The sequence below is a fragment of the Nostoc sp. NMS7 genome, assembly GCF_017115085.1.
Lineage (GTDB): Bacteria > Cyanobacteriota > Cyanobacteriia > Cyanobacteriales > Nostocaceae > Nostoc.
Map to the genome: position 1 here is coordinate 57672 of NZ_JABXKJ010000270.1, position 55490 is coordinate 113161.

At 41.6% G+C, this 55490-nt stretch carries 48 protein-coding genes, 1 pseudogene and 1 riboswitch; of the genes and pseudogenes, 25 read left to right on the top strand and 24 right to left on the bottom strand.

Annotation, left to right across the window (positions count from 1 at the left end):
* Positions 1-148: 148 nt before the first annotated feature.
* From HWQ38_RS39980 to HWQ38_RS39995, 4 genes are all read left to right on the top strand, one after another.
* Positions 149-475: a DUF6825 family protein gene (locus HWQ38_RS39980; RefSeq protein WP_292806050.1), complete on the top strand. Its 327-nt coding sequence runs from the start codon at positions 149-151 to the stop codon at positions 473-475.
* A 144-nt stretch (positions 476-619) separates the two neighbouring features.
* A complete protein-coding gene (locus HWQ38_RS39985; protein WP_292806185.1) occupies positions 620-2305 on the top strand; it encodes an AarF/ABC1/UbiB kinase family protein in 1686 nt (561 codons plus the stop codon).
* A gap of 22 nt (positions 2306-2327) precedes the next feature.
* Complete coding sequence (locus HWQ38_RS39990; RefSeq protein WP_292806053.1) at positions 2328-3065, top strand: PP2C family serine/threonine-protein phosphatase; 738 nt, start codon at positions 2328-2330, stop codon at positions 3063-3065.
* A 725-nt stretch (positions 3066-3790) separates the two neighbouring features.
* Positions 3791-3988 carry an NblA/ycf18 family protein gene (locus HWQ38_RS39995; RefSeq protein ID WP_104908243.1) on the top strand — a complete coding sequence of 66 codons (198 nt, stop codon included), beginning with the start codon at positions 3791-3793 and terminating at the stop codon, positions 3986-3988.
* 472 nt (positions 3989-4460) lie between these two features.
* Here HWQ38_RS39995 and HWQ38_RS40000 read toward each other — a convergent pair whose 3' ends face one another.
* Positions 4461-6017, bottom strand: a complete 1557-nt coding sequence (locus HWQ38_RS40000; protein ID WP_292806056.1) for a serine/threonine-protein kinase — start codon at positions 6015-6017, stop codon at positions 4461-4463.
* 1195 nt (positions 6018-7212) lie between these two features.
* Between HWQ38_RS40000 and HWQ38_RS40005 the strand changes: the two genes are divergently transcribed.
* Complete coding sequence (locus HWQ38_RS40005; protein WP_292806059.1) at positions 7213-8466, top strand: glycosyltransferase; 1254 nt, start codon at positions 7213-7215, stop codon at positions 8464-8466.
* A gap of 99 nt (positions 8467-8565) precedes the next feature.
* On the opposite strand, the gene HWQ38_RS40010 is transcribed toward HWQ38_RS40005, so the two are convergent.
* The 3 genes from HWQ38_RS40010 to HWQ38_RS40020 form a co-directional block, all read right to left on the bottom strand.
* Positions 8566-9579, bottom strand: coding sequence for a glycosyltransferase family 2 protein (locus HWQ38_RS40010; RefSeq protein WP_292806062.1), 1014 nt, complete (start codon positions 9577-9579; stop codon positions 8566-8568).
* Positions 9580-9824: 245 nt separating this feature from the next.
* Positions 9825-10271, bottom strand: a complete 447-nt coding sequence (locus tag HWQ38_RS40015) for a hypothetical protein (RefSeq protein ID WP_292806065.1) — start codon at positions 10269-10271, stop codon at positions 9825-9827.
* A gap of 155 nt (positions 10272-10426) precedes the next feature.
* Complete coding sequence (locus tag HWQ38_RS40020; RefSeq protein ID WP_292806068.1) at positions 10427-11626, bottom strand: anhydro-N-acetylmuramic acid kinase; 1200 nt, start codon at positions 11624-11626, stop codon at positions 10427-10429.
* Between the two features lie 251 nt (positions 11627-11877).
* Here HWQ38_RS40020 and HWQ38_RS40025 point away from each other — a divergent pair, with 251 nt between their 5' ends.
* The 3 genes from HWQ38_RS40025 (at position 11878) to HWQ38_RS40035 (ending at position 16315) form a co-directional block, all read left to right on the top strand.
* A complete protein-coding gene (locus tag HWQ38_RS40025) occupies positions 11878-12669 on the top strand; it encodes a hypothetical protein (protein ID WP_292806071.1) in 792 nt (263 codons plus the stop codon).
* A gap of 586 nt (positions 12670-13255) precedes the next feature.
* Complete coding sequence (locus HWQ38_RS40030) at positions 13256-14671, top strand: folate/biopterin family MFS transporter (RefSeq protein WP_292806074.1); 1416 nt, start codon at positions 13256-13258, stop codon at positions 14669-14671.
* Between the two features lie 144 nt (positions 14672-14815).
* Entirely contained in the window at positions 14816-16315 is a 1500-nt protein-coding gene (locus HWQ38_RS40035) for a carotenoid oxygenase family protein (protein ID WP_292806077.1), read from the top strand.
* On the opposite strand, the gene HWQ38_RS40040 is transcribed toward HWQ38_RS40035, so the two are convergent.
* From HWQ38_RS40040 to kdpA, 4 genes are all read right to left on the bottom strand, one after another.
* Positions 16287-17474, bottom strand: a complete 1188-nt coding sequence (locus tag HWQ38_RS40040) for a universal stress protein (protein ID WP_292806080.1) — start codon at positions 17472-17474, stop codon at positions 16287-16289. The genes HWQ38_RS40035 and HWQ38_RS40040 overlap by 29 nt on opposite strands.
* Positions 17475-17684: 210 nt before the next feature.
* Positions 17685-18284 (bottom strand): K(+)-transporting ATPase subunit C, encoded by a 600-nt coding sequence (gene kdpC / locus HWQ38_RS40045; RefSeq protein ID WP_292806083.1) that lies wholly within the window; start codon positions 18282-18284, stop codon positions 17685-17687.
* A gap of 38 nt (positions 18285-18322) precedes the next feature.
* Positions 18323-20428 (bottom strand): potassium-transporting ATPase subunit KdpB, encoded by a 2106-nt coding sequence (kdpB, locus tag HWQ38_RS40050; RefSeq protein WP_292806188.1) that lies wholly within the window; start codon positions 20426-20428, stop codon positions 18323-18325.
* Between the two features lie 534 nt (positions 20429-20962).
* Positions 20963-22648 (bottom strand): potassium-transporting ATPase subunit KdpA, encoded by a 1686-nt coding sequence (gene kdpA / locus HWQ38_RS40055; protein WP_292806086.1) that lies wholly within the window; start codon positions 22646-22648, stop codon positions 20963-20965.
* 480 nt (positions 22649-23128) lie between these two features.
* On the opposite strand from kdpA, the gene HWQ38_RS40060 reads away from it, so the two are divergent.
* Genes HWQ38_RS40060 through HWQ38_RS40070 form a run of 3 tightly spaced genes read left to right on the top strand, consistent with a single transcriptional unit; the run spans position 23129 to position 25130 of the window.
* The gene (locus tag HWQ38_RS40060; RefSeq protein ID WP_292806089.1) at positions 23129-24226 is read left to right on the top strand and encodes a HAMP domain-containing sensor histidine kinase; all 1098 of its coding nucleotides are present in this window, start codon (positions 23129-23131) and stop codon (positions 24224-24226) included.
* Complete coding sequence (locus HWQ38_RS40065; RefSeq protein WP_292806092.1) at positions 24223-24396, top strand: hypothetical protein; 174 nt, start codon at positions 24223-24225, stop codon at positions 24394-24396. Before HWQ38_RS40060 ends, HWQ38_RS40065 begins: the two co-directional genes overlap by 4 nt.
* Before the next feature lie 59 nt (positions 24397-24455).
* Positions 24456-25130 (top strand): response regulator transcription factor, encoded by a 675-nt coding sequence (locus HWQ38_RS40070; protein WP_292806094.1) that lies wholly within the window; start codon positions 24456-24458, stop codon positions 25128-25130.
* A 22-nt stretch (positions 25131-25152) separates the two neighbouring features.
* Here the strand turns inward: HWQ38_RS40070 and HWQ38_RS40075 are convergent, their stop codons facing one another.
* From HWQ38_RS40075 to HWQ38_RS40085, 3 genes are all read right to left on the bottom strand, one after another.
* Positions 25153-26481 carry an ATP-binding protein gene (locus HWQ38_RS40075; protein ID WP_292806097.1) on the bottom strand — a complete coding sequence of 443 codons (1329 nt, stop codon included), beginning with the start codon at positions 26479-26481 and terminating at the stop codon, positions 25153-25155.
* Positions 26482-26715: 234 nt separating this feature from the next.
* Positions 26716-28053, bottom strand: a complete 1338-nt coding sequence (locus HWQ38_RS40080) for a tellurite resistance TerB C-terminal domain-containing protein (RefSeq protein WP_292806100.1) — start codon at positions 28051-28053, stop codon at positions 26716-26718.
* A 35-nt stretch (positions 28054-28088) separates the two neighbouring features.
* Positions 28089-29465 carry an ATP-binding protein gene (locus HWQ38_RS40085; protein ID WP_292806103.1) on the bottom strand — a complete coding sequence of 459 codons (1377 nt, stop codon included), beginning with the start codon at positions 29463-29465 and terminating at the stop codon, positions 28089-28091.
* An 87-nt stretch (positions 29466-29552) separates the two neighbouring features.
* On the opposite strand from HWQ38_RS40085, the gene HWQ38_RS40090 reads away from it, so the two are divergent.
* Positions 29553-29870: a TMEM14 family protein gene (locus HWQ38_RS40090; RefSeq protein WP_292806105.1), complete on the top strand. Its 318-nt coding sequence runs from the start codon at positions 29553-29555 to the stop codon at positions 29868-29870.
* A gap of 84 nt (positions 29871-29954) precedes the next feature.
* Here HWQ38_RS40090 and HWQ38_RS40095 read toward each other — a convergent pair whose 3' ends face one another.
* The 3 genes from HWQ38_RS40095 to HWQ38_RS40105 all read right to left on the bottom strand — a co-directional run bounded on the left by HWQ38_RS40095 (position 29955) and on the right by HWQ38_RS40105 (position 32506).
* Complete coding sequence (locus HWQ38_RS40095) at positions 29955-30815, bottom strand: fructosamine kinase family protein (protein WP_292806108.1); 861 nt, start codon at positions 30813-30815, stop codon at positions 29955-29957.
* A 111-nt stretch (positions 30816-30926) separates the two neighbouring features.
* Positions 30927-32210, bottom strand: coding sequence for a pitrilysin family protein (locus HWQ38_RS40100; RefSeq protein WP_292806111.1), 1284 nt, complete (start codon positions 32208-32210; stop codon positions 30927-30929).
* Positions 32211-32233: 23 nt separating this feature from the next.
* Entirely contained in the window at positions 32234-32506 is a 273-nt protein-coding gene (locus HWQ38_RS40105) for a hypothetical protein (RefSeq protein ID WP_292806114.1), read from the bottom strand.
* 525 nt (positions 32507-33031) lie between these two features.
* Here HWQ38_RS40105 and HWQ38_RS40110 point away from each other — a divergent pair.
* Entirely contained in the window at positions 33032-33154 is a 123-nt protein-coding gene (locus tag HWQ38_RS40110) for a hypothetical protein (protein ID WP_292806116.1), read from the top strand.
* A 147-nt stretch (positions 33155-33301) separates the two neighbouring features.
* Here the strand turns inward: HWQ38_RS40110 and HWQ38_RS40115 are convergent, their stop codons facing one another.
* Positions 33302-33706, bottom strand: a complete 405-nt coding sequence (locus tag HWQ38_RS40115; RefSeq protein WP_292806118.1) for a hypothetical protein — start codon at positions 33704-33706, stop codon at positions 33302-33304.
* A gap of 115 nt (positions 33707-33821) precedes the next feature.
* Here HWQ38_RS40115 and HWQ38_RS40120 point away from each other — a divergent pair, with 115 nt between their 5' ends.
* A complete protein-coding gene (locus tag HWQ38_RS40120; protein ID WP_292806121.1) occupies positions 33822-34085 on the top strand; it encodes a hypothetical protein in 264 nt (87 codons plus the stop codon).
* Here the strand turns inward: HWQ38_RS40120 and HWQ38_RS40125 are convergent.
* Both HWQ38_RS40125 and HWQ38_RS40130 read right to left on the bottom strand, forming a co-directional pair.
* Positions 34082-34507, bottom strand: a complete 426-nt coding sequence (locus tag HWQ38_RS40125) for a hypothetical protein (RefSeq protein ID WP_292806124.1) — start codon at positions 34505-34507, stop codon at positions 34082-34084. The two genes, HWQ38_RS40120 and HWQ38_RS40125, sit on opposite strands and share 4 nt — an antisense overlap.
* Before the next feature lie 116 nt (positions 34508-34623).
* Positions 34624-35493, bottom strand: a complete 870-nt coding sequence (locus tag HWQ38_RS40130; RefSeq protein WP_292806127.1) for a zinc metalloprotease HtpX — start codon at positions 35491-35493, stop codon at positions 34624-34626.
* 388 nt (positions 35494-35881) lie between these two features.
* Positions 35882-35968: riboswitch (Fluoride riboswitch) on the top strand.
* A 95-nt stretch (positions 35969-36063) separates the two neighbouring features.
* Here HWQ38_RS40130 and HWQ38_RS40135 point away from each other — a divergent pair.
* Positions 36064-37404 carry a voltage-gated chloride channel family protein gene (locus HWQ38_RS40135; protein ID WP_292806130.1) on the top strand — a complete coding sequence of 447 codons (1341 nt, stop codon included), beginning with the start codon at positions 36064-36066 and terminating at the stop codon, positions 37402-37404.
* Between the two features lie 32 nt (positions 37405-37436).
* Positions 37437-37733: a hypothetical protein gene (locus HWQ38_RS40140; RefSeq protein ID WP_292806133.1), complete on the top strand. Its 297-nt coding sequence runs from the start codon at positions 37437-37439 to the stop codon at positions 37731-37733.
* A gap of 68 nt (positions 37734-37801) precedes the next feature.
* On the opposite strand, the gene HWQ38_RS40145 is transcribed toward HWQ38_RS40140, so the two are convergent.
* The 4 genes from HWQ38_RS40145 to HWQ38_RS40160 all read right to left on the bottom strand — a co-directional run bounded on the left by HWQ38_RS40145 (position 37802) and on the right by HWQ38_RS40160 (position 43242).
* The gene (locus HWQ38_RS40145) at positions 37802-38959 is read right to left on the bottom strand and encodes a hypothetical protein (protein WP_292806136.1); all 1158 of its coding nucleotides are present in this window, start codon (positions 38957-38959) and stop codon (positions 37802-37804) included.
* Positions 38960-39241: 282 nt separating this feature from the next.
* Entirely contained in the window at positions 39242-40477 is a 1236-nt protein-coding gene (locus HWQ38_RS40150) for an LL-diaminopimelate aminotransferase (RefSeq protein ID WP_292806139.1), read from the bottom strand.
* A gap of 251 nt (positions 40478-40728) precedes the next feature.
* Complete coding sequence (locus HWQ38_RS40155; RefSeq protein WP_292806142.1) at positions 40729-42081, bottom strand: NAD(P)/FAD-dependent oxidoreductase; 1353 nt, start codon at positions 42079-42081, stop codon at positions 40729-40731.
* Positions 42082-42315: 234 nt separating this feature from the next.
* On the bottom strand, positions 42316-43242 hold the full coding sequence (locus tag HWQ38_RS40160) for a DUF4349 domain-containing protein (protein ID WP_292806145.1): 927 nt from the start codon (positions 43240-43242) through the stop codon (positions 42316-42318).
* A gap of 13 nt (positions 43243-43255) precedes the next feature.
* Between HWQ38_RS40160 and HWQ38_RS40165 the strand changes: the two genes are divergently transcribed.
* Positions 43256-43453, top strand: a complete 198-nt coding sequence (locus HWQ38_RS40165; RefSeq protein ID WP_292806148.1) for a hypothetical protein — start codon at positions 43256-43258, stop codon at positions 43451-43453.
* Between the two features lie 43 nt (positions 43454-43496).
* A complete protein-coding gene (gene ilvC / locus HWQ38_RS40170) occupies positions 43497-44492 on the top strand; it encodes a ketol-acid reductoisomerase (protein ID WP_292806151.1) in 996 nt (331 codons plus the stop codon).
* Between the two features lie 330 nt (positions 44493-44822).
* Here ilvC and truB read toward each other — a convergent pair whose 3' ends face one another.
* From truB to HWQ38_RS40185, 3 genes and pseudogenes are all read right to left on the bottom strand, one after another.
* The gene (truB, locus tag HWQ38_RS40175; RefSeq protein ID WP_292806154.1) at positions 44823-45707 is read right to left on the bottom strand and encodes a tRNA pseudouridine(55) synthase TruB; all 885 of its coding nucleotides are present in this window, start codon (positions 45705-45707) and stop codon (positions 44823-44825) included.
* A 588-nt stretch (positions 45708-46295) separates the two neighbouring features.
* Positions 46296-46499: pseudogene (locus tag HWQ38_RS40180) on the bottom strand (hypothetical protein); the annotation flags it as partial.
* Between the two features lie 153 nt (positions 46500-46652).
* Positions 46653-47669: a ribose-phosphate pyrophosphokinase gene (locus HWQ38_RS40185; protein ID WP_292806156.1), complete on the bottom strand. Its 1017-nt coding sequence runs from the start codon at positions 47667-47669 to the stop codon at positions 46653-46655.
* A 627-nt stretch (positions 47670-48296) separates the two neighbouring features.
* On the opposite strand from HWQ38_RS40185, the gene HWQ38_RS40190 reads away from it, so the two are divergent.
* The 7 genes from HWQ38_RS40190 to bioD all read left to right on the top strand — a co-directional run bounded on the left by HWQ38_RS40190 (position 48297) and on the right by bioD (position 55374).
* Positions 48297-49271 carry a decaprenyl-phosphate phosphoribosyltransferase gene (locus HWQ38_RS40190; protein WP_292806159.1) on the top strand — a complete coding sequence of 325 codons (975 nt, stop codon included), beginning with the start codon at positions 48297-48299 and terminating at the stop codon, positions 49269-49271.
* Positions 49272-49342: 71 nt separating this feature from the next.
* Positions 49343-49981 (top strand): bifunctional 2-polyprenyl-6-hydroxyphenol methylase/3-demethylubiquinol 3-O-methyltransferase UbiG, encoded by a 639-nt coding sequence (locus tag HWQ38_RS40195; protein WP_292806162.1) that lies wholly within the window; start codon positions 49343-49345, stop codon positions 49979-49981.
* A 34-nt stretch (positions 49982-50015) separates the two neighbouring features.
* Entirely contained in the window at positions 50016-50621 is a 606-nt protein-coding gene (locus HWQ38_RS40200; RefSeq protein WP_292806165.1) for a YqeG family HAD IIIA-type phosphatase, read from the top strand.
* Positions 50622-50678: 57 nt separating this feature from the next.
* Entirely contained in the window at positions 50679-51014 is a 336-nt protein-coding gene (locus tag HWQ38_RS40205; RefSeq protein WP_292806168.1) for an SMR family transporter, read from the top strand.
* A gap of 90 nt (positions 51015-51104) precedes the next feature.
* A complete protein-coding gene (locus tag HWQ38_RS40210) occupies positions 51105-52670 on the top strand; it encodes a glycosyltransferase family 39 protein (RefSeq protein ID WP_292806171.1) in 1566 nt (521 codons plus the stop codon).
* 302 nt (positions 52671-52972) lie between these two features.
* Positions 52973-54694, top strand: a complete 1722-nt coding sequence (locus tag HWQ38_RS40215; protein WP_292806174.1) for a serine/threonine-protein kinase — start codon at positions 52973-52975, stop codon at positions 54692-54694.
* Positions 54694-55374, top strand: a complete 681-nt coding sequence (bioD, locus tag HWQ38_RS40220) for a dethiobiotin synthase (RefSeq protein ID WP_292806177.1) — start codon at positions 54694-54696, stop codon at positions 55372-55374. Before HWQ38_RS40215 ends, bioD begins: the two co-directional genes overlap by 1 nt.
* The last annotated feature ends 116 nt before the right edge of the window (positions 55375-55490 follow it).

The following is a 55490-nucleotide window of genomic DNA, read 5'->3' on the forward strand; positions in this document are numbered from 1 at the left end:
CAATAGTTATTTAACTGTTTGTGAGGAAAAATAGAGATGGAGAAATAGAAAAAGCGATCGCCAACCCCAAATTTCTAACTCTTCAGCAGAAGCCGTAAAGCATACAGGCAAGCTATAATTCTCTTGCGGTGCAACGTAACAAAAATTTATGAGTAACCCCCTTGTGCAAGCCTTTTTCGTAGGCAGAGCGGTAGCTGAAGTAGTTAATGAGCGTTTAGAGGTCGCCTTGACCGATGCTTTGAGTGATCTGGGCAAATTTGATGCCGAAGCTAGAGAGCAGTTGCGCCAGTTTACAGAAGAAGTCCTGGAGCGGGCAAATCGGGCAGCAGAAGCAGCTAATGCTGGTCAATCTACCACAGGTAGTAGGCAAGCCAGTTCTGATTCAGGTGACTTGCAAGCAGATATTGATGAATTGCGAGCAGAAATTGCCCTGTTGCGAACAGAATTGCAACATTATCGCCGAACTTCTGCATAAATTTTGTCATTAGTCATTGGTCATTAGTCATTAGTAAAAAAAATATACGCAAATGACAAATGATACTTAAGAAAAAACAGTTTGGGAATCAGAGTGTCTTTTCTTCCAGGTGATTCGATCGCAAACCAACGGTACACAAAGCATATGGAACAAGGTTATTCAGAGAAAGCATACCGTTGGAATCGGGAAAACTACTCTAGCAGACGGCGTTTTGTGGACATTTGGTCTTTTGTCTTGACCTTAATGTTCAAGCTTTGGCTATACAACAAATCTTGGAGTTACGCGGGTGGAGTAACAGAAGTAAAGCAAGCCGCAAGACGCAAAAGTCAAGCTGTCTGGATTCGTAATACCCTGCTGGATTTAGGTCCAACCTTCATCAAAGTCGGGCAATTGTTTTCTACCCGTGCTGATATATTCCCTGGTGAATATGTAGAAGAACTAGCCAAATTACAAGACAAAGTACCGGCATTTAGCTATGAGCAAGTAGAAGCGACCATTGAGAAAGAACTAGGCAAGAAAATTCCTGAACTATTCCATAATTTTGAACCTATTCCCTTAGCTGCTGCTAGCTTAGGGCAAGTACACAAAGCTGTACTGCATAGTGGGGAATCAGTTGTGATCAAGGTGCAACGTCCTGGACTAAAGAAGTTATTTGAAATAGATTTACAAATTCTCAAGGGAATTACCCGCTACTTTCAAAACCATCCCAAATGGGGAAAAGGGCGAGATTGGTTAGGTATTTACGAAGAGTGTTGTCGCATTCTTTGGGAAGAAATTGATTATCTTAACGAAGGTCGTAACGCCGATACTTTTCGCCGCAACTTTCGCGGCTACGATTGGGTAAATGTTCCCAGAATATATTGGCGTTACGCCACGTCCAGAGTACTGACTTTGGAATATCTCCCTGGAATTAAAATTAGCCAATACGAAGCTTTAGAAGCAGCAGGTTTGGATCGAAAGGCGATCGCTCGTCAAGGCGCTCAAGCCTACTTGATACAGTTACTTAATAGTGGCTTTTTCCACGCCGATCCCCACCCAGGCAATATTGCCGTTAGTGCAAGTGGGGCTTTAATATTCTACGATTTTGGCATGATGGGACGGATTAAAGCCAATGTCCGCGAAGGATTAATGCAAACCCTGTTTGGGATTGCCCAAAAAGATGGCGATCGCGTTATTCAGTCTCTGATCGATTTAGGTGCGATCGCCCCAACGGATGACATGGGACCAGTGCGGCGTTCCGTCCAGTATATGCTGGATCATTTCATGGATAAGCCCTTTGAAAATCAATCCGTCGCCGCAATCAGTGACGATCTTTACGAAATAGCTTATAATCAGCCATTTAGATTTCCAGCAACTTTTACTTTTGTGATGCGAGCCTTTTCTACTCTCGAAGGGGTAGGCAAAGGTTTAGATCCAGAATTTAACTTTATGGAAGTTGCCAAACCATATGCAATGCAGCTTATGACCGATATGAATGGTTCTGAGGGGAATAGCTTTATTAACGAATTAAGTCGTCAAGCAGCTCAAGTAAGTAGTACTGCCTTTGGTCTACCACGTAGATTAGAGGATACGCTAGAAAAGCTTGAGCGAGGAGATATCCGCCTCCGCGTTCGTTCTATAGAAACTGAACGGCTGTTGCGGCGGCAGAGCAGTATTCAACTTTCAATAAGTTATGCTCTGTTAATCAGTGGTTTCACACTTTCAGCTACGATCTTAGTGGTTAGCAATCATGCATGGTGGGCACTAGTCCCTGGTTTAATTGCAGCAGGGCTTTCAGTGATCCTAATCCGACTACTTTTCCGCCTCGACCGTTACGATCGTATGTATTAATTGTTAGTTGCAAAAAAAATTTATGAAACTTAATTTCACGGGTTTTAGTGATCCGGGACTTATTCGTTCTAATAATCAGGATGCTTACTATATTGACCCAGATGGGCGATTTTTCGTTGTGGCCGATGGCATGGGTGGTCATGCGGGAGGTGAGGAGGCAAGTCGGATTGCCACTAAGGAAATTCAGGCGTATTTAGTGGCAAATTGGCAATCTTCTAAGTCTTCCCAAGAATTGTTAGAGCAAGCTTTGTGGGGTGCCAACCAAGCAATTTTGCACGATCAGCAAAATCATCCCGAACGCGCCGACATGGGTACAACGGTTGTAGCGGTAATTTTTCGCTCCCCAGAGTCGCCCTGGTGCGGTCATGTTGGCGATTCGCGCCTCTATCGCTTTCGAGAGTCGCAATTAGAACAGGTAACGGAAGACCACACTTGGGTAGCACGGGCAATCAAAATCGGTGACATCACCTTAGATGAAGCCCGGTTACATCCTTTTCGTCATGTATTATCTCGCTGTTTGGGGCGTGAAGACTTGCATCAGATTGATCTGCAACCACTGGATGTAAAAGTTGGCGATCGCTTGCTCTTATGTAGTGATGGTCTTACAGAAGAACTTGTGGAACAGAAGATTGCTAGCTGCCTCCAAGACATCCCTTGGGTTGATAAAGCCGCCATTTCTCTAGTTGAGGCTGCCAAAGAGCATGGAGGGCACGATAACATCACAGTTGTCATCGTCTCACTCGAAGAAAATAGTCATTAGTTATTAGTCATTTGTCACTTGTACTGAGCGAACGCGAACAGCGTCTGGTAGAGAAGCCGTTGGCGCAGCCTCTCGTAGAGAAGTATTTGTCATTTTCCATTGCTTATTGTCCAAGGACAAATGACTAATCCGGTAAATATACTCAGCAATTTGTTCAGCGTGAGCATTTTTCCTTTTTACAATTTGATACAAATACTTTTAGCATGCAAAGTGACCTAATGAGGCTAAATTTGCATAAATTGGTAAATTGACTTCTTGCACGTAATAAGGTAAAGCGGCTATAATTCACGCTTATTACCATTAATTCCCCAACCTGCTTAAAATTCCAACCCTGCCAAGTTTCCTCAAGATTGGGGGAGACAGCATATTAGCTTTTCTGTTTAAGAAAAACTATCCAGGGTTAAGGATAGCATCTGCTCTTCTCCTCAAAGAAGAGTTGTGCAAAGCAGCAAGGAGTCAAAGAGGTAGTTATACCTATCTGAGTCCAAATAGAGCCTATTTTCCGGAATATGGTTGCCTGACTTGGGTGGTATATCAGTAGGATTAGGTGCAAAATATCAGATCAGAAAAATTCCGCATTTCGGATGTGGGCAAACCTGTCAAACAATTGTTATCTTTCTTAATACGGAGGAACAAATGTTGGACAGTTACAAGTCCAACTCTTATCCCATTTGGACTTCTGTGAGCGATATCACCTTTACACGTTGTTTTTTCGGAGTTAAGTTATGAACCAACCAATGAAACTGTCCTTGGAGCAGCAATTCAGTATCTGCTCGTTTTCTACTCAGGTGCAAAATATGAGCCACGATCAAGCTAAAGACTTTTTGGTGAAGCTTTATGAGCAAATGGTAGTACGCGAGGCAACTTATCAAGAGCTTCTTAAGCACCAGTGGGGCTTAGATTCAGGTTCCACTATGGCATAGAGTCGTTCTGATGTCGCAGTGGACGACCTCCTTCTCTTGCTTGGTTCCAAAGAGGAAAAGAGCTGGGGCTGTCGGGGCGTCAACTTCGATAAATAATTCCACAAAAGCCGCGCAAAATTTCAATTACCGAAATTAACTAAGAATTAAGTAAACATTGCCTACGGCATATTTGCTGGAGTCTAGACCCAAGTTTAGATTTATCGGCTAAATTTATTGTTTGCTTTAGCCAAACTTCTTTTTGTTTCGTCTAGTCTGAGAATCACACCTGCGTAAATTTATACTCATCTAGAATATGTACACAGGAATAGCCAGAGAGAATTTAGATAGCACTGCTTTGGCAGCTAGTTATTTCGCTCTTTATACATATAACCGGAACTTACATATTTATATATATTTTGTTTATAAAAGTTTACATACTTGGAGTTGCCACATCAATCTTCCATCTCAAATATGTAACATTAGGAAATTATGCCTAGCTGCAAAGATCGTGTGGAGAATCTGTATCAATACCTTCCAGTTTTGCCAGAATTTGAGGCTTAATCTTTTCGTACTCGCTTTTGAGTAACCTTTTACTAAATTGCGGGTCGCCAGAGGACATCAATGTATTGCTGATTGCGACCCACTCTTGTAGTCGTTGGCGCTGGGCAGAAGCGATGCTGGAAAATAAGATATGGGTACAGTGATTTGGTGCTTCTCGTCCAAAGAACAACAGGCGGTAATAACCTGTATGCTGTAGTAACCGGACAATTTGTTGACCAAGACTGGTTTTGAGATCAAGGTAATAAGGTAACCATTTAGCGCCATGTTTGCGGTTGTAGATCACAGTAATCCATAGCAGCATGGGATGAGGAATAGAAATGAAAAGAAATTGGTTATAGCGGGTACAGAGTAAGCGCTTTTGAATTTCCTCTTGCGGTAGCATCACCCACAGAGCCGGTAAAACCTCCCCATTGGTATGAATGGGCTGGGGAAACACAATATCGGCAATTGGTTTATTTTCAGGCCATGAAATAGCCCTAGCTATTTCATCGTTTGACCCGGATGCGTGCAAATCGGCTTTTGTCTTTTGTTCAATAAGCTTAGGGCTAACTGTAATAGCAGGAACTAGGGCATGGCTGTCTTGCTTAAGCATGGGTGTATGCTCAGGCTTTTCTAGAGATGCTAAAACTCTGAGGATTTCAGCGATATTTTGGGGGCGATCGCGTGGTATTTTAGCTAGACAACTCATAACCAAATTTTCGATTTCTTTTGGTAGTTCTAATCCCGGCGCAATCTCAGCAAAAGAACGTGGTTTTTGATAATGATGTATTTTATACCACGCTCCAAAAGAGTGAGTTGATGCCATTAGTGGCATTTTGCCTGTGAGCATCTCAAACATCATCACGCCCAAACTATAAATATCAGAACGGTTGTCTAATTCTTTACCCTCCATCTGTTCGGGAGAAGAATAAGCCAATGTCCCCAAATAAAATTTTGTCTGGTCGCCATCTGAGTGTAATAACTTAGCAATACCAAAATCTAGAACCTTGACCAATTCTCCGAAACTGTGATCTTGAATCACCAGTATATTGCTTGGCTTGACATCACGATGGATAATTGGGCAAATTGTACCATCAACTGGGATACCATCATGAGCGCACTGTAACCCCAGGCTAAGTTGACGCGCCATGCTCAGGAATCTTGGTAAAGGCAGTCGTTGCTTGCGAATAATATTGTTCAGGCTTTGTCCTTGTAAATATTCCATCACGTAGAACGGCGTATTATTGTCATCTACGCCATAGTCCATAACTCGGACAATGTGGATGCTTTTTTGCCCTAGTAAAGCACAGGTTTTTGCTTCTCGCTCAAAGCGGTCTTGCAATCGCAGCTTTTCATTTTGGATTGACAGGGCAAGAAACTTAACGGCAACGGGTACACCTCCCAACAAAGTATCTTTAGCACGATAAACCTGACCCATTGCTCCAGTACCGATTAACTCCTGGAGTTGGTAGCGTTTGCTGAGTAAGCGACCAATGTTGGGGTCTGACATAGAGAATTTAAATCTAAAAGCAGATTGTAAGTGTTTGGGAGTAAAAGTGCATTCAAACTGATATCTGAATTATTGCGCCTATAAATGACTTTCTAGACTCGTACCGCCAGACAGAAATCGGAGGGGAAAGAGCTTATAGGATAAGCTTTTGTGTGATTTCCAATCGTTGCTCTGTTTCGGCGGTGCTGTACTAGATTTTTCAGTCCTCTAAAAGAGGATTTAAACCACGATCTGCCAGTTTGGAGCCGAGATGGTTATTACAACTGGTGCAACATCCTAAATCAAACAAGCAGAAAGAGTATATTTATCATGACGCTTTTTACCATTTTGCACTTTAATTGTGATCTAATTTTAGTTTGCCCAATTTTGACTAAATAAATAACTCTAATATCTAGCAAAAACCTTAATTAGGGAGTACCATACTCACGACCAAGTTCTTATAACTTGGTCGTGAGTACAGAGTTTTGCATATCAAATTTTTGATCGGAATATTTTCTATTAAACAATTAACTACTTAATCGAAGATTTTACCATCAGTGAAAACCGCGTTAGTTGCAGTTACAGCTAAACTAAATACTCCTAAAAATTCAAATTATTCATCTTTAACTTTAGATGAATCTTTAAGATTATTGAGTATATTTTGAGGCGAGTGTTGGCATTGCATATTTCGTTCTAATGTAACATTATTTTTACTTATAATACAATCCAAAAAAATATCAATAAAAAATTGTATTCAAAAATACAGTTTTTTAGTTCAAAACAAGATTCAGTAAGTCATTATTCCAGAGCGATCGCAGAACTTTTAGGTCTACTTAAATTAGATGAGCTTACGCTGCAACGGCATTAGAGACCATCAGCTGTTAGTTTTCTCTACTTTCTTGGAATCTCCTCTGAATGTAAAGTTTTATGTAGAAATTCAAAGTTTCTGCTATTTTTGCTATATTTACTTAGCTGAAAACAAACAAAATAAACTTTTATTTTTAGTCAAAACATTGTTTTTTAACTAAAAATAAAAGTCTACATCATCAAAAATTTTTTAGATTCCAAGCAATAAATAGTCTTTTACATCAGGATATTTAATCAATTACCTAGAGTAGTAAAATGCATATTTTACTTTAAAGTATAGACTTAGACGCTTATTATTTATAGAGAAAAATATTCCTTGCACAAAAGCTATTGATTGTTACACGCATATATGAAAGCTTTAATTGTTACGTGTCACTTCCCAACTGACAATAAAACTGATAAGCATGGATGGTTTAAACGCTTAGAATTATTTATCGATGCACTCAAGGATATTGCGGAGATCCACATCCTTTACTATCTTAGTGAGGGAGAAGGAAATTTTACCTTAGAAAAAACTGCTCAAATAGAAACAAATCTAAGCAGTAAATTAAATAAAAAGGTTAGTTTATCTCTTTGTCCTTATGTAGTGAGAGGTAATTTAGTAGGGAAATTAATAGATTTAATTTTGAATTCTTACGATCAACAAAGATTGTTTTCTAGCAGGAATTCGTTAGAAAGTAGATTTTTAAAAGAGAAGCTGGAAATAATAGAACCTGACATAATATTCTTTAGTAGGTTACTGTCAATTGTCCCAGCGTTAGGTACTAAATATAACTTTCCCGCTATTTTTTTTGATATTGATGATGTTTCCCACACTGATTATTACAAAAGGATATGGAAATATAAGCTACGTTACTTAGGTAATTTCTGGGAACATATTAAATCAGCTCCTCTTTTCTTTTTTCAGACTCTTCACAAACAATTACTACTTTCTCGTGCTGTTGGAATTTCAGACTTAACATTTGTTTGTTCTGAGATCGACCGTAAATATATTTCAGAAAAGTTTAATGGTTCTCAGGTTCAAACAGTACCAAACGCTGTGACTATCCCAACGGAAAAAAGTTCGCTTCCTAGCAATTCAAATTTGCTGTATTTAGGAAATTATGACCAATCGCCTAATAATGTTATTGGTGCTAATTTCTTAATAGAGAATATTTGGCCGCTGATTTATCAGCAGCAGCCAGAAGCACGTTTAATTATTGCTGGCAAGAGTCCAGAGAATATTCGTACTTATAGTGATAATATTCCTGGAGTTGAATTTACAGGCTTTGTCCCAGATATAAATGCTCTTTATGACCAAACTCGCGTGGTTTGTTGCCCCATCTTATCTGGAGGTGGGACTCGACTTAAAATAATTGAAGCAGCCGCCTATGGAAAAGCAATTGTTTCCACTAGTGTTGGAGCAGAAGGACTAGAAATTATCGACGGCAAAGAATATATGCTTCGAGATCAGCCTGAAGATTTTGCCCAAGCTTGCTTAGAATTATTTAAAAATGATTTTCTTTGCGAACAGCTAGGAAATCAAGCTCGTGCTGCTGCTATAAAACATTACGATCGCAACTGTATAATTAATCTTATACAAAAAGATTTTCAGCAGTTATAAATTGATATTGCCATAATTATTGCTTAAGCAGGTTTTTTACTTTCAGCCTCATTCTAACTATCTAAAGATGGATTAATTTTTGATATAACTGTGATGTTACTAATTTGGAGTTTTTCGTTTTTTATGTAGGTTAGGATACATATCAAAACTTGATTTATTACCAATCACATAGTATTGAATTCGCCGCTCAACAACATTTTTAAATCGAGAAGTAAAATCATAAAAAAAGCCGGGATTTTTCCTTATTTCTGTCAATGCTGTTAACCATTTTCCTTGTTTTATCGGTTCTACAACTTGAAGGTAAGCTAGGTTTTTCTTCGAGACTTTAAGATTATAATATAGAGCGCGGATTAAATCGGGATTTGTTTTCACAGCCTCTTGTTGCATGAAATAATTAGTAGCTTTGCAGTATTGATTTAGACGTGCTAATTGGCTTTGATGTACAAGAGAACCAGGGCGTGAACGGTAGAAATAATAGGGTTTTGGTTCAATAAAAAAGCGAGATCCTTTGATTAAGCATTTCATATCAATCCAAAAATCTTGACCCATCCTGATTTCTTCATCGTACTCAATGCCATGTTTAAGCAAAAATTCTCGTTTGAATATAGGCTTGCTTAAACCAAGATGCAATCCCCGTTGCCTATAGACATCAGTTCTCACAAAATAAACGATATCAATTTGGAGAATTTTCTCTATATGTTCTCCACTTTCTTGAATCAATGTACTCCAAGGAGATTTTGCACCATCTCTAATTAAATGAAGATCGTCAGCAATCATATCTGCATTTTTTTGCTCTGCCAGTAATACAAGCTTTTCTAATCTTTCAGGAGCATACCAGTCATCTGAATCAAGAACAGCAATCCATTCTCCTTGGGCTGCTTTGAGGGCACGATTACGCGCAGCAGAAACGCCAAGGTTTTGTTGATTAACTATGACTTTGAGACGTTCGTCAGTAAAACTTTTAGCGACTTCTACAGTTTTATCACTTGAACCATCATCGACTATGATAACTTCAATATCAGTAAGCGTTTGCTCTAAGGCTGACTCTATTGCTTTAGCAATATAAGCTTCAGTATTATAAGCAGGGATAATGACTGAGACTTTAGGATTCACAAAACTAAACTCCTGACTACACGGTTAGATAAAAATGCTAAAATTGCGAATAATAAGAAAGAAAATTCCTTTTTTAATATACAGCAGATAGATGTGAATTATTCCAGGTTTGTAGTGAGCGGCTTTAGCCCTATTCTGATAGTATAATTGCCTTGCTCAATCTCTAAAAGCTTATACAATTTGCTTTTGATCGATTTTAAATGGTTGCTTTATGTTTGGCGTGATGTACTAGCTATTTCCTGCCCTTAGCTTGATTGCCGCTCAAGGCTAGCTTCCATTGTGTTAGTTAAAAAATGACCAGCCAAGACACCACTACTGAGGTAGTATGTATCTTGCGAAATTCGGTGTAGGGTTTCAAACCCACTACGACGCTGACGATCGCCTAGTACCTGGTAATGCTGCACAATAGTATCTAGACCAATCCAGCCTTCGCCTTCAACCTGCCCCAAAAGATTATGTTGGAGTAAAAAAGTATACTGACGTTCTCCATCATGCAACCGCCCCTTGTATTGCAAAGAGATTTCCGAGCGATCGCTACCAGGAAATATTAGTTTTGTGGCCATAGTGAACCAGTTATCTCGATTCCAAGCTATTAAGGTCATACCCTTGACGGTGATTGGCATCCCATTACGTTCCAGCCAATTTCCTTGTATTGCCCAGCGTCCTGGTTCCAATAAAAAAGTATGAGCCACCTTTTATATTCCCTGCCTTGATCAGAGTGCCGCCAAGACTACAGTTATAGCAGTACTGAGTAATGAAGTGAAGAATGAACCGCGATCGCGTTGAAGAAATTTTTTGATCTTATTTGTTTTTCCTGTTTCAGGACTCATTACTCAGGACTCACTACTCAATACTGACCTTGGTAAATTTCTCCTAAAAGCACTTCTTGAGGTGCCCCAGTCGCAGTAGGTAGGTTGCCAGGAATACCCAAATTCCGCCAGTAGGCTAAAACCGCGAAGGCGATCGCTTCTTTAAAATCTGCGCTCAAGCCGACTTCATCTGTAGTCCAGACTGGTATTGATGTCAACAACAACTGTAATCTTTGTTTCAAATAGAGATTGCGACTACCACCGCCACATAATAATAGTCGTTGGGGCATTGACGGCAAAAAAGTGCGGTAACTATGAACAATTGAAGCAGCTGTAAGTTCGGTGAGAGTTGCCAATACGTCGGCAGGATTAAGTTGGTATGCTTGGGCATCTTTTAAACACTGATGCATATAAGTCACACCAAATAACTCTCGACCAGTGGATTTGGGCGGCGGTAGATGAAAGTAGTCTTGGTTAAGCCATTGTTCTACCAAGGGATGGCAAGGAGTACCACTCGCTGCCCAATTGCCATCTTCATCGTAAGTTTTAGCACCAGCGCTTAAATGCTCCACCGCTAGATCCAATAGACTATTTCCTGGGCCAGTATCCCAAGCGCGAATTTTTGCAAGCCAGTCGCCATGCCGAGGCGGAATATAAGCAACATTACCAATACCACCAATGTTTTGAATACAACGCCCCTCCTGGGGATGACTGAGTAAATAGGCATCTACTCTCGGCACGAGAGGCGCACCATGACCACCAATAGCGATATCAGCAACGCGGAAGTTGCTCACAGTTGCAATACCCGTAAGATGGGCAATTAATGCACCGCGCCCTAGTTGCAGACTATAACCTAGTGGGGAGTGGGGAGTGGTTTTCTTCCCCATTCCCCTATCCGCAGGTGGTCGATGATAAACCGTCTGACCGTGGGAGCCAATGAGAGTGGCTGGCTGATGAGCAATTTGAATATTTTGGGCGGCTTGGGCAAACACAATGGCGATCGCATCATCTATTTCTGCCAATTCTGCCATTGAGATCGCAACGCCTGCACCAACTGCCAATATTCTTTCTCTGAGTTCGGCTGGATAGGGATATGTTACCCCAGCTAGCAACTCAACTTTCAAATCCAATTCTGTACCGGAAATCTCTACCAAGGCGGCGTCTATGCCATCTACGGATGTGCCACTAATTAAACCGATAACGCGAGTAAAGACAGCAGCTGTTTCAGTCGGATGCATTTATGCACCTTTTATAAAAAAAAGTTTGTTTACAATTTAGCACTGATAACTTTGCGCTTTCTATATAAAGCGATTGACATTAGAGAACATAATATCAGTAATTTTCCTCTAAATGAAATTCAATAAATTACATTTTTCTCTGCGCGGAGTCAAATCGCAAAAGTAGTAATTATTCTGATGTTGAAATCTCGCAGCACCTCGGACAATGAGTGTTGAACGAGAAAAATTTTAAATCCGAGAAGAATTGCCAAATGAAAAGTCTTTTAATTAAGTCCGCGATCGCTTCTGGTGTCGTTTTGTCCTTGGCTACTTTTACCCGTCCTGTAATGGCTACGTCTTTTACGGTATCAATCGAAAACGCAGGCGTACAAAATGCACAATCATCAAATCTTGTGAATGCTCATGTACAAACTTTTGATGCACAAACAACAGGTTACAGTACAGCAGGTTTTCAATCGAATGATGGAACGACAAATGTTGGTAGCTATAAGACTACTCTGATCCAGAATGCAGACCAATATGGTGGTGCTGGTGGAACAGGCAAATATTTTGATGTAAACGCCAACATATCTGGTCAAACGGTTTCCACCCTAAATTTGGCAACCGCACAAAGTTACTTTGGACTTTGGTGGTCTGCAGGAGACGCTAATAACGTACTGACATTTCTTTCACAAAATAAGGTTGTACAAACTATAACTACTGCCGATGTGGTTAGTTATATCGGAAAGCTAGCAAATAAAGCCAGCTATTACGGTAATCCTAATTCGACAAATCAAAATACTGGAGAACCCTATGCGTTCATCAACTTCTATGATGTTGCCGGAACTTTTGATCAGGTTCAATTCAGCAATATTGGCGGAACTGGTTTTGAATCAGATAATCACACAGTTGCCACTAGCTACAAGAGTATCACCGGTAATGTAGTTACCAAAGCAGTTCCTGAGTCTTCTTCTCTATTAGGAGTTCTTGTGATTGGTTTTGTGGGTGCTAGTTCAGTTATGACTCGTCGAGTTAACAAAAAGCCAGTTTTGCAATTGTCATAAGTGGATGCCTAAGCCAGGAAGTCACCTTCCTGACTTGGTGTTGACAAACTGTGCCTGAAAGGTTATAATGTTAGGTTTTATCAATGATTTGGTAAGATTCTTCTGATTTTCTCTACACTCTAACCCCAGGCTTCACGTTCGCGTAGTGTGCCGTAGACGGGATTTTAAAACTTTCGACGACAATTCAACATTAAATACAACTTAGGGCGAGCTTACTGACGGTAGGTTCGCCCTAATCCTTATGATCACCCTTCTCCTACACGCAAAGCATGGCAAGCTTTCAGAGTAGGAATGCGTCTAAGGCAGTCTTGCTGGAAGAAAGAAAAGTAGTTAAGAAACTCTTAAAAAATTCTCAAAGAAGAAATAAGTAAGTGGGCAAGAATAAATCAAACTATGTTACGCAATATAAAATTAATTAAATTGGCTCGTAGTCAGGGCTTCAGCGCTATTTTCCGGGATAAAGCCCTGACTACTAACCTTTAATTATTCACACCCACTTACTTAAAAGGAAACAGCTTACAGAAAACCCACATCTGAAGAATCGATATGATAGAAAAGTAAATAAAATTTAAAAAATATTTATCAAATGGTGGTTCAATCATCTGGCTTGTCCAAGGTCAAAGACTCGTTAACACAAAAAATCTTCTTGGGTAATGAACCTAATGCAGAGTTAATTGCAATTCTCACGGTTTACTTTGTCCAAGGAATTTTAGGGTTATCGCGTCTAGCTGTTAGCTTTTTCCTCAAAGATGAACTGCTACTGAGTCCAGTTCAAGTGTCGGCGCTATTGGGAATTGTCTTTCTACCTTGGATGATCAAGCCGGTGTTTGGTTTTATCTCTGATGGCTTGCCGATATTTGGCTATCGTCGGCGTCCTTACTTGATTTTATCCGGGATACTGGGATCTGTTTCTTGGGTAAGTCTGGCGACAATAGTTCATACCAACTGGGCAGCGACGTTAGCGATCGCCCTTAGTTCTCTCTCTGTCGCCATGAGTGATGTTATAGTTGACTCGCTGGTTGTGGAACGAGCTAGAGGCGAATCACAAGCGAAAGCAGGTTCACTACAATCTCTGTGCTGGGGTGCTGCTGCGATCGGAGGTTTAATAACAGCATACTTTAGCGGTCTGCTGCTGCAATACTTTACTACCCGTACTGTCTTTGGGATTACCGCCTTATTCCCTTTGATCGTTTCAGGGGTAGCTTGGTTAATTGCTGAGTCGCCCGTTAGCAAAGATGCTCAAGATAGTAATCACACTAACTCTTTACCAATCAAACATCAACTGGGGCAGCTACGCCAAGCGATTACCCAAAAATCAATTTGGCTACCAACGGCATTTATTTTCATCTGGCAAGCTACGCCAAATGCAGACTCAGCCTTTTTCTACTTCTCTACCAACGAACTACACTTTCAACCAGAATTTTTGGGGCGGGTGCATTTGGTAACAAGTTTCGCTTCTTTAGCAGGTGTTTGGATTTTTCAACGTTACCTCAAAAGCATCCCTTTTCGCGTGATTTTTGCTTGGAGTACTGTCCTTTCCTCAATTTTGGGGATGACGATGCTGTTGTTAGTGACTCACACAAACAGGCTATTAAATATAGATGACCACTGGTTTAGTTTGGGTGATAGTCTTATTCTCTCTGTAATGGGCAAAATTGCCTTTATGCAAGTGATGGTGTTAGCAGCAAGGCTTTGTCCCTCTGGTGTGGAAGCGACATTATTTGCTTTGTTAATGTCGGTGTTTAATTCAGCAGCAACGGTTTCCCATGCATTGGGGGCATTAATCACCTATTGGCTGGGGATCACTGCAACGAACTTTGAGTCACTTTGGCTATTGGTGGTAATTACTAACCTCAGTACGCTGTTACCCCTACCATTCATCAAGTGGCTACCTGCTGCTGAGGAGCAAACTGAGACACCCAAAGATGGAGAACAACCGTTTTTGCCTGATTTGATGTCTGAATTGGTACTGAGAGAATCAGAGTCAAAAATCGTTGAATAGTCTAATAAATATTACGCAAAATTGAGCAAGTGCGGTCTTCTGCCAAGGGAAAGGAGACGCTAGCAAAGTCGTAAAGAAATTTTTTTCTAGCGGCTAGATATTTTCGTGCAAAGTAATGCAAAGTAACAGTAAAAAACAAAGTACATGCAGAGTTTTAAAAGTCAAGAAAGCCCAGTTACAGAAAAATCCTATACTCGTGGAGACTGGCAAGGAGGATATCAATCTCTGACGCAAGAGTTTGATTATTGGATTGATGATATAGAAGGAGAAATTCCCAGAGAATTACAAGGTACGCTGTTTAGAAATGGCCCCGGTTTGTTGGATGTGAATGGGCAACTTCTTCATCACCCATTTGATGGGGATGGGATAATTAGCAAAATTACCTTTACTAACGGCCGCGCTCATTTTCGCAACCGCTTTGTCCGCACAACTGGCTATTTGGCAGAGCAAAAGGCGGGGAAAATTCTCTATCGCGGTACTTTTGGGACTCAAAAACCCGGCGGTTGGCTAGCTAATATCTTTGACTTCAGACTCAAAAATATCGCCAATACAAATGTTATCTATTGGGGTGGTAAACTGCTAGCACTGTGGGAAGGATCTGAAGCATATCGCCTCGATCCCTATACTCTTGAAACCTTGGGTAATGAATATTTTAATGGTGCTTTGTCAGCAGGTGAAGCTTTCGCTGCACATCCCCGCTTGGAAAAGAATTGTGATCAAGATGGCGGCGCACCTTGCCTAGTAAATTTCTCGATTAAGCCGGGATTATCTACCAGAATTACTATTTTTGAGCTAAACCCAGCAGGTGAAATTGTCAGACAGCACGCTTATAAGGTTCCAGGTTTCTCTTTCATCCACGATTTTGTCATTACTCGCAATTACTGTATCTTCTTTCAAAATCCTGTCACCTTTAATCCTATACCTTTCGCCTTGGGAATACGTGCGGCGGGAGAATGTATCAAATTTCAGCCAAATCAGCCAACTCAAATTTTAATTATTCCCCGCTTCCCCAAAGAAGGGCAAGAAAAGATAAAAATTCTGGAAACTCAGTCGGGTTTCGTCTTCCATCATGTCAATGCTTTTGAGGTAGGAGAGGAAGTTTTGGTTGACTCCATTTGCTACCAAGATTTATCAAAAATCGAACCTAAAAGCGATTTTCGACAAGTTGATTTTGAGGCGCTCTCACCTGGGCAACTCTGGCGATTTTATTTGAATCTAAAGGATGGGACAGTACGGCGGGAATTGATTGATGGCCGTTGTTGTGAATTTCCCAGCATACATCCGGCGAATGTGGGACACCCTTATCGATATCTATATATAGCTGCGGCTCATGCAGAAACTGGTAATGCTCCCTTACAAGCATTGTTAAAAATTGATTTAAAGTCTGGTGAAAGACAACTTTGGAGTGCTGCACCCCGTGGTTTTGTGGGTGAGCCGATTTTTGTGCCGCGTCCAGGTTCCGAAAAGGAACATGATGGTTGGGTATTAGCTTTGGTTTATGATGCTGCTCATCACCGCTCAGATTTGGTAATTTTGGATGCTAGTGATTTCTCTAAAGGAGTGATGGCGCGGCTACATCTCAAGCATCATATCCCCTACGGTCTGCATGGGAGCTTTACTTGTGACGTTTTTGGAGAAATTTGATCCCCTCTTTAGGTGAAACCATTTTTTCGCTGGAAATGATGTGCAAATCGATATTTTTGAGCAAGCGGACTAATTTTTGCGTCAAAGATCCTTTGAGGAGCATTTGCCAGCGCGATCGCTGACTTTCACCAATTACAATTTGGGTGATCCGATATTTTTCGGCGACTTCAGCGATCGCATTGGCGACGTTACTGTTGGTAACATGAAGAAAAGTACCTTCAAATTCTTTACAAAGTTTCTCACAAGTGTCAATATGTAGGCTTTCCCCTTTGCTGAGGAAGCGTTCTGGATTGGCAACGAACAAGCAATAAAGTGGGGCGCTCATATAATTAGCCAACCTCGCACCCCGACGTAACAGCTGCACTGAGTTGGGATAAGTGGATATACATACCAAAACCCGCTCGTGAATATTACAGGATTGGCTGTTACGGATAGTGGCGATCGCATCTTCTTCCACGTTGTCTGCTACTTCGCGCAAAGCCAACTCCCGCAAAGCAATCAGGTTACGGCGGTGGAAAAAATTATCCAGGGATTGTTGGATTTTGTCGGGTGCATAAATCTTCCCTTCTAATAACCGTTCTTGTAGCGTTTCCGGTGTGACATCTACTAATACTATTTCATCTGCATCATCCAGAATCCTGTCAGGAACTCGCTCACGAACTACTACACCTGTAATTCGGGCTACTAGGTCATTGAGACTTTCCAAATGTTGCACATTCATTGTGGAGTAGACATCAATACCTGCTGCCAAAACTACTTCTACATCTTCATAGCGTTTTTCGTGTGGTGAACCAGGGACATTAGTATGGGCAAGTTCATCGATTAAGACTAATTGGGGCGATCGCTTTAAAATAGCATCTGTATCCATATCCGTTAGCATCAACCTATCTTGAAGATATTGCTTGCGGGGTAAAATCTCCAGTCCCTTTGCCTTCTCAGCTGTGTCCTTGCGTCCGTGGGTTTCCAAAAGCCCAACGACGACATGAATTCCTTCATGTTTGAGTGCATGTCCCTCTTCCAGCATCCGGTAAGTTTTGCCTACTCCAGGAGCCATGCCAATAAAGATTTTATGCTTGCCCCGTCGTCGTGGCGGATAAAGCGAGTAACTTGCAGAATTTAAAGGAGTGCCAGCCGAACCAGTATTAGTATTATCTGACATTAGACCTACCTTGAAAATAGGGAATGGGGAGTAGGGAAAAGAAATTTTTATAACCCCGTCCTTCTAGCACGGTTTTAAGTTTTGTGGCGGGGTCTAAATTCCCGTGTTTCGACTTCGCTCAACACAAGTTACAAAACTGTACTTCCGACTTCCGACTTCCGACTTCCGACTTCATTAACTATTTATTCCCCACTCCCCACTTCCGATTTCTTAATTTTGCTGACGATTAATATCTTGCAAGTCAAGAGCATAATTCAATCGGAGAACATTGACTCCCGGCTCCCCAAAAATCCCTAAAAATCTTTCATCAGTATACTTGTTAATTAAAGGTAGGATCTCATTGTCTTTTATTCGCCGCGCACCAGCAACCCGCGTCAATTGCTGCCGTGCTGCTTTCAAGGAAATATGCGGGTCTAAACCGGAGCCAGAAGTATAAATTATATCAGCGAGCGGGTTAAGATTTTCGTCTCGTAATTGATTTGCCTGTTCTAAAATCCGCTTTAGTAGCTCTGGATTGCTAGCAGCGAGATTGCTGGCTCCAGATATGCCAGTTGGCTTGGCTTTTTTGCCTTGGCTATATCTAACAGTACTGGGACGAGGATGGAAATATCGCTCAGATGTGAACACCTGACCAATTAAAGCCGAACCAATTGGTTGATTATTTAGATTCAGCATGATGCTGCCGTTGGCTTGATAGGGCAAAAAAACTTGACCCACTACAAGGATTATCAGAGGATAGATGATTGCAGTCAACAACCAAAGCATCAGAGTTATGAAAATTGCTCTGATGGTTTCTCGAATAATAGCCATAAAAATTTTCCAATTGCTGCTAATATTTTATTTTTAACTTAAGCCAAGCCCACAACTGTAATTAGTATATCGAGCAACTTAATGGCGATAAACGGCGCAATCACCCCACCTAAACCATAAATTAAGAGATTGCGTTGGACTAGCTGATTAGCTGTCAGGGGTCTAAACCGCACACCTTTCAATGCCAAGGGAATCAAAGCTGGAATAATCAAAGCATCATAAATCAGCGCTGATAAGACAGCAGACTTAGGGCTAGTCAAATTCATCATATTCAGGCTTTGCAGGTTAGCAGCGACAAATATCACTGGGATAATTGCAAAGTATTTAGCAATATCATTAGCGAGCGAAAATGTCGTCAATGCGCCGCGAGTAATCAATAATTGTTTGCCGATGGTAATGATCTCAAGCAGCTTTGTGGGATCGGAGTCCAAATCGACCATGTTGGCGGCTTCTTTTGCAGCTTGCGTCCCTGTATTCATAGCGACGCCGACGTTAGCTTGAGCTAATGCTGGAGCATCGTTAGTCCCATCTCCGGTCATGGCTACCAGTTTACCTGTTGCTTGTTCATTTTTAATGACACTGATTTTGTCTTCCGGTGTGGCTTCGGCAATGAAGTCATCCACCCCAACTTCTTTGGCAATGACAGAAGTTGTAATTCGGTTGTCTCCAGTTAGCATGATGGTACGCACTCCCATCCGTCGCAGTGCAAGAAAGCGATCGCGGATACCAGGTTTCACAATATCTTTAAGATAAACAATCCCATAGATTTCGTTATCTAGGCTGATTGCTAGGGGTGTACCTCCTAGACGAGAAACTTGTTCGTAGGCAGCATCCAATTCTGGGGTATCGCGTCCGTTGCGGGAACGGACAAATCCTTTAATGGCTCCTACTGCCCCCTTCCTGGCCTCATGTCCACCAGCTAAGTTTGTGCCACTCATGCGTGTTTTGGCGGAAAAATCAACTGCTTCTGCCTGAGTGGAGTCAAAATCAAACCGTGCTACTAAATTTTCTGCCAGTCGGACAATGGATTTACCTTCTGGTGTATTGTCAAAGAGACTAGCCGCCCACGCAACATTAGCAATTTCCGAGATTGAATAACCGTTAATGGGAATAAACTCTTCCGCTTGGCGGTTGCCGAGGGTAATTGTACCTGTCTTGTCGAGAATTAAAGTGTTGATATCACCACAGGCTTCGACTGCTTGTCCTGAGGTGGCAATGACGTTAAATTGGGCAACTCGATCCATACCAGCAATGCCGATGGTACTTAGTAAGCCGCCAATGGTCGTCGGAATTAACGCCACTAACAGGGCAATCAAAATTGGGATGCTGACTGGACTGTTGACATAGTAAGCAAGTGCGGGTATACTTACCACCACAAACAAAAACATTAAGCTGAGAACTGCCAGCAATACTGTTAAGGCAATTTCATTAGGTGTTTTGGTGCGTTCTGCCCCTTCTAAGGAGGCAATCATCCGGTCAATGAAACCTTTGCCTGGGTCAGAGGTGATGTAGATAATTAGTTCATCTGAAATAATCCGCGTCCCCCCAGTGACGGAACTGGCAACGTCGGAGCCTGATTCTTTTAATACTGGTGCGGATTCCCCAGTAATTGCCGCTTCATCCACGGAGGCGACACCCATGATTACTTCGCCGTCGGCGGGGATCATATCGCCAGCAACGACGTAGATGGTATCGCCTTGTTTGAGGCTGGTGGAGGAAACTTCGCTAATTGTGCCGTCGGAAGCAAGTTTTTTAGCGATCGCCTCTGCCACAGTTGAACGCAAGGCATGGGCTTGGGCTTTGCCCCGTCCTTGTGCCAATGCTTCAGCAAAATTGGCAAACCAAACTGTAAAGAATAAAATCCCGGACAACAAGCCGTTGAAAACTTGCGGGTTCTTTTGCAGGGCTGGGCCAAATAGATCGGGATCAATTGTTAGCAATAGGGTGATGATTGTCGCCACCCAAACCACAAACATCACTGGATTTTTAATTGCATACTTAGGGTTTAGCTTGACAAAAGCATTTCTAATTGCCCTGAAGTACAGCCACTTATTACTTGCCCTAGCCTTTTTACGTGCTTGGCGGCGATCGCCAGGACGATAATTTGGGCGTCTAGCTTTGAACTTAGTTGCCACTTGATTTATAAATAAAGTTAGGAGGTAGGAGTTAGGAGAGACGCGATTAATCGCGTCTGTACAGGGGTTAGGAGAGACGCGATTAATCGCGTCTGTATAGGAGTTAGGAGAGACGCGATTAATCGCGTCTGTACAGGAGTTAGGAGAGACGCGATTAATCGCGTCTGTACAGGGGTTAGGAGAGACGCGATTAATCGCGTCTGTACAGGGGTTAGGAGTTAGGAGTTATTAGGAACTTACAATAAAAAATAGATCCAACCTGTAGGGTGCATTACTAACTCACCTTCATCGGATGGTGCGTTACGCGATCGCTAACATACCCTACGAAACTACGAAACCGGATAATTTATTTATTTTTTGGTATTCTCTTAATTCCAAACTCATAACCCTTCTCTACGAGACCCTTCGGCAAGCTCAGGGCATCGCGCTGCGCGTAGCTTGCTTCCACGAAGTGGTACGGCAGGTGTTACAGTGAGCCCTTCGACAAGCTCAGGGTAACACTTGCCGAACTGCTCAGGGCATCGCTCATAACTCATAAATTTTCTAACCACCAGATGCTAGTTTCAAACCCTCCGCTATGGGGCCTAAAGCCAGAACGGGAAAGAAAGTCAACACTCCTAAAACCAGTGTGACTCCAGCCGTGATACTAGTAAATATCAGAGAATCAGTTCTGAGGGTACCACGGGTTTCTTGTACTTGTTGTTTGCTAGACATACCGTCAGCTAACAACAAGATGGCAATCATCGGAATGTAGCGTCCTCCTATTAAGCTAACTAAAGTACTTAAGTTCCACCACAGGGTGTTATCCCTCAACCCCTCTAAGCCGGAGCCATTATTTGCTGCTGCTGAGGCGTATTCATAAACTACTTGTGAAACACCGTGATAGCCAGCGTTGCTAATTCCAGATAGGGAGATGGGATAAGCTAAGGCGATCGCACTGGGAATTAAAACTAGAATTGGGTGAATCAACAGCACCACGCCGATGAGGACGATTTCCCGCTTTTCAATTTTGCGTCCTAAAAATTCTGGGGTGCGTCCTGCCATTAGTCCAGTTAGGAATACTGTGAGAATTAAGTAAATAAATAAGTAAGCTGTCCCAGTTCCCTGACCACCCCAGATAACCCGGATAAACAAGTTGAAGAGAGTCGAAAATATTCCTTGCGGCATCAAAGAATCGTGCATTCCATTCACAGCACCAGACATAGTAGCAGTAGTCATCACTGCCCAAAATGCCGTTTGTCCCCAGCCAAATCGAACTTCTTTACCCTCTAAATTAGGCTGTTCTAATCCCAAAGCGTTATTAACCAGGGAATTACCTTGCAGTTCTCCCACGGCTGTTACTCCCACTAGAACTACAAAAATTACAAACACCATCCAAAAAAGTAGCCAAGCTTGTTTGATATTATTAGCAAATATACCGTAAGTGTAAATCAAGGCTGCTGGTATAGAAATCATAGCGATCATTTCTATTAAGTTAGAAGCGCCATTGGGATTTTCAAAGGGATGAGCTGAGTTTACGCCAAAAAAGCCTCCGCCGTTGTCGCCTAAAAGTTTAATCATTTCAAAGGATGCCACTGGCCCTCTGGCAAGATATTGTGTGCCGCCATCCAAGGTTTTTAAATCCAGAGTCCCAGCTAATGTTTGTGGTACACCTGCTACAAGTAAGGCGATCGCACCAATAATCGAAATCGGCAGCAATATTCGCGTAATTCCACGGACGAGATCGACGTAAAAGTTTCCTAATCCTCTACCCGTCAACCCGCGAATAAAGGCAATTCCCACAGATAACCCCGTGGCTGCGGAGGTGAACATCAAAAAGCCTAGAGCCGCTACCTGGCTAAAATAACTTAAGGTTGTCTCACCAGCATAGTGTTGCTGATCGGTATTCGTCACAAAGGAAATGGTTGTGTGCAATAATACATCCCAGGTGGGAGCACCGAAGCCGTTAGGATTCCACGGTAAGAGTCTCTGAAAATATATCAGCAAATACACTGAAATACCCATAAGGAAGTTGCTACATATTACAGCCCGGATATATTGCCAACCCGTCATCTCATCCTTTCTCCGAACACCCGCTAGTATGAACATACTTCGCTCTATGGGGTTCATTAAAAAATCAAGCAGTGTCCTTTCTCCCAAGAAGACACGCGCTATGTATCTTCCGAATAGCGGAGTGATTGCTATGACAATACACAGCGTTAAGCCAATTTGCAAAAAACCTTGTTCCATAGATTTTGCGCTCAATTAAATTTAAGTTAAGTGAACTCCAAAAAATAAATTATTCTATCTTGTGGGATGGGCATCTTGCCCGTCCTTGGTGATTAGCGGGCAAGATGCCCGCACCACAAGAAATTTTTGGATATTTTTTTATTTGGAAGTCGCTAAGTGCTAGCAAGCCAATTCTTATAAATAACAGATTAACTGTTGGGGTATTTGATTTCGAGGGATTTACTATTTTCAGTTCTGACTATTTTCCAGATACTTGCTAAAGTTTTTGTTAAGAATATTTAATTTTTACTCTTAATTCATCTATCTCAACTAGTTAGGATTATTTGTTTATACAATACATTTTCCAAGTTTGCTACTTAATTTTAGGATTAATTATCAAGTTGGCATTTGCAGATATAGATTGGAGATAAACCATAATTGCTGAATTAAATAGTTATACAGATTGGATGATCACGATTTTTTAGTAAATCATAAATGACGATGTTAAGTCGATTAGTGACTATGAAAGAAGCTATAACTGAGCGTGGAGAGACATACGGGCTAATAGCGATCGCCTTTGCTATCGTAATCAGCTTGGAATATTTGACACCACCTGAGTACGTATTTGGCTACCTGTACACAGGGACGATTTTGTTAGCTGATTATCGATTGAATCGGGGAGCAGTATTAGGAGTCACTCTTGCAGCTGCAGGATTAACATTATTGAATTTGTTTGTTCCCGGAGGAGAAATGATTCATCCCCCAACGTTGGCAAATAGGTTGATTGCAGTGTTGGCATTGGTGGTAACGGGTTGGTTAAGCGATCGCAACCACCGCAATGAAGAAGCGATCGCTTATACGCAAGCACAATTACGCTCCCAAGAACAACTAGCTATCATGCGTGAAGATTTTGTTTCTACCCTAACGCATGATTTGAAAACACCCCTATTAGGAGCAATTGAAACGCTGAAATATTTTCAAAATGAGCAATTTGGTGAAATCACGCCAATGCAGGCAAAAGTTCTCCAAACAATGGCTCGTAGTCATCGCAGTACACTACAATTAGTCCAAACTCTTTTAGATGTATACCGCAATGATGCCGAAGGGCTGAAACTAGAGATATCACCCGTTAATTTGGTGACAGTGGCGGAGGAGATCATCGCTACCCTGGCGGAACTAGCGAGAACACGTCAGGTTTATATTTCTCTACACTATGGCGAATCAGATTTTCGCAGCTTTCTCTGGGTAAATGGCGATTCTTTGCAACTTGGGCGAGTGTTCACCAATCTTTTGAGTAATGGCATTAATCATACCCCTCGTGGCGGTAAAGTGGAAGTAGTACTTGAAGGTTATTCTAGCGATCAAGTAGTAAAAATACTCGATACTGGTTCCGGCATTACCGAAGAAGAGTTACCCCACTTATTTGAAAGGTTTTATCAAGGACATAGCGATCGCCACGTCTCAGGATCTGGACTGGGGCTTTATTTGACTAGGCAAATTATTGTTGCTCATGGGGGTACAATTTGGGCAGAGAATCGCTCACCACGGGGCGCACTGTTTGGTTTCAGACTCCCTGTTTGTCCACCGCCGGGAAGTTGAGAGGGGATGAGGGGGATGAGGGAGACAAGGGAGATGAGGGAGACAAGGGAGATGAGGGGGATGAGGGAGATGAGGGGGATGAGGGGGACAAGGGAGATGAGGGGGACAAGGGAGACAAGGGAGATGAGGGAGATAAGGGGGATAAAGTAGATAAGGAGAATACCCTATGACCAATGACAAATGACCAATGACCAATGACAAATGACCAATGACCAATGACCAATGACAAATGACAAAAATCTTGCTGGTTGAAGATGATGAATTATTTCGGCTTGGTCTGCGGATGCGGTTGCAACAAGAAACTAGTTTGGAGATTGTCGCAGAGGCAGAAGATGGGGAACAAGCTGTAGAGTTAGCAAATCGCTATCCCCTGGATTTGGTCTTGCTAGATATAGGTTTACCGGGGATTGGCGGGATTGAGGCTTGTCGCCAAATCAAGCAGAAGCACCCAACTTTACCAATTCTGGTTTTAACGTCTCGTTCTGAAAAACCCTTGATTTCACGGTTAATTGCTGTCGGGGCGCAAGGTTACTGTCTCAAAGGTATTCCATCTGAGTCTTTAATATTAGCAGTGCGATCGGTTGCAGCAGGCGCTTCTTGGTGGGATCAAACGGCAACAACAGAAATTAGAGCCGCTTTTGAGGGCAATCCTACTGTGTTGCTACCTGCAAAAACTGAGGAATCCTTAGAAAATCCCTTAACGAAGCGGGAGCAAGAAATTTTGGCACTGGTAGCAACTGGCAAAAGCAATCAGGAAATTGCTGAGATTCTCTACATTGCCCCTGGTACAGTGCGGGTTCATGTTCATGCTATTTTACAGAAACTAGAAGTACGCGATCGCACCCAAGCCGCAGTTTTAGCTATCCAAAAAGGATTGGTAGCACCAGAATTATTAATTAATTAGATACATTTTACTAGAGAGGAAACTACAAACTAAATTCCGCTGCGCCATCCTCATCAATTTCTGCATCCTTACCCATAGCAGTAGGTTTAAATTTAGAGCCATGAATTAATTCAGCAAACGCAATTCCTGAATTTTGGTGAAGAATATTCAGCACACTCATAAAATCTCGCACAATTTCCCCTGGTGTAAGTAATGCTTCTGCACCCAAGCGATTAATAATTTCTTGGACAAACTCCTTCAACTCACGATTTGTCAAAGTCTGTTCATATCCAAAATTGAGTGCATGAATCTCAGCTAAACGTTGCAAAAGCGTCAAGATTTCTGCTTCACTCAACGGGTTCAATCGAATTACTGGCCCCAAATACTCCTGAACGCTAGATTGTGCAACAAAACGGCTTTCTTTTGTGCGTCTTTGCCAAGCTTGGTCTGCAAAAAGTCCCCGTTTAGGGTCTTCTAAAAACTTAGTTGTTCCACCAACGACAATGCCAAGATGTTCTGCTTTGCACTGCATGGTGTCGTTAAACATTGCCAGAAGTCGATTATAATTCTTTTCCCGCGTAACTGTAGTAGATATTTGATATAAATGTACGGCTTCATCAACTAAAATTAACAGTCCTTTATAGCCAATGTCAGCGACAAATTTAGCAAACAGTTTGATATAGTCATACCAACTATCATCATCAATAATGACGCGCACTCCTAAAGCTGCTTTCGCCTCAACTTTAGTAGTAAATTCTCCACGCAACCAGCGCATTGCCGCACTTTTTAAATTATCATCATCCAATCGGTAGCCACGCCAATAAGCGATAATCACGCTCCCAAAATCAAAACCGTGAACTAAGTCTTCAATATATTGAACTACTTCTCTAATTTTCGATTCAACTTGGTCATCAAAACCATCCTCATTCGGACGCATTCCAGTTTCTTTAACCACTTCTTGTTGAATTTTATTAATCCATCCTTCTAAAATAGAGACTAAAGCACCACCATCAGGACGAGTTTTTGTAGCTAGGTGGCTCATTAATTCTCGATAGGTGGCTACACCTTCATTGTTGCTTCCAGCTAATCGGCGTTCCGGGGAGAAATCAGCATCAGCTACTACAAAACCTTGTTCCATAGCGCGGTTGCGAATTAATTGTAGTAAAAAACTTTTCCCGGAACCGTAATTACCAATTATAAAGCGAAATGCTGATACACCTTCTGCAATATCATCGAGATTTTGTAATAGGCTTTTTAGTTCTTTTTCTCGACCTACTGCTATATATTCAACTCCTACTCTTGGTACTACCCCCGCACCAAGGGAATTGATTAAAGCAGTGGAGATTTTTTTTGAGATTTTCAGCTTTGCCATGAATTACATTTGACTTTATTTTAAACGCAGAAGCACGCAGTTGCAAAAAAATTGTAGGTTGGGTGGAGGCTTTGCGTAACCCAACATCCTGATAATCAGTTGGGTTGCGCTCCGCTCCACCCAACCTACGTCTAATGCACTATTTTAGTCTAGACAGTCCACTACGTACATTTCAAAAATCAAATACTAATCCTATATTCACCTTACTACTAATCTGACGACAGCAATAATAATTTAATTTGAGGAAGTATGTCTAGCCATGAGGTCTTCATAGATTGCAATTATTTTTTTGACATGCGTTATATGCTCCTGATAAACTTCTAGACTTTCGGAATCTGAATTAATTATTAATTCACCAATAGTATCACTTGCCCGTTCATTTATAGAATCGATTAATAGATTCGGCATAGTGATATTTGCTTCAGCAATTTTTTTAATAGCAGCCTTGGGATTATCTTGTTCGACTATAGCTTTTAATACTTGTAGCTCATATACTGGGAGATTTTCTAGAAATTTAGTCCATTCTTCGGGTATATTCTCTGATGTATCAACCTCCGAAGTATCGATGATTGCTGAAGATGCAATTATTTCCGAAAAAGCAAACAATTCAATATCATCTTCTTTTAAGTTCTCAGACAAAGGTTTCAGATTTAATGTTTCTATTTGTTGGAGTAATTCCCATACTTGATTTTGCAATGAGTCTCGTTCTTCTTGCAATAATGAAACTTGCCCTTGCAACTGCTGTAATTCAGCTTTTTGTTCTACTAGTTGCGTTTGTGAAGAATTCAGGATGGCTTGGATATTTTCTCTTTCAGTTTTTGTCGCTACAAGCAATTGATTTTTTTGGTTGGTCTCAATTTCTAGCTCTTGAATTGCAATTCGCAGTTCGTATAGTTTTTCTTCTAATTGGGGTTTGAGTCTGCCTAAAAGAGTTAAATTGCTTTCAACTTCTTGTTTCTCTTGTTGGAGTTCGGAAATTTGACTTTGCAACAGGGTGATTTCACTGCGAGATACATTACAATTCGACTCTAGACGGCGTTTCTCGGCTGTGAGGACAGAAAAAGCATTGCTCAATTCTGCTTGATTTTTCTGCAAGTTATTAATTTCATTTTGTCGGCTGCTGATTTCGGTTTCTAACTGCTTTTTTTGTCCGGCAAATGTTCTTAATTCTCGATGTAAAATATCCCTTTGATTACGGCTTTCTGTTACTTGATTTTGCAGTTGTTGTGACTCAGCATATAATAAATTATGATGTTCTTCGATTTGATTGATTTCTCTGACAACACGAGCCTTCAATCCCTCCATATCTTTAATCCGCTTGCGGAGAGAACCTAAAACAAACATTTCATAATTTCTGCGTCGCTTATCTACGAATAATGCTACTGCATAGATAGTAACAGCCGTAATTATACCTGTGAGAAAGGCTTTCTTAAAATCCCAGCTTGGGACAAGGCTAAGTCCAAAACTCACACTAAAGGCAACTATGCCTAAGATTAATCTATTGCTGATCATTACTGATTGCATATTGCTGGTTTTTAGCGTAGTTAAATTATCAGAATAAGTAGCTCTCATCGTAGTTCGTAATTAAAATAGACATAGGAAAATTCTTAATGCTCGGTGTTGGATGTGTTTTTCTTGGCATGAGAAAGTGTTAAATCTGCTTTTAAGAAATCAATAAACTGCCGTGCTGTACGTCCAGAACGACCATTATGGCGAGTTGCCCACTGTAATGCTTGATATTCCAAATCTTCTTGGGTAATATTAATTTCAGCTTGTGTGGCTAGATGTTGTATAATTTTCAAGTAAGTTTTCTGATCGGCTGGTTCAAAGGTCAAGGTTAAACCAAAGCGATCGCTAAACGAAAGCTTCTCCTGCATCGTATCCCAGGCATGAATTTCCTCGTTATCCTTGGGCGTAGGTCTATCCACAAAAAACTCCCGAATTAGGTGACGGCGATTAGAAGTAGCATACACAACTACGTTTTGAGGCCGCGCGGTTAAATTACCTTCTAAAACTACCTTAAGGGCTTTAAAGGCATCATCATCTTCTTCAAAGGAAAGGTCATCGACAAAGATGATAAATTTTTGTGACACACCCCGTAAATGTTCCACAATTTCTGGTAAGTCTTTTAAATCAGATTTTGCCACTTCCAATAAGCGGAGACTGCGTTGGGCTTTGCCCTTGCCGGAGGCATTGCTATATTCATTCAACAAAGATTTCACTAAAGAAGATTTGCCAGAACCGCGACTACCGTAAAGTAATACATGGAGTGCCATCTCTCCTGATAATAAAAACTCTGTATTTTTTAGCAAAGCATCTCTTTGAGACTCGTAACCTACAAGCGCACTCAGCTTAATCGGGTCAGAATACCGAATACCGATAAACTGTCCAGCTTGCCAGCGTAAAGCGCGATATTCTGCAAATAAACCAGAGCCACATTGCCGATAATAAGTTGCTAACTTTTCTACAGCATCACCCCAATTGTCTAATTCTTGGAGATATGTAGCGAATGTCTCTACTCCTACGAATTCTTGCTCTTTATACCACACTACTGGTGAAATCGGCATATCAGCTACGCCTTGTATCCACTCACTCAAACAAGCGCTGCTACATTCATAGAGACTTTGCAATACTTGTAAATCATGCTGAACTCCTGCTACTAAAGCCGAGGGCAAATCTACAAATTCTCGCTGTTGGGCTAGCCTTGTAAAGGGATTCTCAGAAAAGAGAATCTGACTAATTAAATAGTCTTCCCAGTTTTGATTTCTAGCAGCCAAAGCGTGGAAGTAATTGCCGTAGGCTTGGAGACAACCCCGTGCATCGGCATCAGTGTAACGTATAGCTTGCAACAGTTCTATAAATGCTATCCCCACTTCGGATTGCAGAACAGATTGGTACAGTAAAAGTGAGGCTGCTTGGCGCTGGAGATAGTGAATCTTTGTATATGAGGAAGTACTTGGCATTGGCATCGCTTGATTATCCATGAATTAACTGTGTGGTATAGCTAAATAGCTATGGTAAATTGTCTGCTGACCCTGGCAGTAAAGTCAAAGTCTACATAGGTTTTAACAATGAATTTAAGTATAATTGCTGCTTTTGCCTATGGCATATTAGCGATTGTTGGTGGCATTATTGGCTACATTCAGGCTAGAAGTAAGGTTTCACTCTTAAGTGGTAGCATTAGCGGTTTATTACTAATAGTTGCGGCTTATGTTCAACTCCAAGGGCAAACCTGGGGTTCCATTTTAGCAGTGTTAGTTACTAGTGTTTTAGTAGTAGTATTTGCATTTCGACTGGCTAAAACACGTAAGTTTATGCCTGCGGGGTTAATGACGATTTTGGGTGTGCTGGCATTGGCGGTGATGGTGAATCAATTTGTGGCGAATTGAGGGTTTAAGTTTAAACGCAGAGGGACGCAGAGGGAAGCGCAGAGGTACGCGGAGAATTCGCTAGGAATTAATGAAATGCTGTACTTAGTGTAGAATCTGGCCAATCATTCGGTTTGCTTGGGAAGCATAGCCACCGCCAAATAAATTGAAGTGATTCAAAATGTGATATAGGTTATAGAGCGTTTTTCTCTGCTCATAGCCTGCATCTAAGGGAAAGGCTTCGTTATAACCTTTGTAAAACGCTGCGGGGAATCCACCAAACAATTCTGTCATGGCAATATCAACTTCGCGATCGCCAAAATAAGTTGCTGGATCAAAAATCACGGGTTCTCCTGACGCAGTACACCCAGCATTTCCACCCCATAAATCGCCATGTACTAAGGAAGGTTGCACCTGATGCGCCAATAGTTCCGGGATAGCTGCGAGTAATTTTTCTTGCTGGGGAAAATTTCCTCCCCGTCGCCTTGCTAACTGAAATTGATAACCCAGGCGATGTTTAATATAAAATTTTACCCAGTCTGCTGTCCAAGTATTGATTTGGGGCGTTGAACCAATGGTATTGTTAATTTTCCAACCAAAACCTTCGCTATTGCTAGCTTTATGCATTGCTGCCAATTTGCGCCCCATCTCTTCCCACGAATTACTGTTACCGCTACCAAGTTCTAACCATTCCAGCACGATGTAGCTAGAATTCTCAGCTACACCCCAACAAATAGGTTTTGGGAGGCGAATACTAGCTGTTGCTAGCATTTCCTTTAAACCCAATGCCTCAGCCTCAAACATCGCAACTTGGGATGCTTGGTTAATCTTGACAAAGTAGGTTATCTCAGCATTGGAAACAGCATAACCTTGGTTGATACATCCGCCACCAACCGATCGTTGTTGCTGACTCTGGAATTTTTCACCAGTCACCTGGCTAATTTGAGCATCGATTTGAGTCCACATGATTAAATAATTGGAGAGTAGGAGATGAGAGAGATGAGGACGACAAGGAGAATAATCAATGCCCAATACTTCGGCAACGCTCAGTACAAGTGCCCATTCCCCATTTTTAATTTACGGTTTGACGACAACTACACCATAAGCATTCGGGGAAAGATACTCTTTAGCAGCTTGCATCAAGTCAGTTGCATCTTGGCTGTGAATGATCGCTGGGTAGTTAAAGGCGGGTTCCAAATCTCCCACTAAAGACTGATAATAACCATACAAATTAGCGCGATCGCTTGGTGTTTCATTACCAAAAATAAATCTGTTCGCTACTCGCCGCCCCACACGGGCAATTTCTGATTCTGTTACCAACTCGGTTTGGACTTGGCGAATGTGTTGTGCGATCGCATCCTCTACTTCTGCTAAATTTTCCACTGCACATTTAGCTGAAATATAAAATGTCCCTTGCAGCTGATTGCTCATATTGCTCACAGAAATTGAAGAAACCAATCCCCGTTCTTCTCGTAAATCCCTCACCAGTCTTGATGTCCGCCCGTGTCCCAAAATTCCTGCTAAAACATCCAGTCCATAGGTGCGATCTAACTGCGTCATTCCTGGAACTCGCCAAACCATCACTAGCCTTGCTTGCTGGAGACTTTCATCTCTAAATTCTCGACGGACAATTTCTGTAAATGGTGATTCAGTAGGCAGAGACGTGATTAATTGCGTCTGTACTGGAGAGTCCTGAGCTTTATTAGCTTTTGTAAATGCTTCAGCAACGGTTGCAATTAATTCTTCCACGGGCAAATTGCCCACAGCTACAGCAGTAATTGACTGGGGTTGATACCAATTAGCGTGAAAATCCCGCATCTGCTGGGGTTTAAGTTCGGCAATCACCGATTCTGGGCCCAATACTGCACGGCGATAAGGTAACTCATCAAAGGCTGTCTCCATCGCGCGTCTAAATGTCCGGCGCTGGGGATTATCCTCTGAACGCCTAATTTCTTCTAAAACTACTAGTCGTTCACGTTCAAAAGCATCATCAGGAATACTAGCATTAGATACTACATCTATTTGTAGTGGAGCAAGCTCGCCAAAATCTTTGGGCGCAGTGGTTATATAGTAATGTGTATAGTCTTGGCTAGTAGCGGCATTGGTAACAGCACCCCGTTCTTCAATTCGACGTTCAAATTCGCCGCTAGCCAGTCGTTCTGTTCCCTTAAAAATCATGTGCTCTAAAAAGTGAGCCATGCCGTTAATGGCATCAGATTCTACGGCTGAACCAACTTTTATCCATACGTTGAGGTTTACAGCTTCAACTGGCATCTGTTCCGCGATGATTGTTAAACCATTGGGCAACTGATGCAGGGTTGGGGTGTTAAGACGAGGAAATTTCCGCAGGGTTGAAGTCATTGCTACTTGTGTGAGGAGCTATGTTACTTCTTTATCTTATCTGTCACCGAAAATGAAAGAGCGCAAGCCCCTGCTTTCAAGTAGCGATCGCTGTACGCCAAAGTTGCATAAAAGCGTAGCGTTTTTAATGCAAGCCGATGCATTGGCATAGCAAGGCGATGCATTGGCATAACAAGGCGATGCATTGGCATAACAAGGCAATGCATTGGCATAACAAGGCGATGCATTGGCATAGCAAGGCGATGCATTGGCATAGCAAGCCGACGCATTGGCATAGCAAGCCGATGCATTGGCATAGCAAGGTATTGACCCTCTCTCTTGCCCTCTTATCCGACGACTATTGACACAGTGATTCTGCCTGTGCAATGTGTTTTAGCGATCGCTCTCCTGCTTTCCTGAAGAATAATCATACTTTCTAAAACTCCCAGTTTGCCTGTAAAACTATCGTTCTGCGCCCCGAAATGGAATGACCGTGATTTTCAGAAAATGGTGTCAGATTGGCTAGTTTCAGAAGTATATCAGCGTCTCACTAGCAACTAAAAACTTGCGTATGACAATACAGCGATCCGCTATTTTTTTAGGATACAACGAGTTTGAAAACACGCTCTAGACAATCTGTTGGGCTAATGAAAAATTCACCCTCACAAGAACAGCCCCTCTCCCAATTTTGGGAGAGGGGAGCAAATTCTCTAGTTCGCCTTTTCTCAACTTGGGATTCGGGGTTAGGGGATGAGGGCAAAACGCCTTCTCAAAGCAGATTTTTTCTTAAGTTGACACCAATGAGTAATGCTGTGCCCTTACGACAGATATGGTTCAAATAAATGAAAACTGCTGTAGTAAACTTGTTCTCTATTGCTAGGCTGAAACAGCAAATTGCCACTGTTGCAGCTTTTAGGTTTACCAAAAGTGTCACCTACCTACCAACATTGAGTTACGGTACATAGATAACAGGCGCGCTCACTGAATCTGTAATTTTGCCACCGCTAAGGATATAAGCTAATCGGCATTGAAGTTGCATGATCAAGGTGGGCAAGATGCCCACCCCACAAGAATTTGATAAAATTTAATATGCAAATTAGATGTGTTTTAGCTTAACCAACTGCTTCCCATTTTCGCTTTACGGCAGAGGTGGGCCACTCAACGTCAACGCGATACATCTGACCGCTAGGGCTAAAACGCTTCTCTATTACTTGTGTAGGGGCATTGTTCACATAAAGTGATTGACGAAGCGTCCAGTCACCAGGATAAGCACACGTCCCAGCACATTTGGTCGTATACATATAACTCCAAGCATGAACAGTCTTCGTATTAGCTTCAATACATGTACGGTAAGTGATACCCACGGCTACACTTTTAGGCCCTGAACAACGTGGGCTAATAGCAGCTTCAACTGGTGCTAGCACGGGAGTGGAAACCAATAAAGGAGATGCAAACAAAGCTAGCAAGCCAATTGTTTTGGTTAGAGTAAATAAATCCAAAAATGGTTTTTTACACATGACTTTGATGCTTTAGTTTAAGTTGAAAGCTAATTTCAGTTTATGACGTTTTAGTAACAATCAAGCAAAAACTAACGCTAAGACAACCCACCTCATATCTTGCACCTAACCGAACGTGAGTTCGACGGCATTAAAAAACGGCAGGAGGCAGTGCAGGCAAATCTTTTGGTGGGAAAGACAACCTAAAAATTTGCAGTATGAATATCGAATTGAAAGCTTTGAAGATATCACCTTTGATACAGGTATAAGTAAATTAGGTGATGAAGGATGGGAATTAGTTTTTGCGCGTAGGGCTTTGACTGGTGAGGAATATTCGCGTAGAGGAATCAGGGTAAGCGCATCTCAAATGGGATTGACAAAACATACGTACCCTGTTTAATTTTGAGAGTAAGGGTTATTGAAGGTTTCCCAAGCAGCGATCGCCGCCTTTTGCAGGCGAAAACTGAAGTCTACGACATCTTTCATCATTAAGTGCCAGTTTCTCTCAGCTTCGTCCTGAATTACTACCCAAGAGTCTTCTAAGCGATCGCGTTCCTTCACTTTCCTTTCTTCAATTAATTCCCGTGCTTGACGCACAGCTTTCAAATATGTTGCACGGGTGAGAGTACCTGCTGACTCAGCTTCAGCGCGTCTTTTTAGCGCCTCAATCAGCGCTTTGGTTTCGCGCTTCACTTCATCACTTTCGCCAGCCAATTCGATTTCTACTAATTCGTCAGTTTGAGAACTAATTCCGACAATTAGTATTGATTTGTTAGATTCAATTACTGTGGGTTTAAAGGATTCAATCTGGTTAGCAGTCATAGTTAAAACATCCTTAATTACAAAGCTTACTCTCACATAAAAACTGCACCCTATACTAATAATCATTAGTCATTGTTAATTTCACAAAGGAGAAATGACTAATGACAAATGACAAATTAATAAGCTTTTGTTGGTAGTTGTTGCTCTAATTTCAGTAATGCTGCAACTCGCACTTCTGTAGCAGGGTGACTGGAGAACAAGTTACCGAGAAACTGTCCAGAGATGGAATTGATAATTAATAACGGCTCAAATGCTGGATTGGCATTTAAAGGCATCTGCTTTGCTGAGGCTTCTAACCGTTGTAGCGCCCTAGCTAAGGCGCGGGGATTACCAGTTAATCTCGCAGAACCTGCATCAGCCGAGAATTCTCGTGTGCGCGAAATTGCTAGCTGAATAATCGTCGCAGCCACCGGCGCAAGCATTACTGTTAACAAAACTCCCAAAGGATTTGCACCTCTATTGTCATCTCGTGAACCACCGCCAAACCATAGGCTGTAACTCACCATTTGCGCTAAGAATGAGATCGCACCTGCAACAGTAGCAGCAACGGCTTGTGTGAGGGTATCACGATTAATAATGTGAGTGAGTTCGTGGGCGATAACGCCTTCCAGTTCGTCCTCTGGTAATATATTCAAAATCCCTTCAGTGACAGCTACAGCAGCGTGTTCAGGATCGCGCCCTGTCGCAAAGGCGTTAGCACCAAGGCTTGGAACAATGTAAACTTTGGGCATGGGAATGTTAGCGCGATCGCTCAATCTCTGCACCATCCGATAAAGTCCCGGTGCTTCCCTTTCACTCACAGGCTGGGCGCGGTATACTGCCAGCGCAATCTTATCTGATTGATACCACGAAAATAGGTTTGTTGCTGCTGCCAACCCAATTCCGATAATCAACCCACTAGAACCGCCAATTACCCAGTAACTAATTGCGATTAAAAGACCACTTAGCGCCGCTAGCAAAGCAGCTGTTTTCAATTGATTTGTCATACTCTTGCTCTCCTGCTAATGCTGTGTAAATTTTTGAGAAAACAGCATTACTTCAGCTACAGTTTGATTGTATCCAGCTAAATTTAGATATATGGTACAGAAAACCTATTAGATAAGTACGGTTTTCCCACTTAACTTTTATAAACACTAAGTTAGTTGTTTTTAATACTTATCTATTGGTAATCAAATTAAGCTTTATAGATACTAAAAACGCATCTATCTATAGGAATAAATTCTTTATAGCGACCTGACCCGCAACCCCTCTCTTAACTCACGAAGAGGGGAGATAAAGCACAGCTACCGATTGCTATAGTTAGAGTACGCCCAATCTTTAAAAAACAAATATTAAATTCGACCAAAAGCAAAAATGGTATGCTTAATTTAAAGTCAAATCAATGGCGATGGAGCTCGCCAAAACCGCCTTTCCAGTGCAGGTTAAATTAATAACTGGAAGGCTGATGGCTCCTACTTTCCTCACTGACTGCGGGAGAGTAGGGCTTGGCTAAATGCATTACCTGACTCCCCTGTAGAAAGTGTAACTCTACAAATTGCACCTCCAGGAGTCATGGGATGAAACACTTTCGTCAATTTGAACCATTTATTGCCTTACCCCACCTGATTAAGTGGTTGCCTATTTCCATTGTGGTTGGTATTTTTGCTGGAACGGCTTCTGCGGCTCTTTTAGCATCATTGGAATGGGCAACTGATTGGCGAGAATCGCATCGGTGGATCATCGTCTTGCTACCGCTTGGTGGCTTCTTGAGTGGTTGGATTTATCATACATTCGGTCGGACTGTAGAAGCGGGAAATAACCTTTTACTTGAAGAAATTCATAACCCCAAAAAGATTATTCCCTTCCGTATGGCTCCTCTTGTTCTAATAGGAACAGACATCACACATTTATTTGGTGGTTCAGCCGGTCGTGAAGGTACAGCATTACAAATGGGAGCTTCTTTGGCAGACCAGTTAACTAAAATATTACATTTTCAAGGAGCTAATCGGCGGATTTTGTTAACGGCAGGTATCAGTGGGGGATTCGCTTCAGTTTTCGGTACTCCCTTAGCTGGAACGGTATTTGGTCTAGAAGTTTTAGCGATTGGTAAAATTAATTATGATGCCCTTTTTCCCTCTTTAATTGCTGCGATCGTTGGAAATCAAGTCACCTTACTATTGGGTTTGCATCATACCGCATACCGACACGCGCCGTCCATACCGACGCTGACAATTTGGGGGCTAATTTCTGCCATTATTGCAGGTGCAATCTTTGGAATAGTCGCAAGATTTTTTGCTCAAGTAACTCACAAAATCAGTCATTTCTTTAAAGCAAAGATATCTTATCCTCCAATGCGTCCTTTAATAGGCGGTGCGATTATAGCAGCAATTGTTGGTTTGAGTGGCACAACTAAGTACATTGGGCTTGGTATTCCTACTATCGTTGATTCTTTCCACACTCAGCTACCTCCTTGGGATTTTGCAGCAAAATTAGGTATGACGGCTATAACTTTAGGAGCAGGTTTTAAAGGAGGAGAAGTAACCCCTTTGTTTTTTATTGGTGCTACTTTAGGTAATGCTTTGTCCTTGCTTTTGGCATTACCCGCACCACTATTAGCAGGAATGGGATTTGTAGGTGTGTTTGCGGGTGCAGCAAATACACCATTGGCATCAACCTTAATGGGAATTGAACTATTTGGTGTGGAATCAGGGGTATTTATTACTATTGGTTGTGTAGTGAGCTATTTATTTTCGGGTCATTCGGGAATTTACACTTCACAGCGTATCGGGTTGAGTAAATACTCTGCTGTATATTTAGAAGAAGGGGTGACTTTGGCTAATTATGGACGAAAAAAAGTTGAGCCAAAAATTGATTTACCTGATGATGGCGAAGAAGAAAGAAGTAATTCTAAGGAATAATTTTTTGATGCAGTTAATGGATATTTTGAAAAATGAATAATCATGGATTTGGCAAACTAGTTACCTTTCTAAATGAATTGGAACAAGAGAGAATTAGTTACACCTTAGCCCATCATCGGGATGAAACTATTATGGTGAATGTGGCGGTATCTGGGGAACGATGGGAAGTGGAATTTTTTGAGAATGGTTCGGTTGAGGTAGAACGATTTGTTAGCAGTGGAGATATTAATGGGGAAGAGGCTTTTAGTGAGTTATTTGCTATGTATTCAGAGCTAAAAAGTCATTCTATCAAACTTACCCAAAATGCTAAGTTGAGAAGGACAGCATGAAGGCGATCGCACTTCGTCTCAACCGGAAAATTGCACCTTTAATCGGGATATATATAAACTATCAATTCTCACTTAATTTCAAACAAAAAGTTCTTTATGCTTCTTGAAAGAGTTACAGTTTTTGCAACTGCACGATCATAATTTCCATTTACCTGACTATCAATGATTACAGTAGTATTCAAGAAAGCGTCTTTACATTTATTGTCTTCCGACAAAGTTATTTCCATTGTTTCGCAATACTTAATGAACTTATTCGATGTTATGGCAGGCATATCCTTGCCTGATACCTGTATTCTAAGAATATTAAGCATATGGTACTTAAATGGACTATATTTTCCGTCTATGTGTTTCTTTCTAAAGAGTGCATCTAAACGAAATTTTGCATATGCGCTGACGTAATACCCTATTGGATGATGAGCGGATAAAAATATATTCTGTTTAGTTTCATCTTGCAAATTTGCATGATATCTACCTGCATTATGAGCTTGTTCAAGAAACATAGATGCAAAACATCTCATTTGAGACGGTATATCCACTACATCTTCTATCTCAGGCAGTGCAGTACGCTTTTCAAACTTAATTTGTCTTGATATTTTATTGTTTGCTAACCGATATAAATTCTGAAGACTGTCAGCATCAATAGGATAAAAAGAAACGTTCTCAAAAATTTGCATATTTTCAATATTTTTCTTTAAAGTCTCAATTGTTCCCTTAAGATGTTGATCATCAAACCATTTACCAGTTGTAACATAGTACAATTTACATATGGGGTTCCTATTTTTAAAAAGATTACTTTGGTTATATATCAGTCCTATTATTTCGGATTTATCTCGTACCTTATCATTTTCAGGTAATTCTGGATTTTCACTAAAAAAGTCTTGACAGCCTAATAAGAATTTAGCAATATCACCAGCGTCAAAAGTGCTACTGGTTTTGGATTGAACTAAAATAAATTCAACATCTAAATATTTATTTCTTTTCTGTAAATCTTCAAGCTCTTCTTTCGAGGTAATCAAACTACCATTAACAAGAATTGCAATACCATCTAAGGCTTTATCAGTACCACCCCCAACATGGATGTCTTCAAGTGAAAAAGTATCATTATATTCTTTAGATACTATACAATAATTAACAAAATGCTCAAAAACCTCAAATTGTGCTAAGTCTTCACGAAGAGATTGTTCTTGTCTAAAAGCCTTTAAAAAGCCATTTGTGATCCTGTCCATAATTTCCTTATTATTTACACAGATTGAAGTATAGCAAAATACAATTCAGTGTTGAATATTTTAAGTGTAATCGTTGCAAATACAAATAAAAGGTCACTCTGCTCCCAGGTGCTAACTGCATTTGGCTAACAGGTTTGAAAACGGGGATAGCAGCAGTCATAACCAAAATATAAGTAAGCTGAATCTCAATAATTATTTATCAGGTTGCGGTGGATAATACAGCCCACCGTAACCTTTAGATTAATAGATTGAGTTTAACAAAAGCGGCTAAAAGCGATCGCCTTACACCTTAAACTTCTCGGTAATCCGCTTCATTGCCTCTTCCACATTCTCCCGACTATTAAACGCCGAAATACGGAAGTAACCTTCACCTGCAGATCCAAAGCCAGAACCAGGTGTCCCCACAACGTTGACAGTTTGCAGCAACTTATCAAAGAATTCCCAACTGGATAAACTATTAGGTGTTTTCACCCAGACATAAGGTGCATTCACGCCACCATAAACTGATAATCCGGCGGCTGTGAGTTTCTCGCGGATAATTTTGGCGTTTTCTAGATAGAAACTCACCAATCCTTTGACTTGTGTCTGTCCTTCTTCAGAGTAAACCGCTTCGGCTCCCCGTTGGACGATGTAAGAAACGCCATTGAATTTGGTAGACTGGCGACGATTCCACAGTTTCCACAGTTCCACATCGGAACCATCGGCGGCTTTTGCTGTGAGTGTCTTCGGTACCACGGTTAACGCGCAACGGGTTCCGGTAAAACCTGCATTCTTGGAGAAGGAACGAAACTCGATCGCAACTTCCCTTGCACCTTCAATTTCATAAATTGAGTGGGGAATCGACGGATCGGTAATGTAAGCTTCGTAGGCTGCATCAAAGAAAATAATCGAGTTATTAGCTTTGGCATACTCCACCCATGCTTTGAGATATTCCTTGGTTGCAGTTGCGCCAGTGGGGTTATTGGGAAAGCAGAGATAAATTAAATCGACTTTCTTTGAGGGAATTTCGGCGGTGAAGTTGTTATCAGCCGTAATTGGTAGATAAACTAAACCCTCAAATTCGCCTTTATCGTTGGCATTCCCCGTATTTCCCACCATAACGTTAGTGTCCACATACACGGGATAAACGGGGTCAGTAACCGCAATGATGTTGTCATGACCAAAGATTTCCAAAATGTTGCCTGTGTCGCACTTGGAACCGTCGGAGATAAAGATTTCTGAGGCATCTATATCAGCTCCCCGTGCTTGGAAATCTTGAGTAGCAATTTTTTCTCGTAACCAAGCGTAGCCTTGCTCTGGCCCGTAGCCTTTGAAGGTATTGCGATCGCCCATTTCTTCCACAGCTTTAATCATCGCTGTGCGGCAAGCCTCCGGCAGAGGTTCAGTAACATCACCAATGCCCAACCGGATAATTTTAGCATTACTGTTCGCTTCTGCAAAGGCATTCACCCGCCGAGCAATTTCTGGAAACAGGTAGCCTGCTTTCAGTTTCAGGTAGTTGTCGTTAATAGTTGCCATCTGTAGATTATAAAAAACGCCCTCAAACAGCTTACTGCTAATTTATGAGGGCGGGGAGATGGGGAGTGGGCTTGCCGTGAGCGTAGCCGAATGGGGGTGGGGGAGATGGGGGAGACAAGGGGGACAAGGAGAATAACCAATGCCCAATACTTCTCTACGAGAGGCTGCGCCAACGGCTTCTCTACGAGACGCTGTTCGCGAACGCTCAGTACAAGTGCCCCATGCCCCATGCCCAATGCCCAATTAGATATTTATCGGCTGTTTACTATCTCTTGATGTGTAATAACTGTTGCGATCGCCAATTCCTGAGTGGGTAAGGATTCTTGTCCTGTAATCAATCTGGCTCCGCGATTACGGGTGAAATAGTTCCATGCCCACTTAATCATCACTACTAATTTATTGTCAAATTCAATTAAGAAGTAGATGTGAATCAACAGCCAAAACAGCCATGCAAAGAAACCTTTCAGCTTGATAAAACCCAAATCTACCACAGCAGAATTATGCCCAATCATCGCTAAACTACCGTTATCAACATAAGAAAAGGGTGGCAAACTATTACCTGCAAGCCGATGCTGGACTAGTTCTGCTACATATTCTCCTTGTTGTTTCGCTACAGGTGCAACACCAGCTAGCGGTTTCCCATTTTGATGAGAAAAATGTGCTAAGTCGCCAATTACAAAAATATTCGGATGTCCCTTAATACTCAAGTCAGATTCGACGATAATCCGTCCAGCGCGATCGCATTCAACACCTGTGCGTTCTGCTAGCACTTTTCCCATTGCTGAAGCTTTCACACCTGCTGCCCATAATACCGTTTTTGAGGCAATTTCTTTAACTTCATCGCCTTGTTTGAGGGTAACAAGATCATTTTCAATATTTGTTACCAATGTTTTTGTCTGGACAATCACCCCCAACCGCGTTAAAGATGCTTCCGCTTCTTGTGATAATTCTGGTGCAAAGGGTGGCAGAATCCGATCTAGACCTTCTAATAGCAAAATCTTCGCTTGGGATGTGTCGATGTTGCGGAAATCTTCTTTGAGAGTTTGATTTGCTAATTCGGCGATCGCACCTGCTAATTCTACACCTGTTGGGCCACCACCGATAATTACAAAAGTTAACCAAGCACGGCGTTTTTCTGGATCTATTTCTTTTTCTGCGGCTTCAAAGGCCGTAAAAATCCGGCGACGCATTTCTATGGCATCTTCTACAGTTTTCAAGCCTGGGGCGAATTCTTCCCAGTTGTCTTTGCCAAAGTAGGAATGCTTGGCTCCTGTGGCGACAATTAACGTATCGTAAGCTATTGCTTCGTCGCCGACAATCACTTGTTGCGCTTCTGGATCAATATTATTCACCTCTCCCAGCAACACTTTTGTATTCTTGCTCTTGCTGAGTACAGAACGCAACGGCGAAGAAATATCCGCAGGAGATAGCGCACCTGTAGCGACTTGATATAACAGGGGTTGAAATAAATGAAAGTTGCGTTTATCAATCAGAGTAATGTTTACTGCCGCTTTAGCGAGTGTTTTTGCCGCATAAAGTCCACCAAAACCACCGCCAACAATTACTACTTGATGGGGTGGCTTATTGTCAAGTGAATTTACCATAAGAAATATTATCCTGTATTCTGACTATTGTAACTATTCTTAACAAATTTGTATCAAAATTGTCATGATATATTTTGTATTGCTTTTTACATTTGAAGAATGATTACAGTAATCAGAACTACAGGATAAACAGAACTTTTCCAGATAGAGGCGCAGACAATAAGAGTTGGGAATATTTCAATCGCTCTTTGCTTATGTAAATTTATCAAAGGTAGATGTAAAATTTGTGTAAGTTCACTCAGAAGTAGTTGATTGTGGTGTTTGTGTCAAACGTGGTGAATGAGTTCGCCGCCAACGGTTAAAGCCATAGATAAAAGCAACAAAAATTAACAAATAGGGACTGTAAACCATTAACCAAATACCCAGCTTGAGTAAGCCAACGGAAAATGCACTCAAGGAGTGGGTAGAGTTGTTCCAAGTTTCCTGAACTTGCAAACTAAAGGCAGGTTGGGGACTGGTGCTAGAAACTGCTGCTTCTAGGTTCAGCGTAATAGTGGAATATGCAACTTGATTTTGTAGGCTTTTGAGTTGGGCATTAATTTGTTCTATTGTTTGGCGGACATTATTCAATTCTTGGGCAACACTAAGCACATCTCTAATCGAACCAGCCCGATCCATAATTTTTTGCAAATTGACTTCAGTTTTTTGCAAATTAGTTAATCTAGCTTGGAAATCTACTAGGCGATCGCCCACATCTTCGGCAGTGATATTACGAGTCTCGACAGTGCCTAATTTAGCTATTTGTTCCAGGGTAGGTTCCAGCAGATTCTCTGGTATCCGCAATTGGATTGTTGCTGTGTAACGCCGACTGTCGTTTTTGGGTTGTTGTTCTTGCAACCCGATCAAATCCCCTTGCTGTTTATTGATAATTTGCGAAACTGCATCAATAGTCTGATCTACAGAGTTGACAGTCAAAGACATTGCTGCCTTTTTAATCAGTTGGGTACGAGAACGGGCTATTGGTGCAGCTTGCGTATTTTGGGAAAGACTGCTTTCACTAGCCGGTGCCATTGCTTTATCTGCCGCGCCATCGGCTGCAACTTGAGGTATAGCCTGATTTGCTGACTGATGAGAAGAAGCGCAACTGGTGAAAATCACCCCTCCTAATAACGCACTCACAAATAAAGCAGATGTGCGCGGCAATTTCATCGAAGTATACATAATCTACCCCCAGATGGATGAAGTTAATCCAAGTATTGCCGATGAAAAACTTAAAGGCTGTATTGTTGCGATTTATGTAACAGGGTTAGTCATTAGTCCCCCATCTCCCCCATCTCCCCCATCTCCCCCATCCCCATCCACTGAGTTAAAATGCGTAAATTCAATGGCTGAGAGTTCATCTGTGGTGACTCAATTTGGGGTAAAATCATAAGTCTGCCAATTAATGACGATGCTTGCTAACAGGAGATGCTTCTATGGCCCGGATGTATTATGACGAAGATGCCAATTTAGACCTTTTGGCTGGAAAAACTATTGCTATTATCGGCTATGGTTCCCAAGGTCATGCCCACGCTCTCAATTTAAAAGATAGTGGTTTGAATGTGATTGTGGGATTATATCCGGGTAGTAAATCAGTCGCAAAAGCTGAAGCAGCTGGGTTAACTGTGAAAAATGTTGCAGATGCTGCCAATGCTGCCGACTTCATCATGATTTTGTTACCTGATGAAGTCCAAAAAACGATTTACAAAAACGAGATTGAACCCAATTTAGAAGAAGGGAATGTGTTAGCCTTTGCCCACGGTTTCAATATTCATTTTGGGCAAGTTGTACCACCGGATAACGTGGATGTGGTGATGGTAGCACCAAAAGGTCCGGGGCATTTAGTACGCAGGACTTATGAAAGTGGGGAAGGCGTACCAGCGCTGTTTGCAGTTTATCAAGATGCCAGTGGTCAGGCACGCGATCGCGCGATGGCTTATGCTAAAGGTATCGGTGGGACTCGCGCTGGTGTTCTCGAAACTACTTTCCGCGAAGAAACCGAAACTGATTTATTTGGTGAACAGGCGGTATTGTGCGGTGGTTTGAGTGCTTTAATCAAAGCCGGATTTGAAACTTTGGTAGAAGCTGGTTATCAACCCGAATTGGCTTATTTTGAATGTCTGCATGAAGTCAAGCTGATTGTTGACTTGGTTGTGGAAGGTGGTTTAGCCAAAATGCGCGACAGCATTTCTAATACTGCTGAATATGGCGATTATACGCGTGGACCACGGATTGTTACCGAACAAACCAAAGCTGAAATGCAGAAGATTCTCAGCGAAATTCAATCTGGGCAATTTGCACGGGAATTTGTTCTGGAAAACCAAGCTGGTAAACCAGGATTTACGGCGTTGCGTCGCAAGGAAGCTGAACACAAAATTGAGGAAGTTGGTAAAGATTTACGCGCTATGTTTAGCTGGTTAAAAAAAGCTTAAGCAAAAAGGGGAGTCCAAGGACTAAAGTCGCGGCTACTCCAGCAAAGCTTGCTTATCGCGCTAGCGCGATAAAGGACTTCCAAATAAAAAAATAAAAATATCCAACTATTTATTGTGGGGTGGGCGACACGAGAGCCTTTGGTTACTGGGCGGGCGAGACGCCCACCCCACAAGTAGTAGTAATTTATTTCTTGGAAGTCCCTAAGTAAGCTGGGGAAATTTACTAGGACTTACGCACAAGTTACGGAATAACGTAGACGCAAACGCGAGTGCGTCTGGTAGAAAAGCGGCTAGGTGCAGAGAAATTAAAACCTTCAATTTACCACAGTTTCAAGAAATCGGTTCATAAACCATTTGGGGAATCAACACTTCGTCTTGTAATTGCCCAATACCTAAAAAGCGAGTCTCTTCATCGTAAACTCGCACTATTTCAGAAACATCGAAAGTTAGAGAAATTCGCTGACCTTGACACCATTTTTGAGCAGATGTTGCTGGTAAAGTCACAGATGACAAATGTTGTAAGGCTGCATCAGGTAGAAAAGGTTGAAATGTCTCAGCTTGGAGTTGAGTTTCTAAGTCTGTGAAAGTGAGACTATCTGTTAAATCGAAACCACTACTTTGGGTGCGGTTCAAAGCCGCAAGAGTGCCACCAGTTTCTAAGATTGCGCCTAAGTCACGAGCGATCGCTCTAATATATGTACCAGAACCACAGGCGATCGCCACATCCAATTCCGGAAAATCTCCTTCTCTCCAGTCTAAAATATCTATCTGAAAAACTTCTACTGTTCGCACAGGAACTTCTACCGTTTTCCCTTGGCGTGCTAAGTCGTAGAGACGTTTACCATCCACTTGGATTGCACTATAACTTGGTGGTATTTGCTCAATCTTGCCTTCAAATTGTGCCAGTGCAGTTTTCACTTCTGCTAAATTCAATCCCGCACAAGATTGAGAAGTGATGATTTCGCCTTCTAAATCATCAGTTGTAGTACGCACACCCAGCCGAATCGTAGCCTTGTAAGCTTTGTTTTCTGGCAGATATTGTAATAATCTTGTAGCTTTACCAAGTGCGATCGGTAACACCCCAGTAGCTGCTGGGTCTAAAGTTCCTGCGTGTCCCACACGTTTGAGGCGCAACAATTTTCGCACCCGCGCCACGCAGTCGTGGGAAGTCCAGTCAAATGGTTTGTTTAAGTTGAGAAAACCTTGAAATAACACAAAATCAATCGTTACAGCTTCTAAATTCTATAAAATACTCATCAATATAATGCTCAAAACATCAATATTCAGTATTTAATACTTTATAAAGCATTAATTTATACGCATTAACCAAGCTCAACAGATACTCTCAGCGCCTTTATGGAACAGCTGATCATCAAAAAACTAAAATGGTATATATCTAGGACTTACGCATTGACAATAAATAGTAAATATGTGTAACGTGAAAAGCCACATCTTTCGTAGGGGTTTAGCATTGCTCATAGGTGTCAACTTAAGCGAAAAATTGCTTATCTCTTGGCTTCCATGCCCGCCTGGAACTTTAGTTCCAGGCTAATAGCTAAAGTCTACTAAAGTAGACTAAAGATTTTTAGGATTATTTAGTCATCTAAAGATGACTTTCGGTATTAGCAAGGAACTTCAGTTCCTTGTGGGACATAAGTTTTACGTTAAGTTGACACGTATGAGCATTGCTAAACCCCTACAATATGGTTTATTTACGATCAAAGGATAATTAATAAAAGCCTAAACCTCAAGATCGTTAATACACATCATGATGAATTTGTACAGTGCGTAAGTCCTATTCCACAACCACCCGATCAGGTTTCCATGTGGTTCCCCATGACTTTTAATTCGGAGTGGCGATGCCATGATATAGACAACTCCTTCAACCAGTTCAGCTTTTCTTAAATGCGGCATTGCTTGATAGCGACGCTCAAATTCGCAGCGAGATAAGCGATCGCCATTTTCCAAAGGTAAAACTGAAATCACTTTTTTAGGAGTTGTAGCCATCCCTTTGTCCTCTTGACCCAAATTGTCCAAACTGAATCAAAGTATTCTAATTCGTCTATGAATGAGCAGGGAGTGTCAAATAACTAAAAGCCCACACTGTACCCGATCAAGGTGTCAATGTGGGTAATTTATCCCTATAACACGAATGATAATCTAGCGGAACATACTACTAACTGAAGTATCTTCATGAATCCGCCAAATAGTTTCTCCTAACAGATTAGCTACTGACAGCACCACTAGTTGGGGAAAGCGATCGCTTTCTGCTATGGGAATCGTATTTGTGACAATCACTTCCTCAAACAAGCCACTGGATAACCTTTCTATCGCTGGTGGAGAGAACACCGCATGAGTTGCACAGGCGTATACCTGACGCGCTCCTTCTTCACGCAGTAATCGCGCCCCTTCCGCGATCGTGCCTCCAGTGTCGATCATGTCATCCACTAACACTGCCGTTTTGCCTTTAACATCGCCGATGATATTTAACACTTCGGCAACATTATGTGCCTGACGACGTTTGTCAATAATTGCCAGTGGAGCATCATTCAGTTTTTTCGCAAATGCCCGAGCTCGTGCTACACCGCCAACATCGGGAGAAACAACTACAAGGTCTGGCAGTTGTTTGCTTGCTAGATAATCCAGCAATACTGGCGAACCGTAAACATGATCAAAGGGGATATCGAAATAACCCTGAATCTGAGCCGAGTGTAAATCCATTGCTAAAACGCGGTTGGCACCTGCTTCGGTGATCAAGTTAGCAACCAGCTTGGCAGTTATTGACTCTCGTCCTGCCGTTTTGCGATCGGCGCGGGCATACCCATAGTAGGGAATTACTGCCGTTACCTGTCGCGCCGAAGCTCGACGACAGGCGTCAACCATAATCATTAATTCCATCAAATGATCGTTTACGGGTTGACAACATGGCTGGATTAAATAAACATCACAACCCCGAATCGATTCTTGGATTTGAACGTAAAGTTCTCCATCCGCAAATCTTTTGCGAATCATTGGCCCCAAGTCCATACCCAGATAACGAGCGACTTCTTGAGATAGTTGTACATTGGCAGAGCCAGAAAACAGCCGCAGGCGATGATTCTCGTTCAGTCCTGTTGCAGATGGTTGCACTTTGAAAGTTGCAGAACTGAGCACAGCAGATCCTCTATGTGCATTCATAGCAATATTATCATTAAAGATTTAATAGATTTAACTGAGAAACTGCCTAAAAAAACATCTGTGAGTTTTGTTGAAGCTTTCATACAAAATTAAAGCATTTTTCGATGAAATTATCATTCGCCAAGTGTCTAATTTTCTCAGGTTTATAAACTATTGATAGCTTAACGGACATCAAGACCGTCCACTAGGTCTATAGTTAAAATTTTTTGAGTTGAGGTAAATAACCCAATTTCTCAAAGATTGGTGTGCTAGATAGCTTCTGCTAACTACCTCATTTATAACTTAAGTGATATTCAACTTTGTTCTCATCAGAGTATAACACTTCTATCTAAGTAGTAAATATGTAGTTTATTATTCAGATATTTACGCATTGACAAAAAACGATATGTCTATAATCCTCTACAATTGGACATAATTTACTCACGTATAAGTTTTTAGATAAAGATTTAATAAAGTTTACATAAAGACTTTATGAAAATAATTTTTTATATATCAAAACATTACTCAACAAAGGTACTATCAACTAGGTAAAAAGTTGTAAGTAATTTTACTAAGATAAATTTTAATAAAACCCAGGAAACTTGTTCAATCTAATTCTCGTGACACAGGGAGGCGACAGGCATACTTATGGACTCTCGGCGTACTTCAGTAATAGAAAAATCTTTAACTAGTTCCCAGAAGTTGGCGTACTGTTTAGCTGCAATGCGACCGCGACAATGGACAAAAAACCTGGTGGTGTTTGCAGCACCGTTGTTTGCATTTAGCATCAATCTGCAATCTCTGCTAGGTAGCCTATTGGCATTGGTATTATTTTGTTGTGCATCAAGTAGCTTCTATTTAATTAATGACATTGCAGATGTTGAATCTGACCGTCAGCACCCTGTCAAGTGTAAGCGGCCAATTGCTGCCGGATTAGTCAACATCCGTGTTGCTATTGGGATGGCATTGGCGCTATTAGGTAGTGCGCTGATTTTTGGGTGGTTGCGATCGCCCCAGTTGGGTGCGGCCATAACTGCATACGCCGTGTTGCAGATCGCCTATAATCTGCGACTAAAACGGATGGTGATTTTGGATATAGGGGCGATCGCTACCGGATTTGTTCTCCGAGCCTATGCCGGTGCTGCTGCTACCGGCATCGTTTTATCAGCTTGGTTTTTACTTTGCACTGCGATGCTAGCGCTATTTTTGGGTATTGAAAAGCGCAAAGCAGAACTGCGATTAGCACAAATAAAAGGCAACAAACCTCGCTCTGTCCTCAAATACTATTCCTTGCCTCTGCTGGGTCGCATGGAAAATGTTGTCACCACTTGCACAGTTGTTACTTATGCTCTTTGGAGTGCTGGTCCCTATCTACATGGGGCGCACACCTCATGGATGTTACTGACTTTGCCCTTCGTATTGTATGGCATTTTTCGCTATCAACTGCTGAGTGATCCCCAAGACATTGCTAATTACGGCGACAACCATCCAGAGCAAGGTGGACGTAGTGAGCGCCCGGAAGAAGTTTTATTGAAAGACTTGCCGATACTAGTCACAGTTATTGGTTGGATTCTCACCTGCTTTGTGATTCTTTGGCTGAAAAGCCAAGGATTAATCAAATAAAGCTTCCAGAATAAGACACCAGTACTAAGTCTGTGTAATGAAATTTATAGCTGTTTTATCTAACAACTTCTATGGATAGTTTTACCCTTGCTAAGGAGATGAAAATACCTTGTCAAAAAATGTCTGGGCTTTCTGCCCTAAAAACGCGCTATCGTCCATTTCTCTGTCCTCTTGATATGGTTCTTGCCAAGATTCCAGAAGGTGCGCGTCTTTATGATATTGGCTGTGGGACAGGAGCATTACTTTATTTGGCTTTAAAGTTGCGCTCAGTAAAAGTAGCTCATGGTTATGATATTTCTCCAGAAGCTGTGAAAGCTTCTGCGGCTTTTGGAATGAAACCTGACAAATTCCAGGTTATGCATTTGCCTCCAGAAGAAACACCACCAGATTTGCATGGATATGACACTGTAACCATGATTGATGTTCTGCACCACATTCCGGCAAAACTACAGGACGATTTTCTCCGTAAAACAATTGCACAGATGGATTCGGGAGCAAGGCTGATTATTAAAGACATTGAGGCATCTAAAATTCTTGGGTCTTTTATGAATCAGCTTCATGACTTGTTGCTGGCCAGAGAATGGGTTCACCAACGCCGAAGCAAGGATATTGTTCAGGTTTTGCAATCAATGGGAGCCACAGTCAGCCGGCCAGTGATCCGTTGGAGTCTTTGGTATCCACACTTTCAAATTGTGATATTAGTACCTTAAGCTATGACGGCAGAAAATTTGACGGAATTTATCGATGAGAAATCCGACATCTGTTTTCAGAAAACTCTTTAGTATTTTTGCCTCGTGGAACCAACTAGGTTTTAAAAGGAACCACCACAGACTACCACGACGAGCTTATACACTGGCAAGCATCGAAATTGACTGGCTAAAAACCTGTAGGATTCAAGGTATAATTTTAGATTTAGATAACACTATTGTGTCGGAAGATGACCAGTACCTATCTCCTGATGCAGAAGATTGGATTATGCAAGCAAAGTTAGCCGGATTGCAATTTTTTATCCTTTCAAATGGGAAACGTCGCTATCGCGTTAAATATTGGTCTCATCGTCTTGATATTCCAGCGATCAGTCCAGCGAAAAAACCCTTTCCCCGTGCATTTCGACGGGCAATAGCTTATATGCACTTACCAGCCAAACATATACTTGTCGTTGGTGATAGTTTACATACTGATTTTGCCGGCGCATTATTTAGTGGATGTGCCTACATCCAAGTTGCCACTCTTCCGCACCCGCTCCGATGGTGGGAAAAACTTGCTGGCAGATGGGTGCAAATACCTTATCCATCTGGAGCAGAACTTTGGAATTTTGATGGTGCTGCTGATTATAAGAGTTTCTTGTAAATTGCTCTTTTATCAATCTCAAAAAATATTACCTTGTCAAGTGAGTAAATTTTCCCTATGAATAACCCAATAGTTTTTAGTTTATTGATTTTAATTACAGTGGGGTTAAATACACTCGCTCAAAATCTTTTGAAACTAGGATCAGGACAAAACCCGTTAAATATCTATTTACTGGGAGGAATTATTAGTTATGGTCTGAGTGCGGTTTTTTATGTAGTAGTTTTAGGTAAATTGAATTTATCTGTTGCCTATCCAGTAATAATAGGTTTAACAATTATAGTCACAATGATCACTGGTGCTGTAATTTTGCGAGAAAAAATCTTATTTTCCCAATGGTTAGGAATGGGTTTGATGTTAAGCGGTATTGGGGCAATTGCTTTAGGTAAACATTGATTATTTGAATAAGAGTAAGCAAAAGTGCCAGAGACGGACATAAAACCCTTTATCGTTGCATCAGTCATAGACTAAAGAGGAGACAAAATTATGATTAGAATCCAAAATCAGAAATGGTCGAGATATTATCTATCTATTTTCATAGTGATAATTTTGGGCGCTTTTCTGCGCTTTTTTATGTTGGCAAACCAGAGTCTTTGGTATGATGAGGGTTTGAGCTTAACTAATTCTGATGTCTCGACATTTCAAGAAAGCCTTTCGAGAGTTAGACACATCGGAAATAGTGATAGATTTCAACCACTATACTTTATAGTTCTGTTTTGGTGGCGTCAGGTATTTGGTGAAAGTGAATTTGCCCTTCGCTCACTCTCTGCTGTTTTAGGAATTGGTTCTACTATCGTTATATTCTTCACTGCTTTGCGGATATACGGCAAAAAGCACGCCTTATGGTCTCTGCTAATCATGACATTCAGTTCTTTCTGTGTTATTTACAGCCAAGAAGCAAGAATTTATGCCTTCGCAACCTTTATAGCCTCACTTCAATTATATTTCTTTAGCAAGGTATTAGTTAAAAATAAAGATAATCAAAGTACTTCAATATGGCTGTTTAGTATTTTTACTGCTTTAGGACTTTTTAGTAACATTACTATGTGGTTTTTGACTACAGCCCTATGTCTATCTCATATTGCCATCTATAGAAACTTCAAGCAATGGCTGCAATGGTGGCTTCCTGCTGTGTTTTTATCTTTACCGTCAATTATTTATCACCTGACTTTACCTGGAGCAACTGATCCCGAAACCATTAAAATTGCTCGTTCGGGATTACCGATAATCCAAAATATTCTTTTTGTGTTAGATGGACTTTTAGTGGGGACAACGTATGGACCTTCAATGGAGCAGTTGCGCGGTAATGATAAAGTGCAGGTTATGCTTAATTACTGGCCTCAGATGCTTTTATTGTTGATTGTTGGTACTGTAATTTTCTTGGCTTTAGTAAGAGTTTTATTGATACACAAAAAAAAGAGCAGAGGGCAACATCCTGATTACTTCTTTACTTCTGTTTTTGTCATCGCATTTTTGCTGGGACTGCTCTTAGCTATAGTCGCTAAAACTAATTGGGTACCACGTCACTCTTATTACCTTTGGTTACCACTTGCCATGCTTATCCCATCAGTTTTGAGTCAAAGACCTAGTAATGGTTCAAAGCGTTATGGAGTGTCTCAGTTAGCTAAAATTGCTGTGATCTCTCTGATAGTTCTGAATATTTATTCTCTTTCTAATTACTACTTCGATAAGAACTATGAAAAAGATGACTATCGCTCTGCTGTCCAGTACATAATAAAAAATCGATCGTCTTCTACAAAATCTGTATTTTTATATGGCAATCCCAGATTATTTACATATTACGGTGACAATCTAAGTCTGGATGGAAGGAAGTTAGGGGATCAGTTAGTAAACCGGATTAAGAATGAAAATTTTGCAGGAGATATTCAAAAATTAACAAATAATGTGGATACAGTTTTACTCGTAGTTAATCGTGATTATCTATTTTCCAAAGAATTGATTGAAAAACAGATGAGTGATTTGTATAAACTGGATTCTGAAGTTAGTTTTGCATATTTCAAAATCTATCGTTTTCCCAGGAAGAGAAATTGAACTGAGGATTGGGAACTCTGGGAGCATCTCAATGAGTGTAAAAAGCCTTGTAAAACCTCACCCCAACCCTCTCCGTGGGTTCGGAGAGGGAGCAAGAATCTCGTTTCTCATCTGGTATATTTGCTTTCACTGAGATGCTTCCAGGACTCTTAAGTTATACAGTATCAAACAACCTTGCTCTGGTGGGGATGTACCCGTTGGGTATAGTAGAATATTGCCGCAGGTAACTGTCCGTCGCCTCTTGGACTTAATCTTTGTGGGTGACTTCCTCCTCAGTCGCTACTACACTCAATCAATCGCTCATGCAACCACCTATTACAGTTGGCACTGTCTTGCAAAACCGTTACCGGATAATTCAAATTCTCGGACAAGGAGGATTTGGTAGAACCTATCTGGCAGAAGACCAGAGGCGCTTTAACGAACTTTGCGCGATTAAGGAATTGATTTCAACAGCAACGTCGACTTTGGCTTGGGAGAGGGCACAAGAGCTTTTTCACCGGGAAGCTGCAATTTTGTATCAAATAGAACACCCACAAGTACCTAAATTCCGGGAAAGATTTGAGCAAGGCCAAGGTTTATTTTTGGTGGAGGACTACGTTGCAGGTCAGACGTACCGAACTCTGCTGGCTGAACGTCAAGCTGTGGGTCAAACTTTCACAGAGGCTGAAGTCTTGCAGCTGATAGAGTTGTTGTTGCCTGTTTTAGAGCATATTCACAGTCGAGGGATTATTCACCGGGATATCTCGCCAGAAAATATTATTTTGCGAGATAGTGACGCTAAACCTGTGTTAATTGATTTTGGGGTGGTTAAGGAATTAGCGACACGTTTACGATCGCCAGAGAGTGCAATGCCAGAAATCACTGTGGGAAAATTAGGCTACTCTCCTAGTGAACAAATGCAAACAGGGGGGGCTTATCCTAGTAGTGATTTGTATGCTTTAGCAGTCACAGCAATTGTTTTGCTGACTGGTAAAGAACCAAGGGAGCTATTTGATGAAAATCAACTAACTTGGAATTGGCAGCGATGGGTAAAAGTTAATCCGCGATTTGCCTTGGTTTTGAATCGAATGTTGAATCATCTACCGAGCGATCGCTACCAAAGTGCTGCTAATGTATCCCAAGCACTGCAATCTCTGGCTCAACCCAGTGTTTCTACTCCCGATGTATCAAACTTGCAAACAATGGCTGTTGGTCGCCGTCCTCAGCTAGTACGACCAGCAACTTCGCCCAGGAAACAACCCGATCCTGTGATTCCACCAAGTTCCACTAGCTCAGTCTTGGATAATCCCTTAGCAATCGCCGCAATTGGCAGCGCTGTAGTAATCATCGCGGGATTTGGTTCTTGGGCGCTGGTAAGTTCCATCCGCAGTCAGCCGAAAACACCACCAACTGAGACGCTTCCACAAAATTTCCCTTCACCAGTAATTTCTGGTGGTACTACATCCCCATCCACACCCACACCCACTAACGACCAACCTGTTGTATCTACTAAGCGCCTCAATCTGGGAGTATCTAATAACACAGCCACGGTTCAAGATAGTATCAAAACAAATCAAATAATCCGGTACACTTTTTTTGGTCAGGAAGGTGACAAGTTAACTGCGTTTATTGACCCAGGAAGCAGCGTTTTGCTCACAGTCTTAAGTCCCAATCAACAACCAATTAATCCTAATGCCCAGCAAGTAACATCTTATGAAAGCCCATTACTGGTTACTGGTAGATATACTATTGAGTTAACACTGGTTTCAGGAGTTGCCGAAAGCAATTACAATCTCAATGTTGTATTAGAAAAACCAGTCAAACCAACACCTATAGAAACACCGCTCGCAATTCCAACAGAAACACCGATCGCTATTCCGACAGAAACACCGATCGCAATTCCAACAGAGACACCGATCGCAATTCCAACACAAACACCGATTCCAATTCCGACACAAACACCCTTCCCAATTCCTCCGAGTGGTGAAATGCCAACTTTCCCGCCGGTTGATGGAACACAACCATTTTCTGGCCAAAGAAATTAATGTTAAACACACTACTGATTACTGGAACTGATACCGAAGCTGGTAAAACTGTTTTAACAACAGCATTAGCAGCCTATTGGCAAAAATATTACCCGCAGCGTAGCTGGGGAATCATGAAACCGATTCAATCGGGAATTGGCGATCGTGAGTGGTATCAAAAGCTATTTACACTAGAACAAACCGCAGAAGAAATTACACCTTTATACTTTCAAGCACCTTTAGCCCCTCCGATAGCAGCAGCACGGGAAAATCGCCGAGTAGATTTAGCAGTAGTTTGGCAAGCTTTATCTAAATTGCGATCGCATCGTGATTTTGTGCTTGTAGAAGCCTTGGGAGGGTTAGGTTCGCCAGTCACAGAGGAATTAACTGTAGCCGATTTAGCCGGAGAATGGCGTTTACCAACGGTATTGGTAGTACCCGTTAGATTAGGTGCGATCGCTCAAGCAGTGGCGAATGTAGCATTAGCTAGACAATCGCGCGTCAATCTCAAAGGCATTGTTTTGAACTGCGTACAACCCCGAACGGATGCAGAAATAGCCGACTGGACACCACAGCAATTGATTCAATCACTCACTAACACACCAGTTTTAGGCTGTTTGCCCTATTTAGATAACCTGACTGATTTAGATAAACTTGCTCAAATAGCATCAGATTTAGATTGGGAAACACTGACACTTTAAATTGGGCATCTTTAATTAAATAAGACATGAGCAACTGATGGTAGGCGTGCGAGTAGCAACGGATGCTGTTGGCGAAATATTTCTTAACATTGCCAAGCAAGGAAGCGCGATGTCTG

Coding starts and splice junctions, on each gene's coding strand:
- ilvC (WP_292806151.1), top strand. CDS start 43,497: ATGGCCCGGATGTATTATGACGAAGATGCCAATTTAGACCTTTTGGCT.
- HWQ38_RS40130 (WP_292806127.1), bottom strand. CDS start 35,493: ATGACAAATCAATTGAAAACAGCTGCTTTGCTAGCGGCGCTAAGTGGT.
- HWQ38_RS40150 (WP_292806139.1), bottom strand. CDS start 40,477: ATGGCAACTATTAACGACAACTACCTGAAACTGAAAGCAGGCTACCTG.
- HWQ38_RS40090 (WP_292806105.1), top strand. CDS start 29,553: ATGAATTTAAGTATAATTGCTGCTTTTGCCTATGGCATATTAGCGATT.
- HWQ38_RS40070 (WP_292806094.1), top strand. CDS start 24,456: ATGACAAAAATCTTGCTGGTTGAAGATGATGAATTATTTCGGCTTGGT.
- kdpA (WP_292806086.1), bottom strand. CDS start 22,648: ATGGAACAAGGTTTTTTGCAAATTGGCTTAACGCTGTGTATTGTCATA.
- HWQ38_RS40135 (WP_292806130.1), top strand. CDS start 36,064: ATGAAACACTTTCGTCAATTTGAACCATTTATTGCCTTACCCCACCTG.
- HWQ38_RS39990 (WP_292806053.1), top strand. CDS start 2,328: ATGAAACTTAATTTCACGGGTTTTAGTGATCCGGGACTTATTCGTTCT.
- HWQ38_RS40080 (WP_292806100.1), bottom strand. CDS start 28,053: ATGAGAGCTACTTATTCTGATAATTTAACTACGCTAAAAACCAGCAAT.
- HWQ38_RS40200 (WP_292806165.1), top strand. CDS start 50,016: ATGAGAAATCCGACATCTGTTTTCAGAAAACTCTTTAGTATTTTTGCC.
- HWQ38_RS40185 (WP_292806156.1), bottom strand. CDS start 47,669: ATGAATGCACATAGAGGATCTGCTGTGCTCAGTTCTGCAACTTTCAAA.
- HWQ38_RS40020 (WP_292806068.1), bottom strand. CDS start 11,626: ATGCATCCGACTGAAACAGCTGCTGTCTTTACTCGCGTTATCGGTTTA.
- HWQ38_RS39995 (WP_104908243.1), top strand. CDS start 3,791: ATGAACCAACCAATGAAACTGTCCTTGGAGCAGCAATTCAGTATCTGC.
- HWQ38_RS40195 (WP_292806162.1), top strand. CDS start 49,343: ATGGATAGTTTTACCCTTGCTAAGGAGATGAAAATACCTTGTCAAAAA.
- HWQ38_RS40125 (WP_292806124.1), bottom strand. CDS start 34,507: ATGACTGCTAACCAGATTGAATCCTTTAAACCCACAGTAATTGAATCT.
- HWQ38_RS40085 (WP_292806103.1), bottom strand. CDS start 29,465: ATGGATAATCAAGCGATGCCAATGCCAAGTACTTCCTCATATACAAAG.
- HWQ38_RS40005 (WP_292806059.1), top strand. CDS start 7,213: ATGAAAGCTTTAATTGTTACGTGTCACTTCCCAACTGACAATAAAACT.
- HWQ38_RS39980 (WP_292806050.1), top strand. CDS start 149: ATGAGTAACCCCCTTGTGCAAGCCTTTTTCGTAGGCAGAGCGGTAGCT.
- HWQ38_RS40140 (WP_292806133.1), top strand. CDS start 37,437: ATGAATAATCATGGATTTGGCAAACTAGTTACCTTTCTAAATGAATTG.
- HWQ38_RS40100 (WP_292806111.1), bottom strand. CDS start 32,210: ATGACTTCAACCCTGCGGAAATTTCCTCGTCTTAACACCCCAACCCTG.
- HWQ38_RS40105 (WP_292806114.1), bottom strand. CDS start 32,506: ATGCCAATGCATCGGCTTGCTATGCCAATGCGTCGGCTTGCTATGCCA.
- HWQ38_RS40110 (WP_292806116.1), top strand. CDS start 33,032: ATGAAAACTGCTGTAGTAAACTTGTTCTCTATTGCTAGGCTGAAACAG.
- HWQ38_RS40205 (WP_292806168.1), top strand. CDS start 50,679: ATGAATAACCCAATAGTTTTTAGTTTATTGATTTTAATTACAGTGGGG.
- HWQ38_RS40160 (WP_292806145.1), bottom strand. CDS start 43,242: ATGTATACTTCGATGAAATTGCCGCGCACATCTGCTTTATTTGTGAGT.
- HWQ38_RS40190 (WP_292806159.1), top strand. CDS start 48,297: ATGGACTCTCGGCGTACTTCAGTAATAGAAAAATCTTTAACTAGTTCC.
- HWQ38_RS40035 (WP_292806077.1), top strand. CDS start 14,816: ATGCAGAGTTTTAAAAGTCAAGAAAGCCCAGTTACAGAAAAATCCTAT.
- HWQ38_RS39985 (WP_292806185.1), top strand. CDS start 620: ATGGAACAAGGTTATTCAGAGAAAGCATACCGTTGGAATCGGGAAAAC.
- HWQ38_RS40030 (WP_292806074.1), top strand. CDS start 13,256: ATGGTGGTTCAATCATCTGGCTTGTCCAAGGTCAAAGACTCGTTAACA.
- HWQ38_RS40000 (WP_292806056.1), bottom strand. CDS start 6,017: ATGTCAGACCCCAACATTGGTCGCTTACTCAGCAAACGCTACCAACTC.
- HWQ38_RS40215 (WP_292806174.1), top strand. CDS start 52,973: ATGCAACCACCTATTACAGTTGGCACTGTCTTGCAAAACCGTTACCGG.
- HWQ38_RS40025 (WP_292806071.1), top strand. CDS start 11,878: ATGAAAAGTCTTTTAATTAAGTCCGCGATCGCTTCTGGTGTCGTTTTG.
- HWQ38_RS40075 (WP_292806097.1), bottom strand. CDS start 26,481: ATGGCAAAGCTGAAAATCTCAAAAAAAATCTCCACTGCTTTAATCAAT.
- HWQ38_RS40095 (WP_292806108.1), bottom strand. CDS start 30,815: ATGTGGACTCAAATCGATGCTCAAATTAGCCAGGTGACTGGTGAAAAA.
- HWQ38_RS40115 (WP_292806118.1), bottom strand. CDS start 33,706: ATGTGTAAAAAACCATTTTTGGATTTATTTACTCTAACCAAAACAATT.
- HWQ38_RS40165 (WP_292806148.1), top strand. CDS start 43,256: ATGGATGAAGTTAATCCAAGTATTGCCGATGAAAAACTTAAAGGCTGT.
- bioD (WP_292806177.1), top strand. CDS start 54,694: ATGTTAAACACACTACTGATTACTGGAACTGATACCGAAGCTGGTAAA.
- HWQ38_RS40210 (WP_292806171.1), top strand. CDS start 51,105: ATGATTAGAATCCAAAATCAGAAATGGTCGAGATATTATCTATCTATT.
- HWQ38_RS40155 (WP_292806142.1), bottom strand. CDS start 42,081: ATGGTAAATTCACTTGACAATAAGCCACCCCATCAAGTAGTAATTGTT.
- HWQ38_RS40145 (WP_292806136.1), bottom strand. CDS start 38,959: ATGGACAGGATCACAAATGGCTTTTTAAAGGCTTTTAGACAAGAACAA.
- HWQ38_RS40060 (WP_292806089.1), top strand. CDS start 23,129: ATGTTAAGTCGATTAGTGACTATGAAAGAAGCTATAACTGAGCGTGGA.
- HWQ38_RS40040 (WP_292806080.1), bottom strand. CDS start 17,474: ATGTCAGATAATACTAATACTGGTTCGGCTGGCACTCCTTTAAATTCT.
- kdpC (WP_292806083.1), bottom strand. CDS start 18,284: ATGGCTATTATTCGAGAAACCATCAGAGCAATTTTCATAACTCTGATG.